The 53,717-nt window shown below is 42.7% G+C and carries 46 protein-coding genes and 1 pseudogene; 35 read left to right on the top strand and 12 right to left on the bottom strand.

The features are described 5' to 3' along the window. Nucleotides 1-200 precede the first annotated feature (200 nt). Genes wecB through CA600_RS21185 form a run of 8 tightly spaced genes read left to right on the top strand, consistent with a single transcriptional unit; the run spans nucleotide 201 to nucleotide 7,174 of the window. Nucleotides 201-1,295, top strand: coding sequence for a non-hydrolyzing UDP-N-acetylglucosamine 2-epimerase (gene wecB, locus CA600_RS21220; protein WP_094872670.1), 1,095 nt, complete (start codon nucleotides 201-203; stop codon nucleotides 1,293-1,295). Next, nucleotides 1,285-2,271: a polysaccharide biosynthesis protein gene (locus tag CA600_RS21215; RefSeq protein WP_042191479.1), complete on the top strand. Its 987-nt coding sequence runs from the start codon at nucleotides 1,285-1,287 to the stop codon at nucleotides 2,269-2,271. Before wecB ends, CA600_RS21215 begins: the two co-directional genes overlap by 11 nt. Next, nucleotides 2,268-3,107 (top strand): dTDP-4-dehydrorhamnose reductase family protein, encoded by an 840-nt coding sequence (locus CA600_RS21210; protein ID WP_094872669.1) that lies wholly within the window; start codon nucleotides 2,268-2,270, stop codon nucleotides 3,105-3,107. The genes CA600_RS21215 and CA600_RS21210 overlap by 4 nt, the downstream gene beginning before the upstream one ends. After that, a complete protein-coding gene (locus tag CA600_RS21205) occupies nucleotides 3,104-4,087 on the top strand; it encodes an NAD-dependent epimerase/dehydratase family protein (RefSeq protein ID WP_094872667.1) in 984 nt (327 codons plus the stop codon). Before CA600_RS21210 ends, CA600_RS21205 begins: the two co-directional genes overlap by 4 nt. Then, entirely contained in the window at nucleotides 4,084-4,800 is a 717-nt protein-coding gene (locus CA600_RS21200; RefSeq protein WP_094872666.1) for a glycosyltransferase, read from the top strand. Before CA600_RS21205 ends, CA600_RS21200 begins: the two co-directional genes overlap by 4 nt. 7 nt (nucleotides 4,801-4,807) lie before the next feature. Then, complete coding sequence (locus tag CA600_RS21195) at nucleotides 4,808-5,383, top strand: class I SAM-dependent methyltransferase (RefSeq protein ID WP_076285980.1); 576 nt, start codon at nucleotides 4,808-4,810, stop codon at nucleotides 5,381-5,383. A gap of 31 nt (nucleotides 5,384-5,414) precedes the next feature. Further along, entirely contained in the window at nucleotides 5,415-6,137 is a 723-nt protein-coding gene (locus tag CA600_RS21190) for a glycosyltransferase (protein WP_094872664.1), read from the top strand. Further along, complete coding sequence (locus tag CA600_RS21185; protein WP_094872662.1) at nucleotides 6,134-7,174, top strand: glycosyltransferase family 4 protein; 1,041 nt, start codon at nucleotides 6,134-6,136, stop codon at nucleotides 7,172-7,174. The genes CA600_RS21190 and CA600_RS21185 overlap by 4 nt, the downstream gene beginning before the upstream one ends. A 63-nt stretch (nucleotides 7,175-7,237) precedes the next feature. Here CA600_RS21185 and CA600_RS21180 read toward each other — a convergent pair whose 3' ends face one another. Then, nucleotides 7,238-8,308, bottom strand: a complete 1,071-nt coding sequence (locus CA600_RS21180) for a glycosyltransferase family 4 protein (RefSeq protein ID WP_094872661.1) — start codon at nucleotides 8,306-8,308, stop codon at nucleotides 7,238-7,240. A gap of 202 nt (nucleotides 8,309-8,510) precedes the next feature. Here CA600_RS21180 and CA600_RS21175 point away from each other — a divergent pair, with 202 nt between their 5' ends. Further along, entirely contained in the window at nucleotides 8,511-9,626 is a 1,116-nt protein-coding gene (locus tag CA600_RS21175; RefSeq protein ID WP_094872659.1) for a YhcN/YlaJ family sporulation lipoprotein, read from the top strand. An 87-nt stretch (nucleotides 9,627-9,713) separates the two neighbouring features. Here the strand turns inward: CA600_RS21175 and nagA are convergent, their stop codons facing one another. From nagA to CA600_RS31335, 8 genes are all read right to left on the bottom strand, one after another. Continuing rightward, nucleotides 9,714-10,901, bottom strand: coding sequence for an N-acetylglucosamine-6-phosphate deacetylase (gene nagA, locus CA600_RS21170; protein WP_094872657.1), 1,188 nt, complete (start codon nucleotides 10,899-10,901; stop codon nucleotides 9,714-9,716). Continuing rightward, nucleotides 10,889-11,617, bottom strand: coding sequence for a glucosamine-6-phosphate deaminase (nagB, locus tag CA600_RS21165; protein WP_094872656.1), 729 nt, complete (start codon nucleotides 11,615-11,617; stop codon nucleotides 10,889-10,891). The genes nagA and nagB overlap by 13 nt, the downstream gene beginning before the upstream one ends. Further along, nucleotides 11,617-12,495, bottom strand: a complete 879-nt coding sequence (locus CA600_RS21160; protein ID WP_094872654.1) for a MurR/RpiR family transcriptional regulator — start codon at nucleotides 12,493-12,495, stop codon at nucleotides 11,617-11,619. Before CA600_RS21160 ends, nagB begins: the two co-directional genes overlap by 1 nt. Before the next feature lie 236 nt (nucleotides 12,496-12,731). Next, the gene (locus tag CA600_RS21155; RefSeq protein WP_094872652.1) at nucleotides 12,732-13,709 is read right to left on the bottom strand and encodes a LacI family DNA-binding transcriptional regulator; all 978 of its coding nucleotides are present in this window, start codon (nucleotides 13,707-13,709) and stop codon (nucleotides 12,732-12,734) included. Between the two features lie 288 nt (nucleotides 13,710-13,997). Then, nucleotides 13,998-15,797 carry an FTR1 family iron permease gene (locus CA600_RS21150; RefSeq protein ID WP_094872651.1) on the bottom strand — a complete coding sequence of 600 codons (1,800 nt, stop codon included), beginning with the start codon at nucleotides 15,795-15,797 and terminating at the stop codon, nucleotides 13,998-14,000. A 56-nt stretch (nucleotides 15,798-15,853) separates the two neighbouring features. Next, the gene (gene efeB / locus CA600_RS21145) at nucleotides 15,854-17,185 is read right to left on the bottom strand and encodes an iron uptake transporter deferrochelatase/peroxidase subunit (RefSeq protein WP_094872649.1); all 1,332 of its coding nucleotides are present in this window, start codon (nucleotides 17,183-17,185) and stop codon (nucleotides 15,854-15,856) included. Between the two features lie 5 nt (nucleotides 17,186-17,190). Continuing rightward, a complete protein-coding gene (gene efeO / locus CA600_RS21140; RefSeq protein ID WP_094872648.1) occupies nucleotides 17,191-18,090 on the bottom strand; it encodes an iron uptake system protein EfeO in 900 nt (299 codons plus the stop codon). A 614-nt stretch (nucleotides 18,091-18,704) separates the two neighbouring features. Next, the gene (locus CA600_RS31335; protein ID WP_179281690.1) at nucleotides 18,705-18,872 is read right to left on the bottom strand and encodes a hypothetical protein; all 168 of its coding nucleotides are present in this window, start codon (nucleotides 18,870-18,872) and stop codon (nucleotides 18,705-18,707) included. 247 nt (nucleotides 18,873-19,119) lie between these two features. Between CA600_RS31335 and CA600_RS21135 the strand changes: the two genes are divergently transcribed. The 4 genes from CA600_RS21135 to CA600_RS21120 all read left to right on the top strand — a co-directional run bounded on the left by CA600_RS21135 (nucleotide 19,120) and on the right by CA600_RS21120 (nucleotide 21,546). Further along, nucleotides 19,120-19,299: a helix-turn-helix domain-containing protein gene (locus CA600_RS21135; RefSeq protein ID WP_094872646.1), complete on the top strand. Its 180-nt coding sequence runs from the start codon at nucleotides 19,120-19,122 to the stop codon at nucleotides 19,297-19,299. Between the two features lie 406 nt (nucleotides 19,300-19,705). Continuing rightward, on the top strand, nucleotides 19,706-20,239 hold the full coding sequence (locus tag CA600_RS31330) for a hypothetical protein (protein ID WP_094872644.1): 534 nt from the start codon (nucleotides 19,706-19,708) through the stop codon (nucleotides 20,237-20,239). Between the two features lie 79 nt (nucleotides 20,240-20,318). After that, nucleotides 20,319-20,807: a protein-export chaperone SecB gene (locus CA600_RS21125; protein ID WP_094872643.1), complete on the top strand. Its 489-nt coding sequence runs from the start codon at nucleotides 20,319-20,321 to the stop codon at nucleotides 20,805-20,807. Beyond that, on the top strand, nucleotides 20,797-21,546 hold the full coding sequence (locus CA600_RS21120; protein WP_094872641.1) for a hypothetical protein: 750 nt from the start codon (nucleotides 20,797-20,799) through the stop codon (nucleotides 21,544-21,546). The genes CA600_RS21125 and CA600_RS21120 overlap by 11 nt, the downstream gene beginning before the upstream one ends. 120 nt (nucleotides 21,547-21,666) lie before the next feature. Here CA600_RS21120 and CA600_RS21115 read toward each other — a convergent pair whose 3' ends face one another. Beyond that, nucleotides 21,667-22,002 (bottom strand): helix-turn-helix domain-containing protein, encoded by a 336-nt coding sequence (locus tag CA600_RS21115; protein ID WP_094872639.1) that lies wholly within the window; start codon nucleotides 22,000-22,002, stop codon nucleotides 21,667-21,669. A gap of 269 nt (nucleotides 22,003-22,271) precedes the next feature. On the opposite strand from CA600_RS21115, the gene CA600_RS21105 reads away from it, so the two are divergent. From CA600_RS21105 to CA600_RS21095, 3 genes are all read left to right on the top strand, one after another. After that, entirely contained in the window at nucleotides 22,272-23,753 is a 1,482-nt protein-coding gene (locus CA600_RS21105) for a recombinase family protein (RefSeq protein WP_094872635.1), read from the top strand. Next, a complete protein-coding gene (locus CA600_RS21100) occupies nucleotides 23,731-25,329 on the top strand; it encodes a recombinase family protein (RefSeq protein ID WP_179281689.1) in 1,599 nt (532 codons plus the stop codon). The genes CA600_RS21105 and CA600_RS21100 overlap by 23 nt, the downstream gene beginning before the upstream one ends. A gap of 366 nt (nucleotides 25,330-25,695) precedes the next feature. Further along, entirely contained in the window at nucleotides 25,696-31,473 is a 5,778-nt protein-coding gene (locus tag CA600_RS21095; RefSeq protein ID WP_094872631.1) for a DUF4011 domain-containing protein, read from the top strand. A gap of 62 nt (nucleotides 31,474-31,535) precedes the next feature. Here CA600_RS21095 and CA600_RS21090 read toward each other — a convergent pair whose 3' ends face one another. Both CA600_RS21090 and CA600_RS21085 read right to left on the bottom strand, forming a co-directional pair. Beyond that, nucleotides 31,536-31,895 carry a hypothetical protein gene (locus CA600_RS21090; protein WP_094872630.1) on the bottom strand — a complete coding sequence of 120 codons (360 nt, stop codon included), beginning with the start codon at nucleotides 31,893-31,895 and terminating at the stop codon, nucleotides 31,536-31,538. A 31-nt stretch (nucleotides 31,896-31,926) separates the two neighbouring features. Then, on the bottom strand, nucleotides 31,927-32,685 hold the full coding sequence (locus tag CA600_RS21085; RefSeq protein WP_094872628.1) for a hypothetical protein: 759 nt from the start codon (nucleotides 32,683-32,685) through the stop codon (nucleotides 31,927-31,929). 206 nt (nucleotides 32,686-32,891) lie between these two features. Between CA600_RS21085 and CA600_RS30970 the strand changes: the two genes are divergently transcribed. The 19 genes and pseudogenes from CA600_RS30970 (at nucleotide 32,892) to CA600_RS20995 (ending at nucleotide 53,488) form a co-directional block, all read left to right on the top strand. After that, the gene (locus CA600_RS30970) at nucleotides 32,892-33,044 is read left to right on the top strand and encodes a hypothetical protein (RefSeq protein ID WP_218832791.1); all 153 of its coding nucleotides are present in this window, start codon (nucleotides 32,892-32,894) and stop codon (nucleotides 33,042-33,044) included. A 19-nt stretch (nucleotides 33,045-33,063) separates the two neighbouring features. Next, nucleotides 33,064-34,641 carry a recombinase family protein gene (locus tag CA600_RS21080; protein ID WP_094872627.1) on the top strand — a complete coding sequence of 526 codons (1,578 nt, stop codon included), beginning with the start codon at nucleotides 33,064-33,066 and terminating at the stop codon, nucleotides 34,639-34,641. A 187-nt stretch (nucleotides 34,642-34,828) separates the two neighbouring features. Then, the gene (locus CA600_RS21075; RefSeq protein WP_094872625.1) at nucleotides 34,829-35,401 is read left to right on the top strand and encodes a hypothetical protein; all 573 of its coding nucleotides are present in this window, start codon (nucleotides 34,829-34,831) and stop codon (nucleotides 35,399-35,401) included. A gap of 215 nt (nucleotides 35,402-35,616) precedes the next feature. Further along, the gene (locus CA600_RS21070; RefSeq protein WP_094872624.1) at nucleotides 35,617-36,498 is read left to right on the top strand and encodes a PIN domain-containing protein; all 882 of its coding nucleotides are present in this window, start codon (nucleotides 35,617-35,619) and stop codon (nucleotides 36,496-36,498) included. A gap of 329 nt (nucleotides 36,499-36,827) precedes the next feature. Next, nucleotides 36,828-36,926: pseudogene (locus tag CA600_RS21065) on the top strand (LuxR C-terminal-related transcriptional regulator); the annotation flags it as partial. A 390-nt stretch (nucleotides 36,927-37,316) separates the two neighbouring features. Further along, nucleotides 37,317-38,306 (top strand): LacI family DNA-binding transcriptional regulator, encoded by a 990-nt coding sequence (locus CA600_RS21060; protein WP_094872622.1) that lies wholly within the window; start codon nucleotides 37,317-37,319, stop codon nucleotides 38,304-38,306. 21 nt (nucleotides 38,307-38,327) lie between these two features. Next, nucleotides 38,328-39,305, top strand: a complete 978-nt coding sequence (locus CA600_RS21055) for an N-acetylglucosamine kinase (RefSeq protein ID WP_094872621.1) — start codon at nucleotides 38,328-38,330, stop codon at nucleotides 39,303-39,305. Continuing rightward, nucleotides 39,302-40,600 carry a 6-phospho-beta-glucosidase gene (locus tag CA600_RS21050; protein ID WP_094872619.1) on the top strand — a complete coding sequence of 433 codons (1,299 nt, stop codon included), beginning with the start codon at nucleotides 39,302-39,304 and terminating at the stop codon, nucleotides 40,598-40,600. The genes CA600_RS21055 and CA600_RS21050 overlap by 4 nt, the downstream gene beginning before the upstream one ends. Nucleotides 40,601-40,624: 24 nt before the next feature. Further along, nucleotides 40,625-41,551 (top strand): ABC transporter permease, encoded by a 927-nt coding sequence (locus tag CA600_RS21045; RefSeq protein ID WP_042191444.1) that lies wholly within the window; start codon nucleotides 40,625-40,627, stop codon nucleotides 41,549-41,551. 95 nt (nucleotides 41,552-41,646) lie between these two features. Continuing rightward, entirely contained in the window at nucleotides 41,647-42,537 is an 891-nt protein-coding gene (locus tag CA600_RS21040; RefSeq protein WP_094872618.1) for a carbohydrate ABC transporter permease, read from the top strand. Between the two features lie 34 nt (nucleotides 42,538-42,571). After that, nucleotides 42,572-44,218, top strand: a complete 1,647-nt coding sequence (locus CA600_RS21035; protein ID WP_094872616.1) for an extracellular solute-binding protein — start codon at nucleotides 42,572-42,574, stop codon at nucleotides 44,216-44,218. A gap of 37 nt (nucleotides 44,219-44,255) precedes the next feature. Beyond that, nucleotides 44,256-45,989 carry a family 10 glycosylhydrolase gene (locus tag CA600_RS21030; RefSeq protein ID WP_179281688.1) on the top strand — a complete coding sequence of 578 codons (1,734 nt, stop codon included), beginning with the start codon at nucleotides 44,256-44,258 and terminating at the stop codon, nucleotides 45,987-45,989. Between the two features lie 186 nt (nucleotides 45,990-46,175). Continuing rightward, nucleotides 46,176-47,201, top strand: a complete 1,026-nt coding sequence (locus CA600_RS21025) for a helix-turn-helix transcriptional regulator (protein WP_094872613.1) — start codon at nucleotides 46,176-46,178, stop codon at nucleotides 47,199-47,201. Between the two features lie 170 nt (nucleotides 47,202-47,371). Continuing rightward, entirely contained in the window at nucleotides 47,372-49,153 is a 1,782-nt protein-coding gene (locus CA600_RS21020) for an ABC transporter ATP-binding protein (RefSeq protein ID WP_094872672.1), read from the top strand. After that, nucleotides 49,150-50,889: an ABC transporter ATP-binding protein gene (locus CA600_RS21015; RefSeq protein WP_094872611.1), complete on the top strand. Its 1,740-nt coding sequence runs from the start codon at nucleotides 49,150-49,152 to the stop codon at nucleotides 50,887-50,889. The genes CA600_RS21020 and CA600_RS21015 overlap by 4 nt, the downstream gene beginning before the upstream one ends. A 32-nt stretch (nucleotides 50,890-50,921) precedes the next feature. Next, nucleotides 50,922-51,311 (top strand): hypothetical protein, encoded by a 390-nt coding sequence (locus tag CA600_RS21010; RefSeq protein ID WP_094872609.1) that lies wholly within the window; start codon nucleotides 50,922-50,924, stop codon nucleotides 51,309-51,311. Nucleotides 51,312-51,595: 284 nt separating this feature from the next. Beyond that, complete coding sequence (locus CA600_RS21005) at nucleotides 51,596-51,886, top strand: hypothetical protein (protein ID WP_094872608.1); 291 nt, start codon at nucleotides 51,596-51,598, stop codon at nucleotides 51,884-51,886. Nucleotides 51,887-52,031: 145 nt separating this feature from the next. Further along, on the top strand, nucleotides 52,032-52,931 hold the full coding sequence (locus tag CA600_RS21000; RefSeq protein WP_094872606.1) for a hypothetical protein: 900 nt from the start codon (nucleotides 52,032-52,034) through the stop codon (nucleotides 52,929-52,931). Between the two features lie 92 nt (nucleotides 52,932-53,023). Further along, nucleotides 53,024-53,488: a phage tail protein gene (locus CA600_RS20995; RefSeq protein WP_094872605.1), complete on the top strand. Its 465-nt coding sequence runs from the start codon at nucleotides 53,024-53,026 to the stop codon at nucleotides 53,486-53,488. Nucleotides 53,489-53,717 lie beyond the last annotated feature (229 nt).

Genomic DNA, 53,717 nt, shown 5'->3' with positions numbered 1-53,717 from the left:
TGTGCAAAGAACGGTAAAAATCCCGTTCATCCAGCCAAATGAGTGAAAAGAGGGGCATAACTGCCCCAGAAAGTGTCTCATCCAGCCGGAAACGGGCAATTAACGGCATAATTGCCGTAGAATGCCCCATCCCTTTAACCGCTCAGTCCACCCGACTGAGTCAAGCCAGACCATCATCAAACAGGCAGGGGAGTGAACTCATGAAGATCATGACGATTTTAGGCACGAGGCCTGAAATCATCCGCCTCAGTGTTATCATTCCGCTTCTCGACGAACATGCTGAGCGGCACATCCTGGTGCATACCGGCCAGAACTTCACCGCCAGTCTCAGCGGCATTTTCTTTGCAGAGCTGGGACTGCGGGCACCGGATTATGTGCTGCAGGATAAGCAAGCAGGACTCGGCGGCCAGCTTGCCGCCATGTTCGGAGGGCTAGAGAGCATTTTACAGAAAGAACAGCCAGACCGTGTCTTGCTTCTGGGGGATACGAATAGCGCGTTATGCGCGATTTTGGCGGAACGAATGGGTATTCCGGTGGTGCATATGGAGGCAGGCAACCGCTGCTATGACCTAAAAGTGCCCGAAGAGAAAAACCGCCGTGTCATAGATGCCGTTTCGACCATTAATATGCCATATACACAGCAGAGCAAAAGACATCTAATCAGCGAAGGCTTCCCAAGCAGACGTATTGTGTTAACAGGAAATCCGATTCATGAGGTCATGACTCATTTTGGAGCAAAAATCCAGGCCAGCAGCATTCTGGAGCAGCTGAATCTTACCTCAGGGCAGTATTTCCTAGTCACAGCACATCGTGCAGAGAATGTAGATGATCCAGAGTCCCTTGTACAAATTATGTCAGGTCTTAACGCAGTGGCTGAGCATTTTGGAATTCGTTTAATATGCAGCATTCATCCTCGCACTCGCTCCAAACTAACCGAGCAATTTTCTCTTCCAATGAATCCTCTCGTTGAATTTCATGAGCCCTTCGGATTTTTTGATTTTGTTTATTTGGAACAGCATGCCTTATGTGCCATTACCGATAGTGGGACTGTTCAGGAGGAATGCTGCTTGATGAAAGTACCAACCGTTACGATTCGCAGAACAACGGAGCGTCCAGAAACGGTGGATTGCGGAAGTAATGTGGTATCAGGTGTAGACCAGAAAAGTATTCTACGTAGCGTCAAGCTGATGACGGCACTTCGTCGGGATTGGGAAGCTCCGGAAGGGTACTTGACTCCGGATGTTTCGGTAAAGGTAGTTAAATTTTTGCTTGGAGGGAACCTGCATGTTCAATAATAAACGGATTGTGGTCACAGGCGGCACCGGTTCCTGGGGGCATGAGCTGATTAGGCAACTTCTGCCGCAAAATCCTAAGGAAATCATCGTATTCTCCCGCAGTGAGTCCGCTCAGGTGGCGATGAGCCGGGAGTTCGAGGATCAACGTCTCAGCTTTATCATTGGCGATATCCGTGACAAGGATGCGCTGATCGCCGCCTGCCGCGGCGTTGATTATATCTTCCATTTGGCGGCGCTCAAACATGTTCCGGTCTGTGAAGATCAGCCCTATGAAGCGCTCAAAACCAATGTTGTAGGCACTCAGAATGTGATCGAAGCAGCCATTGTGAATGGCGTTGAGAAAGCCATCTACATTTCTACGGATAAGGCTGCAAACCCGTCGAACTTCTATGGAATGACCAAAGCGATTGGGGAAAAATTGTTCGTCTATGCCAATCTAATTGGCTCAAACACCCGCTTTGTAACCGTACGTGGAGGGAATGTGCTCGGAACGAACGGCAGCGTAGTACATTTGTTCATGAAGCAGATCAAGGACAAGGGACAGGTACGTATTACCGATATGAAAATGACCCGCTTCTTTTTTACCCTGCGCGATGCGATTACGTTGTTATTTAAAGCTTCTGAGGTTAGCTTAGGTGGAGAAATCTTTGTCATGACGATGCCTACCTGCCGGATTATCGACCTGGCTGAGGTATTAATCGAGGCCTCAGGAGAGCCGAATGTAAGTATTATTGAGACCGGAATTCGTCCGGGGGAGAAAATACACGAGATTCTAATGAGCGATTTCGAAAGCTTAACAACCGTTGTCTACGATGAACAGTATCTAGTGATCCTCCCTACACTGAACATGCCAGAGTTAAAGGCACATTATAGCGCTTATCCTCATGTCTCTTTTAATAGCTTCAGCTCCGAGACGAATCTAATGGATCAGGAAGAGATCAAAAGCATCTTGATTCGAGGAGGGTTCCTGCAATGAAGCTGCTTATCCTTGGTGGAAACGGTATGGCGGGGCATATGCTGGCGGATTATTTCCGCCGCCAGGGCAAGCATCACGTCTTCCATACAACCCGGGATAAGAGCGATCTTGGCGGGCTGTATGTAGATGCGAACGATATAGCCGGAGTAGAGAAGCTGGTCCATATCGTCTCCCCTCATTGCATCATTAATGCGATGGGGGTACTCAATCAATTCGCAGAACGTGACAAAATTGGCGCTTACCACGTGAATGGCTTTCTTCCTCATCACTTGTGGCGGATGGCGGAAGTTGTGCATGCAAGACTTATTCATATCAGTACCGACTGCGTGTTTGAAGGAACACGCGGGGGGTACACAGAAGAGGATGTTCCTGATGGAACTTCTGCTTATGCGATTTCGAAAAGTCTTGGTGAGGTGCGGCAACCTGGACATCTTACGATCCGCACTTCGATTATTGGTCCGGAAATCCGCCCGGACGGCATTGGTTTGATGGATTGGTTTCTGGCACAGCGTGGTCAAGTGTCAGGATACCGCAGGGTGATGTGGAACGGAGTCACTACACTCCAATTAGCTAAGACAATGGATAAGCTGCTGGACTCCACGGTATCGGGGCTGATCCATTTAGCGCATCCGAAGCCGGTGAGTAAGTATGAGCTGCTTCAGCATATTCAGGCTGCTTTTCATAAAGAGGATGTGGAAATCATCCCTGAGGATGAACATGTTCAAGATCGAACATTAGTGAATACAAGAACGGATGTTAATTTGCCGTTGCCTTCGTACCCATTGATGCTGCAAGAGCTGGCTGACTGGATGAAACAGTCAGAGATGTCCCCATGAAAGGTCAAAAACTACTGATTACGGGGGCTGCTGGATTCACCGGTCGACATGCCGTTCATTTGTTCTTGGCAGGAGGTGCTGAGGTTACCGCTGTGGTGCGTCCGCCATCGACAGCGGGTGCCCTGGCTTCCGCCTTGTTTCCAGAAGGAGTGAAGGTTTATTACTGTGATTTAAGCAATCGGAAGGCCGTAGCTGAGATGATCAAGGAAACTACGCCGGAGGCTGTTCTTCATTTGGCAGGAAACAACTCGGTGCCCGAGTCTTGGCGTAACCCTTTGCTCTTTATGGAGACGAATGTGATGGCTACGTTGTATTTGCTCGAAGCCATGCGAAGTCTACCTGCCAGTCGAATTCTTGTAGCAGGCTCACGGCTTAAATTCAAACCGGGTGTGGTGGCAGGACCCCCACACCCATATAGCCTTAGCAAAACAATAGAAGAGCTGGTGTCTCTGGCTTGGGGGACGCTGTTTAAACAGCCTGTTCTGCTGGCTGAGCCCTGTAACCTAATCGGTCCCGGTCCTTCTACTGGTTTCTGCTCTTTATTGGCACAGCATATTGTTCGTAGTGAAGTACATGCAGGCGAAGGAATACCTCCCTTTAAACTTTCATCTCGTTATGCATTACGTGATTTTTTGGATGTACGCGATGCTGTAAGAGCTTATGATTTTATATTGCGCGAAGGTACTAATGGAACCATATATCAAATTGACTCAGGGACACAGCGGCAACTTGGGGATATTGCGGAGCAGCTGATAAGCCGCTCCAGTGCTTCAATTCCGATGGACTGGGGACCAGCGCAAGCTGCGCTCTCTATTGCGGTTAACGGAGTGGCAGGGGATAAACTAATAACTTCAGATGCCTTTGCAACACCTGAAGAAAATGTATCTTCACTGGGCTGGAAGCCGGGAATTGAGTTTAGTCAGTCCTTAACAGATATTCTGGACTATTGCCGCGTGAACTGGGAAGGACGGATGTTATGAGGCCGAAAGTATCGGTAGTGATTCCTTTTTATAACTGCCCTTATATAGAACATGCCTTGCAAAGTGTGCTTTCACAGTCTTGGGAGCCTTACGAGATCATCGTCGTCGATGACGGCTCGACAGTTCATGCAGATCTGATTAGACCGTATTTTCCACGAATTCATTATTTGGGAAAAAGTAACGGAGGGACTGCCTCCGCACTGAATCACGGTATTTTGCATGCAACCGGAGACTATGTGGCCTGGCTCAGCTCAGATGACTTATTCTATCGAGATAAAATCAATAATCAGGTGCTGTTCATGGAGCAGAACAACCTGTTCATCTCCTATACCAACTTCAATTTTATTAATGCTCAATCTCAACTACTTCAGATGAACGCATCGCTATTGTTTCCTAGTCATCTCGATTATTTACGTTGTTTTTTACAGGGGAACCCTATTAATGGCTGCACGGTCATGTTCAAACGAGAGGTGTTTGGAGCAATTGGTTTTTTTAATGAATCACTTCCCTATACACATGACTATGATTTATGGTATCGCGCGATTCTGAACGGGTATGCACCTGTGATGCTGAATCAGTCACTCACCGCTTACCGTAATCATGAAGGGATGGGGACGCTTAAGTATTATGATGTCATTATGGCAGAAGCAGCTGCAACCAACGCTCGCTACAAGGATCCGCTCCAACACTTGATCTCTTCTATGGGGGGGTAAGAAGGTTATGTACCGGGAAATTGAAGTGAATGACTTTCTACCAATCTTATTGGAGCAGTTGAAATTCTGTGAGAGTATACTGGATATCGGCAGCGGCACCGGTACCCTGCTTGAACGGTATGAAGCCGCAGTTGTCCTGGGACTAGAAATTCACAGACCTTACCTGCTGCATCGTGAATATAAATCACCTCACATCATTCCAGTGCATGGGGATGCTAGTCATATGGATAAATTATTTCTTCCTAAGACGTTCTCGGCAGTCACTTTTATCGATTCCATAGAACACTTTGAAAGGAAGGAAGGACAGAGATTACTCGGGATGGCCGAGAGAATCGCCTATAATCGTGTAGTCGTGTTTACACCTCGGGGTTTTTTTCCGCAGGAGGGAACGGACCATTATCACTTGCAAGGAGAACATTATCAAAAGCATCGGAGCGGATGGGAGCCGGAGGACTTTATGGAGCTGGGGTATGCTGTAACTGTACTTAAAGGCTTTCATCATGCTCAAAATCCATCGTTTCGTGAGGCGTATGGTGAAGGCCATGCTCCGGTAGATGCCTTATTAGCTTGTAAAACAGTATAAAGAGCGAGCTTCAGGTGAAGGAGGTGAGCGCATGAGTGAAGAACCTAAAGTGTCGGTGATCATTCCTTTTTATAACTGTCCATATGTGGATCTCGCCATCCAAAGCGTCTTGGAACAAAGTTATTCGAACATAGAGATCATTGTAATCGATGATGGATCTACGCTTTGGATGGAGAAGCTTGAGCCCTTCAGAGATAAGATTAGTTATATACGAAAAAGCAATGGAGGAACCGCCTCCGCACTAAACAAAGGGATAGAAGTGGCTACTGGAACTTATTTTGCTTGGCTAAGTGCTGACGATCTATTTCATCCGAATAAAATCAAACACCAGATGCAAATGCTCAAGAGCACAGGGACTTTGTTTAATTATACTGCCTATTATTATATAAACGAGCAGGGTGAGCGGATTTCCGAGACGATAAGTATGATTTTTAACAGCAGGGCCCATTTTATTGAGACTATGATGTTGGGCTGCCCGGTAAATGGAAGTACTGTTCTTCTCCATATGGGGATCTTCTGTGCAGTTGGGAAATTTAATGAGAAATTGTTGTATACACAAGATTATGATCTATGGTTGCGTATTTTGCCGTATTATTCATGGTCTTATATAGAGGAACCGCTGCTTGATTACCGAGTTCATAATGAAATGGGCTCAGTGATTCACAAAGAGGAGCAGAAAAAGGAGATTGAGCAGGTACAAGCAAGACATCGCCGGGTTCTATCACGCTTGTTGCAAAAGGAGAGAGGGAAATGAAATTAATATTTCCTGTTCTAACTCTAACTAGAGGCGGGGCGCAGCGTATGCTCACGGAGCTGGCTAATCGTCTGACAGAAATGGGTCATGAAGTGACGATCCTCTTACCCAGCGATGGTGTCGTAGAATACGAGATGAAATGTAAACTGATCTATGCAAAAGAAGGAGAACTGGCAGCAAGCGATTTTCCTGCAGGAGATGTGATTATCTCCAACTTCTATACCACAGTCGAGGTATCACAGCAGGCAAGTGAAGAGGGGAAAGGTATTCATGTTCGATTGGCGCTTTGTTATGAGCCTACCTTTTTACCTGACAATAGCCGTTCTTTTTCATCGTATAATATTGCACCTAACCTACTCGTTCTATCACACTGGCAACAAGGAATTGTCCAGATGAACCATGGGATTAAAGGGAGAATCGTGCCGATCGGAGTAGGTCCTGTTTTTAAAAATACGAAAATCCGTGATCGTAATAAAAGGCTGGTAATTTCTGCGATTATGCGAAAACCAGAGGGTGGATTCTCAGCTCACCGTGAGCAGGATTATTTACTTCAGCAATTAAACAAGGTTAAAGCCTACCATCCTGAGGTCGAAATATATTTAATTTCTCCTCCCGGAGAACAAGCGGAATCTACAACACTACAAGCCCTAGTGAACGACGAACGTTACCAAATAAGAACTCCAGCGAATGATACAGAACTCTGTTTCCACTATAGTGAGAGCGATATTTTTGTAAGTTCGAGCACGTATGATACAGGTTCGTTACCAGGGATCGAGGCTATGCGTTGTGGTGCAGCGCTCGTTACGGTTTACGCCGGCGGGAATAAGGAATATTGTACACATGGTCATAACTGCTTAATGTCCTACCGATTTGAGAATCGGCTTGCAGATGACATTATAACCTTAATCAGAGATCCGTCTTTACGTCAACGATTGGCTCGTAAGGGGGAAGAGGTTTCACAGGAGTTCACTTGGGAAAAAAGTACACGAATATTTCAAAATATGTTATTTGAAATTGTATCAAGAAATCCATCTTAGTATGTCCCAAAATTATAAAGAACCTTCAAATCCACATAAAGTGGTTTGAAGGTTCTTTTGCAGTTAAAAGATGGCAAAGGAGTTCATCATTTCACGAAAAGACTGCGCATATTTTTCCGTACCGTAACGTGAAACCATATAATTTCTTCCTTGCTGACGGAGTGCATTTCGCAGTGATATATTGTTCATTAGCTCTAGTCCTTCATTGACGGCCGTTTGTATGTTGCCAAGAGGATAAAATTTACCTGAAATATTATGCACAATAAAAGATCTAACGCCGTCGGAATCCGTGCTAAGCACGGGACAAGTACAGCAAATGGCTTCCGCAACGGCATATCCAAATCCCTCTGTAACAGAAGTGGATAACAGGAACCCTCCAGAATTAGCTATGGAGGAATAATAAATGGGCATCACATGGTTAGGGATGTTGGTAAAGGTACTTAGACGGTCGTTCAGACCTAACCTATGCAATTCTTCTTGGAAGAGCTGCTTTTGATCCTCTGTGGCTAATTCAGGATCATGAAACATCCATAGATGAAGGTTTGGTTTGTGAAGGCGAATTTGATGGGCAATTTTCAAATACTCCCGCCAATTTTTGTTGCTTTCCAGACGCCCGACCCAAGCGATGACCGGATCAGCCGGAGGATCGGCAGGGATATGCTGAAAGGACTGAACATCAACAATATTGGGAATGACATACCGATGTAGCCATGGACAGATTTCAATAAACAGCTCCAGTAAATGATCCGTTGGTGGGATTAAGACTGCGTTACAGTAGGAGCGGAAATAAGGGATAGCGTCTTTGATTAGATCTTCCGCATGACTCCGTTTTCCAAGTCCTTGAGATTCGTATATCAAAATACCGCCATAACCGAGCTCGCGCAGACGCTTAAGCAATAAATAATCGGATGTAACAATAATGGCATCATAGTTATGTGTCTCAAGAACTTCTTTAATCTCCTCATCTAAAGAGGAAATGAAGACCGGAAAGTTAGCCTTATTCTGGCTTCCTGAACCAGGCATTAGATATAAAACATGACATTCGATCCCATTCCGCTGGAGACTCTCGCACCGCAGCTTATTTAAAGTTTCCACCCCGCCACTCGGTATATAAAACGTGAATAAAACTTTCATGCACGTGCCTCCTGACTTTTGCGGAGCAATACCGACTTCGTTGAAATACGGCTTACTGTTTATAAGATACGCCGATGTGCATTCGCAGGTGACGGTAAACAGACATAGTTCCAAATCCTTTCAGGATAGCTTGTTCTTCGGAAGGTCATGCTAACGACTGTTACGCTGCACACATACAACAATAGAGATGGAGGATGAATTCATGATGCGATCCAAGATCAGCATGTCAGTCTCAGCCGCATTACTTCTAGGCTTGGTGAGTATTACAGGGTGTGGGACGAACACGGCAGAAAAGACTAATGTGCAAACTAATAGTGTCCGTGGGGTAAATGACGGACGTATCGGTGTAAACTCCGTACGCGGAGGAACAATGGGTACGCATAATATTACTAAAATGGAGGTCAGTCAGGAGCTTGCTGATCGTATTGCTGCTATGCCTGAAGTTCGTACAGCGAACGTAATGCTTGCAGGTAAAAATGCGTATGTCGCCGTAACGTTACATGATACAACTACTGGTCTTCGGGCCAAAGGTACTACATCGTATCGAGCCAAATCATCTACAGTTCCACACAATTATGGACCGACTGGAGTAATGTCGGGTACAGGAAGAGTGAAAATAGGGCACGATGGAATGAATGATACAGGGGCCGTAACGAATGGAACGAACGGAGCTCTGAGAGGCACTGTGAATACAGTCCCTGGTACAACAAGCACTGGACCTGCAACACTTGGCATGGGTACTCACAGAAATGGAACAACCGGAATGGGAAGTCTGGGAACAGGTACAGGTACTGGGACAACGGGGACCAGAACCCATACTTATAATAATGGACCTCTGCTGAATAGCAACGGTTCGAAACGTGATGTCAATATGGGAATGGGCATTGGTAATGGAATGGGCATGGGAACTAGAAATTCTAGCGGAACCGGAACCGGATCAGGGATGACAGATGGTTTGGGGACTGGAATGGGTATTCGCAGTACCACTCCAAACTACACCAATAGTACTCATGGTACGAATTATAGAAGTAATTCAACTCACATGAACGGTACTCATTCGACTCACATGAACAATACAAATAACACGATGAATATGAAAGAAACAGATACGGTTACTAAAGAAATTAAAGCGAAAATCGCTGCTGAAGTTAAAAAACATGATGCAACAATTAAGGATGTATATGTATCAGCAAACCCAGACTTTGTAGAGCGTGTTAACGTTTATGCAGAAGAGGCCCGTGCGGGTCATCCGATCAAGGGCTTTGTGGATGAATTCCGAACGATGGTTGAGCGAATTTTCCCAACGCGTAATTATTAATCAATAGTTCGATTTTATAAACAAAAAAAGCAACAGTCCTCTCCTTTGTGGCGAGAATTGTTGCTTTTTTATTATATAGCCACCTTATTAAATGGTAATTGGGCGACCGCCAATCCATACGCCTCGCAAATTCAATTCAGCGTCAAGACGCAGGATATCACCGCGTTTTCCGGCTTCCAAGGTACCGATGGAACGCTCCATTCCAATGGATATCGCCGGAGTAAGGCTTGCAGCATGGGAGGCCTCTTCTAGGCTGAGCCCTACTTCCTGTATGAGATAACGGAAGCCACGAATCATGGTAAGTGTACTACCCGCCAAAGCGGCAGGGTTATCTTTAAGTGTTGCGATGCCATCTTGAACTAGCACAGGTAAATCACCGATTGTATATTCACCATCACTTAGACCTGTTGCAGACATGGCGTCTGTAATCAATAACAAATTGTTATCTTTTTTTAGATTAGCCACTAGAGAAATCGCTGCAGGATGAACATGTATGCCATCGGCGATGATCTCCGCACGTATGCGTTTATCGAATAGTACAGCACCAGCAGCTCCAGGCTTGCGGTGATGTAGTGGTGTCATTGCATTAAACATATGCACGGCTTGATTTAATCCGGCATCTGCCGCAGCTATAACCTCTTCAAAGGAAGCATCGGTGTGACCAAGAGCCGCGGTAATACCATGCTTACGTAGCCAGAGGATAGCTTCTAGTGCACCTTCACGTTCCGGAGCCAATGTGACTTGCCGGATCATGCCTGGATAATCATTCTCCCATTGTTCCAGCCACTCAATATTAGCCAGAACAATATGCTCAGGATTCTGAGCTCCAGACCATTTCGGGCTGATGAACGGTCCTTCCAAATGCATGCCCACGATTTGTGTGTATGGCATCTCAGTGGCGCGATATGCGTTTATTTCAGCAAAGACTTGGTCAATGGCTGGCTTAGAGGCAGTCATAGTTGTAGCCAGCATGGTAGTTGTTCCCTGGGAGCTGTGAAATTTAGTGATGGTATTTAAAGATTCAGCATCACTATACATAAAGTCGTGGCCAGCTCCACCATGTACATGCACATCCACAAATCCAGGGATAAGCAGGTCTTCCGAAGCTTGACCACTAGCAGGCCAGTGAGCGTAAATCTCTGGAAGCCATGCTGCCTCGCCGGCATAATGAATCTGCTCACCAGATACTGCAATTACGCCATGCTTAATTAATCCTTGGGGGGTTAGCACCTTACCAAACAGTAATTTTCCTAGCGCTTCGTTTATTTCAGCCATTTTCCTGCTCCTTCATCTACAAGGACAATTACATTCGGATGGCTTTGCAGTAAAGATGCAGGGCACTGGGTAGTAATCGGACCTTCAACGGCATTCCGGATGGCTTCAGCTTTGCCGGCACCACGTACTAACAATAGAATCTGGCGAGCTTTCAGAATGTCGCCGATGCCCATAGTGACTGCTTGCCGTGGTACATCGTCCAAAGAGTCGAAGAATCTGGCATTTGCTTCCAGTGTGTCTTCAAGCAAATCAACGACATGTGTTTTGCTGCTCAGATTAGCATCTGGTTCATTAAAACCTATATGCCCGTTGCTTCCAATCCCAAGGATCTGCAAGTCAACCGGTCCGTTCTCTTCCAGCATTTTGTCGTATGCGCGGCACTCCGCTTCCATATCTGCAGCATTGCCGTTAGGGATATGTGTCTGCCCTGGGTCAATATCAATATGATTGAATAATTGCTCGTTCATGAAACTGCGATAGCTTTGCGGATGATCAACAGGAAGTCCGACATACTCATCAAGATTGAAGGAAGAAGCTTTCGAGAAGCTTACAAGTCCTTTTTGGTGCATTTCAACCAGTTTGGCATAAACACCAACTGGGGAACTCCCGGTCGCTAGACCGAGCACCGCTTTTGGATTGCTTTGAAGCAGGCTGGCAATTAGATTCGCACCCGTTTGTACAAAATCTTCATCACTGTTGAACTTAAGAATATTCATTAAGATTGACCTCCTCGTTTGTTTCGGTAATGTTGGACATTCAAATAAGATTGCTCCAGTCTAGGAATAAAATCCCCAAAACGGGTGCTGACCATTCCAGTAAACAAAATATCAATGATGTGTAGCTGGGCAATTCGTGAGGCCATATCTCCTCGGCGCATTCCTTTTTCCAGAGAAGAGGAGAACAGTGGAATATCAGCCAGAGTTGCCAAGGGGCTGCTGCCGTAAGAGGTTAAAGCGATTGTGCTTGCTCCGCTGGCTTTGGCACAAGTTAAAGCATCAATGGTCTCTGGGGTTTCCCCGGAATACGATACTGCGAATACGACATCGCCTTCAGAGAGCGAAGAGGCAGATGTAATCTGCATATGGGAATCGGCGAAAGCGGTGCAATTTACGCCAATGCGGATCAGCTTCTGATAGAAATCCTGTGCAACAATGGAGGAAGTTGCCATGCCGTAAAGATCCACTCGCCTTGCTTGGCACAATAAATTAACGGCTGCTTGTAATCGTTCCAGATCTAGGAGTGAAGTCGTATCCCGAATGGAGGTCAGGTGGTTCGTTTGCATCGCTTCCACAATAACGGAAAGCGGATTACCTGCAACGATATCTTGATAAGAAGAACCGCCATCCTGAGGCGCTGCATCGCTATGAGCAATTTCAGCCGCCAACTTTACTTTGAAATCTGGGAAGCCTTTAAAATGCAGAACCTTACAAAAACGTGTGATAGTAGCAGGACTAATACCGCATTGCTCTGCGAGTTCTGTGATGCCCATATGAACGATTTCACCTGGCGATGACAGGATCCGTTCCGCCAGCTTGCGCTCCATTTGGGAGAGCTTGGACTTTTCATGCTCAAGTGCATATAAAATTGGGGACATCCATTCACCTCGACTTCTAATGTACCTTTTTAAAATTATTTTTAAAAATATTTATTGAAATAAGAAAATTATTTTCATATTCAGAATAAAACAAAATCTAACCGGATGCAAGGGGTAAAAATGAATACAATAAGGATAATATGCGAGAATTATTAGTCTCTCTTCTATTTAAATAAAAACGGCCCACTCACAGAAGACTGCGAGGTGGACCGTTTTTGAACAATAACTGAATCGAGCTATACCGTAGAACGTTCAATAATGCGATACTCAAGCTTACGGTGTACAGGATGACTATCATTATTTTGGATCTGATCATAGATGATCCGAAAAGCTGTAACACCCATTTCAGGTAACTGGTTATCTATGGTGGTGAGACCTAAAGTTCGTCCGATCGGCTGGTCGTCAAATCCGATGACCGCCAGATCCTCAGGAATACGGATTCCGTTCTTCCACGCTTCGATGATCAGACCGGCTGCCACATGATCGCCTGATATAATCAGGGCATTGGGTCGCTTCTTCATTTTTAGCAGTTGGTGCAATACACGACCGCCATCCTCTTCATTCATACAGTCATACATCATCCATTCTTCATGAAAAGGCTGTCCGGTAGCGGCTAGAAAGTCACTAAAGGCAATTTGCCGGATGGAACTACTGCTGCCGTGCTGCCTGCCTTCACAGTAACCGATCTGTTGGTACCCCTTGTCACTCAAGTACTGCAGGCCGGAACGAAAAGCAGAATAATGCTCAATATACACGGAAGAGAAGCGGCATTCGCCTCTATCTTGGCAGATGACTATCGGGCCATATGCTGTATATTCTTCAATGACTTCTGAGCTCATTCTCGTAGATACAATTACCACGCCGTCAATTTCTTTGTTGCGCAGCATCTCCAGTACCTTGAGCTCTTCTTCATGACGATAATTGGTCTGGCACAGAATGAGTCGGTAATGCGCTAGCAGCGCTTCTTGGGCTAAGCCTCCAATAATTACAGAGAAATAAAAAAGGTTGATGTTAGGGATAATAACCGCAATGGCTTGGGTACGGCCGGTAATTAGATGTACGGCGTTCATATTACGCGTGTAGTTTAATTTTTCAATGGTATTTAGGACAATGGTTCTTTTGGCTTCACTTACATAAGGATGATTATTGAGTACTCGCGAGACCGTTGTCACGGAAACACCAGCCATACGGGCGATTTCTTTTATATTAGCCATTCGAGAACAACAGCCTCCCTTTGATGCTTGTGTGTTGTATATAGTCTTTTTATTCTATTATATCGTCCGTAAATTACATCGCAAATAAAAAGCTTGCTATGGAATCCATTTCATAAATTAGACTGTAATTGCAAGAGATTACCGGACTAAACCGGCGTAACCTAACGGGCGTGACGGACCGGTATCATCTAGTTTCATTTCTAATATAAAGGCAATAGGATCGGCTTCATTTAAAATCTACAAAAAACGGTTATCATCGTTAAAGATGACAACCGTTTTTCTTTGTAGCTATACAGTTTGTGACGCTTTTGGTGCTCTATTGCGCAGTATCTCCCACACAATAAATGCAAGGACAAGCAGCTGAGGCACTAAAGTTTCCCAAGTTGGATACATCCCCAGCCAGCTAATAGAAGGTAACCCATCCTGTACATGTGCGGGTAGTTTCCCTGCGACTTGAAGGGAGTGAATGCTCTCTCCAAGAAAGCGGAATACTAAATAGTAAATAAGAAGTGTAGCTGTACGGAAGAAGGCGGCAATCGGCAATTTCGCACTTAAGGCAATAACTGCGTAACCTACAATTCCTAGAATCACTAGAGCACTACCGATCCCTAGCAGCAATTGAGACACTTTAATGGAAGGGGCCATCCCTACATAAAAAATGGTGGTTTCTGCTCCTTCACGTAAAATCGCAAGCGCTGCTACGGAGGACAAAGACCAAAGATTGCCCTTTGCTAATGCTCCATCCACTTGCCGTCCAACATAGTTATTCCAATTTGCGGTATTTGATTTACTATGCAGCCAGCGTCCAATGGTAAGCATCATAATGACGGCTACAAGACCTGTGATGCCTTCAATCATCTCGCGTGCTCCACCAGAAGCTGCGCGGGAAATGGTATAGGTGAGTATAACGGCTAATGCGATACTTGCTACAAGTCCTACAGCTGCGCCAGACCAAATCCATTTCTGTGCTTTTGTGTTGCCATCACGCTTCAGGTAGGCAAGAAGGGCAGACAATACGAGGATCGCTTCCAGTCCTTCACGCAGAAGAATTAGCGCAGCATCCCAAGCGTTATAGGTTGTCTCACCAGCCAAAGGAGTCAGCTCAGTGACCATATTATCCATGATCTTTAAGGCTTGATCTAGCTTAGGTGGATTAGAGAGCAGGTAGCCAGTGACTGCTGCACTTTCGTTCTCAATATTGGTATAGACCGCTGGAGATGCAATCTGTACTTGTCCTTCAGCAGAAGGCCAATCTACGATGAATTGCTCCATGATATTAGCTGCTTCTGCGCTGTTTCCAGCTTTGGCAGTGGAAGAAGCTTTGTTGAGATGGCTGATCAATCCTTCAATAGATGCTGGTTTACCGGAAGTATCTCCAGCATCTATTGCTTTGCCTTCACTGTAGTCGGCAAGCAGCTGATACAAGGCTTCGGCTTCTGATTTCGCCGACTCCTCGCGGAGCGGTTCTGCCTGCAGCGCGATGCGCAGCAGGCTAATCTTCGTCTCCAGCAAGCTGTAGACGGCGGAATTATCGGCCCGGATGTTGCGCTCTGCCGGCTTCCATCCGCTGACGATGTCGCGGTACGCTGCCGCTGCCGCGTTCCAGTCGGCGCTGCGCACCGCATCCCGCGTGCGCTCTGCCGCGGGCAACAGTTTCGCCGCCGTCTCTTGGCCGGCGGCTCCGGTGTCACCGCCGTCCGTGCCGGTGGCGGCGGTGACATACGCGTCCACGCTTCTTGCGAGCGTGGACAGTGCCGTTTTGGCGGGCGCACCATCGCCCGCCGCAAGGGCCGCCGCCGCGTCTGCAAGCGCGGCGTCAACGGCGGCAGCCGGACCGGCAAGTGCCGGGTCCGGCGTGTTCGCGTTCGCGGTGCGCCACAGCGCTGCGAACGCTTCTACATCGGCGGCGGCCGCGTCCCAGCGGCTCTGGCCGGCTTCGACGAGCGCGCTGCCGACAGGCGGCAGCAGCTCGTCGACCGGGCCATCACCCTCCGCCCCCGCCGGGTTAGATAGCATCAGTATACATATGATGCTAAACAGAATCAGTCCGGCTGCCTTCGATAGCAGCCGTTTATTAAGAGAGTACATCGGGATAATCCCCTTTCAATAATGGACAGGAAAATTTGATTGGAAAAAAGGCTGACTTAGCCTAAAAGTGCTTCCCCGATGTAGCCGCCTTTACGAATACCCGGGAAGCAGGCAAATACCGCACTGCCTGTATGAGTCATATATTCGTTTAGCCGATCACTCTTGGAGAGACGCTGCTGGATCGCAACAAATTGCTTCATTAAATCCCGTTGAAAACTAATGAATAATAATCCTGCATCGAGCTGACCCGTTGCGGCATCTAATCCGCTGGAAATGGAGTAGGAGCGGCGCAGCATTTTAACTGTGCCGTCACCATGTGCTAAGGCAGAGTGTGAATCCGGCGGGATAATAGGCTTCCCGGAAGCATCAGCGGCTTTAAGATTCAGATCATCGAATTCATCCTTTGCACCGATAGGCGCTCCGTTATGACGATAACGGCCGAAGGTGGCTTCTTGATCGCTTAGAGAGGAACGGTCCCAGACCTCAATTCGGAAACGTACACGGCGAACTGCCATATAAGTGCCGCCGCTCAACCATGAAGGACCGTCACTGCTATTGTTCCAGACCACTTCGTTCATTACTGCTTCATTCGTAGTATCAGGATTACCCGTACCATCTTTGAAACCCAGAAGATTACGAGGCGTCGTCCCTTTAGGATCAGCTGTACCTGTGCGCTGGAAGCCTTCCTGTGTCCAGCGGAGTACGGCTGTGCCACGGGCGATACGTGCCAGATTTCGGATGGCATGGAAGGCCACCTGCAGATCATCAGCACATGCTTGGACACAAATATCTCCACCACACCACTTAGGATCCAGGCTGTCTCCCGTAAATGCTGGAAGATCGGCTAATAGGGTTGGACGCTTGGAAGATAAACCAAATCTGTTGTCAAAAAAAGAAGGGCCGACACCAAAGGTAAGTGTACAGCGCGAAGGGTTTAAACCATCCACTTCACCTGTATCGGAGGGGGGGAGATTAGGGTTGTCATTGACGTCTCCAATGAGGCTGCCAGTAGTAAGAGAAGCTGCGGCAGTTGTCCATGCTTGCATTAGCTTTTTTACATCGGATAGCTTCGTTGTGGTCAGATCAAAGGCTGCGAAGTAAATAAAATTTTGCGCAGGGGTTAGAATGCCGGCCTGATGACTCCCGTAAAAAGGAATGGAATCAACATCGGAGGCTACTGTTGGCTCAGCTACGGCATTGCGTGCAGCCATAACTCCACCAACACCTCCACCACCTAATAATAGACCAAGGCTAGTGGCGCCAGTAAGCCGCAGCATATCGCGGCGGCTTAGTTTTTTATCTAATATAAGATTGCTCTTGGATTGTTCATTGAGAGGGGCACCTTCTGCATTCGCTGGTACACCGGTAGATCTATTTTGCTTATTCATGATGATCACACTCCTAGAATAGTTCCCATGTTGGACAATGGCTCAGCCAATGCATCCAAATTCTGACTCAACTTACGGACATCTTCTTCCTTTAGCTCTTCATAGGAAACATATCCATCTCCAGATTTGAAAGGAGCAAGCTCAGCTTGCAAAGCTGCAAACCGTTCACCAATCGTTTTTTCCAGCTCAGCATCTTTTTTCGCCAGTTCTGGCTTTAACAGCTCGTATATCTTTTGGGCACCTTCAACATTAGCGACGAAATCATACAGATCTGTGTGGGAGTAACGTTCTTCCTCACCTGTTACTTTAGAAGAAGAAACCTCATTAAGCAGTTCTACAGCACCAGTAACGAGCAGATTGGCGTCGATTTCTACGGTCTCTACTTTTGCACGTAGAAGCTGGGCATCTTTCAATAATTGGTCAGCAACTTCGGTCATATCTTTGGTTGTGTTATCCTGCCAGAGTGCCTTTTCAAGCTTATGGAAGCCGCGCCATTCAGCAGCATCTACGTCATTCTCGCGGGCATCAATATTCGGATCCAAATCACCAAGTGCTTCTGCAATCGGCTCAATTCGCTCATAATACATGCGGGCTGGCGCATATAGTGCCTTTGCATCCTCAATTTTTGCTTCTTTAACTGCGTTCGTGAAATTTTCTGTTTGCTTTACAAATTCATCACATTGCTCGATGACGTATGTACGATATTGTTCAACCGCTGATGTAAAGTCGGCAGTAGTTGCTGTAGTGGTATCAGATGTATTTGTTGCCTTGGTACTGTTAGCAGCAGCATTTGCAGAGTTATTATTGCTAGTGTTGCTATTACTGTTATTGTTGTTACTGGCACACCCGGTAAATAGTATGGAGGCTGCAAGTAGACCTGCAGGCACGGCATATGTGAATTTCATTGAATGAAGCACCCCTTTTTTATATGTGAATGATAATCGTTATCATTTATGCTGGACTTATCATAAGTCCGTATACATTTACTGTCAATATAAAAATGTGATGTATTTCATAGTTATATTTTGCAAGATAAAAAAACTCCCGGGACTGGGAGTTGAGTTTGTAGAAATATATCTAATAACATCCGGAAATTAGCAGGTTAACACTTCGTTTGATTTGATCATTTATTTGCGCGAACGCAGCAGCTATCGGACACAGCGGCCCTCAAACGCAGCCTTTTTCGAGATTTAGATCGCTATCGGACCTCATAGTCTCTATTGTCCTGAAAAATACCAAATATTGATCTCTTTCTGAGGAATAGCTGCACTGGAGTCCGAAACCTAGCTCAAAAGGCGAAAAATATACTAATAACGTCATCTGGTCCGTAACCCTCTGAAGGAAATGATGAATATACTGTTGAAGCGGGCAGTCAACGACCAACAACACAAAACAGCGATTCTCCAATAATGGATGAATCGCTGCTATGTGTTGCTTACAGTTTTTATAATTAACCGGACCGTCTCATTTATAGGAAAAAGCTACTTATTCGACAGCCCCATTCTGTGTCGTCTTTATTTTATTGTTCATTATGGGATTCATGTTCCGTAGAGGGTTGATTTTTGAATACTTCTGCGGCTTCCTCAGCAGAAAATTCTGGTTCGAATTTACCGACTAGTGGCAATTTGTTTAATTTCGTAGTTTGTACCTCTGCCTTAGTAGGTTGATTATTTTTCGAGTTGCTCATACTTACACCTCCTTTTAATAAGAAACAACAAGTTGTAGTTTGCCCTGTAAGGAGATGATTCTATCCAAGAGAATTTCAAGTTTTGCGGGTGAATGTCCTCACTAAAGCGGTGTAATAAGCTTCGGATGGTTAAGCCCATTTTGTAGTTATGACAGCACCATTAACTTCATCAATACATAATATGTTTTGACTGTATCCCTTTACCTTGTTATACCAAACAAACCCAGGGCAAGGAGGGGTGACACCATTGAAGGGGAACGAACACCACAGCAAATTTCTGTTGACTCATCGTGAGCGCGAAGTTTTTGAGCTTCTCGTGCAGGACAAAACGACTCGTGATATCGCTGGTTTATTATTTATCAGCGAAAAAACAGTTCGGAACCACATCTCCAAGGAGATGTGGTTTGAAATTACATCGCATGTATAGTATGAATTTAGGGAGATCCTTTATGATTAAGTTTTTGTGTTCTTCTTTTCACATCTGAGTTTTTAATAATTTCTTTACAAACAGGAAGCAAACTTCTCGTGAAGAAATAAGGGAAGTCATGATGAAAACTTAAGTGCACAATAAAATGGAAAAGATTGTTATGACACTAATTCTAAAGATTATAAATCGCGAATAATATTGATAAATAATAGTAAGGAAGGGGTTGTGAATTTTAAGTAAGTGCTCTAATGGATGCTGATAATTCTAATAATAAATACCAGTTTTGTGATGAGGAATTAATGACAAGATTAGGCACTGATAAATGTGGTTAAAATAATTATAGTTGTACCTATAATATTTCTTTGGTATATTTACTATTGTCAATAAAAATTAAGGAGGACCTACTATGAATAAAGATTTATGGGATTTTATTGGAGTCTCAAGATCTTCTAGTGGTGAGGCCAATCAAATTCTAGATATTATTATCTCTAAAATGTTTGGTGCATTGGGAAAATTTCTTAATATGCCCTATCAAAATTATCGTAATTTAGACGAGATGATTAATGACGGTATTTATAAAGATAATCAATATACCTACTTTTGGAAGTGGTTTAAGGATTATGGCCAGATGGCACTACATAAAATATCTTCAACGCATTTTATTAGTTCGGATGATACTTTAGATTGCCTTGAGGATCGATTATTTATTATCGAGTCAGATATTGATAACGGATTAATTTCAAGTGTGTTTGAGTCAATTGCGAGTACATTTACAGCAATTGAAAATTTAATTAGTACTAATGAGGAATTGGCTATCTCTACAGGGGACCATTATAAATCAATCTATACAAAAATTGTTGAACAGGTACCTAAATCAGAACCCTATAAAAATTTTGACTTTCAAAACTCTGTTGCTATCGAGCAACAGAGTTTTTTTTGATGTAATTGTAACATTTTGTAATTTCGTGTTATGTTATATTAATATATATTTACATATTTGTTATGAGGAGAGATATTATTTGGTTACTCATGATTCTGACTTTTATTTAAAAGCTTATAATTTTGCTAGAATTAAAGTTCAATTAGAAAAGGTCATTCTGGAAGAAATAACAACAAAAAAGAATTGCGATGAAGTTAACGCAAATTATGTTGTTAAAATGGAATTTGGCACAAAGACTACTGTTATTGATGAAGAGACTGTAGATGGCTATTTACGAACAGTTGTTAATCTTAAACAAGAAGAAAAAGATTCCAACGATTTAGAAATTGTTATTGTTTATCGCGGTAGTTTTGTTAGAAAACCTGAATCTACAATTACAAATCTAGAACAATGGGTTGATATGCAAGTTGTACCTTTGTTATTGTCCTATGTTCGTACAACAGTTTCAAATATATCTGTTCAAATGGGCTTTGATCCAATAGTAATTCCTACGATGGATGTTTTGGAGTCAGTAAAACTGAATACGGAAATTAACCAGGATCTTGAGGATGATCTTAATGTCAATTAACAGGATTAATTTCTTTTATTCGGATCGGCCTTATCCAACACTGGAACCCGTAGCAGGACAGATTGCTGACTTTCTATATCGATATCAAGGACAACTGCCTAATTTTATTGATTTTATGCGAATAAGTTCATCGTGGCGAAAAAATGACTATAAAAATAAACTACAAAGTTGGGCATCAAGGAAAAGGGGGCGGAAAAGAGTAGCTGCAACTGATATTGAAATGTTAATTAATTCTGCAGAGAATTTTTTTAATGTTTGTGAAACAGATGAGGAGATTAAAAAAATTAGGGGTCTTATTCCAGAAAAATTAGTGGAGAAAGTACTCAACAATAGGTATATGGGTAAAGCCTGTAAGATGGGTTTTGGAAAAGGTGTTGAAATTGATGGAGAAGAAATAAAATATATATGCCTTGCTGCTTATAGAGGAGAAGAAGATAGCGATGAAAATCGACAGAGTGTAGATGCTGGTGTATGGGATGGTAATCGAGGAGAATTTATTGAGGTAAAGTTTAGTCCTGGAGCTTTCCACAGCAAAGATATTAATTATCTTCGATTATTAAAAGAAAAATTGGATGATGCAGAATTATTGCATACTGTGTATTTGATTTCTCTAGGAGATAAGAATTTAACTCGAAAAAAATTAGAGTCTATAGATAAGTGGAATGATTCAGAATTTGTTATCATTGGTAGTGATGAGTTATTTCAATTAGAAGATGCAGAAACAAGACCAGCTTCTTGAGAAAGATAATTCATTTTAAAAAAAGAGCTTGGTTCGGAATTGAAACCGAATCAAGCTCTTTTTTTATTATTGTGAAATTAAATTTCATCTAGGTGAATAATATCTCCTTTTTTACCCATACTACTTATTATCAAACTTAGAAAACAACTTAACCCCATGCTCTAAGTTATTAGTAAAATACTGAAAAGCTTCAGGTGAATCGCTATGTAATTTTGCAAGCAAGGACTTAATTCGATTCAATTGCTGCTCAATTTCCGAATTTCCCTCTAAGCCAGAGAGAGTAATACCGAGGTCACTAAGTATTTTTTCAAGCATAGCCAGATGTATTGTTTCAGTTTTACCAGTCTCAAAATTACTAAGATAGCCCGTAGATACTCCGAGCTCCTGAGCGTAATCGCTTAAGCCAATGTTTCTCTGAAGCCTCATATTTCTGACCTGTTGCCCCAACGTTCTCATGGAACACCCCCTAATATTGATTATACGCCACAAAATTTGGATTTTGAAAGATGTAAATAACGAATATTAATGCGCAAAAGGAGGATTTGTATCAGACCATCTGATGTAACCAAAATAAAGATAACAAATATTACGTATGTCCATGATCCAGAAGCTATGCAAAAATGGCTAGCCTTGTATGTGGATTTGTTTAAAGAAGCTTTGAATTCAGAACTAGCAAATTTGAGCGAGGATGAGCATACCTTTTTAGAGAGGGAGGTGGAGGGGGTATGAGAACTGTTTTGTACTGCCGCTCATCAATAGATTCACAAGAAAACTCGATTTCCATGCAGAGAACCATCTCTGAAGCTGTTGCTGCTCAGCGCTCATTGTTAATCGATGAAGAATACATTGATACAGCAGTCTCAGCACGTATAAATGAGATTAGTGACAGACCCAATCTTGCACGATTGCTTACTGACATTAAACGAGGTAATGTAAAAACTTTGATTGCCTACAAACGCGACCGCTTAGCACGTAATGTTGGACAGCATTTAGAAATTTACGAGCTATTGAAAAAATATAACGTTCAGGTTATTTTTTCGGCTAGTAATGAACTCCCTCTGCAGTATTCACCAGCAGGGGAGTTTTTTGAATTGGTCATTGCTGGATTTAACGAGAGAGAGGTTAATCAAATCGCACTTCGGATCAGAGATACTAAACTTGCTCTATTTTCCGATGGGAAAAATCATGGAGGAAGATTGACTTTTGGCTACTTCCTTGATGCAGAAAAGAATATACAACCCGATCCAATAAAAGTTGAAAAAATCGTGAGTATTTTTAATGAACTATTAATCACTGAATGTCGTACATTCAGTGATTTTGTTAGGCATGTAGAGTCTAAGGGGATTATTGAAAAGAACAAAAACAATTACAACAAAATTAAAAAGTATATAACCACGCCTGAATATATGGGTTTTCGTAGAGCGAAATTCAATGATGATATTATCGAAATTGAACAAAAACGACTGAGAATTATTGACGAAGATAAATGGAATCAAGCCCAACTGGTACTTAAAACATTAATACAGACTAGAGGCAAGCGAAATTCCGAAATAGCGATGCTTGATGAACTTGTATTTTGTACGACATGTAATGAACCAGCAAAAAGAAAATTAATTTCAATGGCTGGAAAAGAAACTATTATGTATTACTGCACCGCCCATTATCGAAACAAGTTTCCTCAACAAGTATTAGAGAAGTACGTTTTAGAAGAAGCAACCAAATGGGTTAAAAAAATAACCAATCCTAAAAACAGCGATGAGCTTATGAATGTAATTAATCAAGTGAATGCAGAAAGTTCAGCCAAACTTATAGAAATAGAACAAAAAATGAGAATGTTAAACGATAGGATAATTGGATTTACTGAACAGTGGATTCTCAATAAAGATCCTAATACCCAAGAGAGAATGGTGACAGTATATTCAAAATTGGTTCATTTCGAGAACCAAAAGAAGTTACTTTTGAGAACTCAAAGTTATATAAAGGTATATCCAGCAAGAATTCAAGCTATATGGGCTCAGTTAAATATCCAAGATAAGCTCGCTAAGATGAATAGTGTGGAGATAGCTGAATTATTACATGATATTGTGCGAAAAATTGAAATTGGTCCTCCTGATTTCTTACCCCGAATTGAATTGAAACATCCATTTTTTGAATTAGTAAACTCTAAGGATGGTGAAATTACAATTGCATTTAAAAGCGTTGATTAGTCCTGGAATGAGGGGAGTATTTTACGGTAGGCATTCAACAGACAAGCAAACGATGGATGCTCAGAGAAGTATGGCTTTAGAGATTATTCGGAAATATGAATGTGAATTTGTTGGTGAGTACTTAGACACAGCAGTTTCAGCAAGAAAAAAGGATCTGAAGGGTCGCAATGGTATATCAATTTTACTCGCCCACGCTCATTTAAATAAATATGACTTTGTAGTTATTTCACAGCATGACCGACTAGCAAGAAAACCAAGCGAACATCAAGAGATACGCTCAACTTTAAAAAAGTATAAGATTCCCGTTATCATTGCGAGTACAGAAAGCCTTTATGATTCTGGGGATCTTTTAGTTGATCTAATCAAGGATGGCAACTCAAAATTCGAAGTAGATAACACCCGCGTTCGGACTAGGGATACTATGTATACTTTTTTTAAACAAGGGAAATGGCGTGGAGGAAAACCCCCTTTTGGATATCGTTATAATTCACAAACAAAACTCTTCGAAGCAGTTGAACACGAGCTCTTGATTGTTAAAAAAATTTTCAGTATGTATCTAGGTTACTTTGGCTTCGATAAGATAGCTCAAAAATTACCTTTCAACTCATATGATGGCTGCGAATGGACTGACCAGGCTGTTCGAGCTGTGATAACGAATCCCTTTTATGCAGGATATTTGACTCGCGGAAGAAAGAAAGAGCGAGCAAATAATTCATTTAATGACCGATCAAAATGGGAGATGCTACACAGCGATAGAATTCCAGCAGCTGTCACATTAGAAAAGTGGGAGAGATGCTGGGAGCTATATGATAAGAGGGTCAATGGTGAGCTTCCTCCACGGCGGTTTAAAACGAGCTTTTTACTAAAGGATCTTCTTAGATGTGAAACTTGTGGGTGTTATTTTATAGGTAAAGATAAAACTACCACAGGGAAATCAGGAGAAAAATATGGATCTAAATATTATTGGTGTTCCACTTGTGATTACAGAGTGGAATTGAACAAAGCACATGAAATAATTGATTTTTTAATGAAAAATTTGCGACAACAACATGCAAGTGTAATTATTCAGCAGGTTTTAATGAGCATAGAGGGTGACATTATGAAATTGGGCAGAGATTGTGATGTACTTAGCCAAACAATATTAAATTATAAGGATCAACTGAGTAAGGTTACGTTTGAAATAGATCAACAATTTATTCTTCTCCATAGTATGGATGTAGAAGAAGCAGAAATAATCAGGGACAATGTAAAGACACTCATTCGGATATTGACACTGTCTAAACAAAGTTACGAACAGAAGATTAGTGTAGTTGATAAACAATTGATACAGCAGCAAAATCAAATTAAACAACTCCAGAAATTACAGCTCAATCAAGAAAATGTTAAAAGCAAGCTAGAACAAATAAAGGTGGAACATTTAAAGCGGCAACAAAATACAAAAGATAAAAAAGATGAGTACGATTCGAGATTGTTTCGTGGTTTATTATTCGAGTTTGTACAAGAGATCAGCATTGATCGTGTAGGGAATGTTAGAATTAACGCTCGACATGACTTGCTATATACTGAAGTGAAGTGACTTGTTTCAACAATGAAGCAAGTCTTTTTTTATATCTCGGTTATTAGGTCAATAACTAGAATAATAGGAAAGATCTGAACTCGGTTCTTTCTTAGACATTCGATCCCGAGGCTTGTATAAAACCGAGTTTTAATAGGCTTGTACCCTCCTTAAACCTTGCGGTATATAAGGCTTCTTAGTTTCTACAATTATTAAGGTATGACTGTTCAAATAAGTAGCTCGGTTATTAGGTCATAATGAATTAGACGTTCCTAGTATTCTTTATTCTATTACTATGAGTTGCATGGTACAATTTACCTAGTTATTGCGTATGTTTATGAAATAATTGGTAACGGTTAGATATCAAATACCGAATAGGTGGATAAAATGGATAAACAAATCGAACAGCAGTTATCTAATAGAATAGCGAATTGGAAAAAGAACCTCATCGATATGAGCAAAAGGAACACCCTACTCAATTTCAAACCAAAGAAGACAAATAGCGTGAATTTTTTAGATGCCCCTTCATATTTATACGAATCGCTGGTGGGAGAAGAAAAGCAATTAGACTGTGATAAATTAGCTACTCAATTTTCTCAACAGATTGAAAAGATTAAATCAATGACAATTGAAGAACTGGAAAAGAAGAAGCGAATTGCAGAAGAAACTCAAAATTATAATAAGATCTTAAATAAACTTAGAACTGCAGCGAAAACACGGATGAATGAACAAGGAATAAATATTTCGTATCTATCATTTGGAGTTTTGAAATGGAAAGAAACACAACTTTCGACCTCATCAGATTTCCTTGCTCCGTTACTTTTAGTTCCTGCTACCTTAAAAAGAACTAGTGCGAATGCCCCATTTACTTTGAATCAGTTTGAAGATGAAATTGTGATTAATCCTTTTTTAGCGCATATGTTGCAGGAGCAGCATGGCATTACATTGCCTGAGCTCCCTGAAGATTCAGCAAGCATTAGCGTTAATGATTTATGGGCAGAAATAAGAGAATTAGTTATTAATCTTGAGGGCTGGAGCGTCGAAGAAGATGTTTATTTATCTTTATTCTCCTTTAATAAGCTGGTTATGTATAAGGACATGGAGACTTATAAAGATATAATTGAAAGTCATCCGCTAATCAGAGAGATTGCAGGTGTGTCAAACGAGGAGAGTAGAAAACAAACATTTGATCATACACGAGTTCCTGATGAGACTAGTATGGATCGGGATGTTCCTTCCCATGAAATATTCAATATACTCGATGCGGATTCAAGCCAGCAACAGGCAATATTGGCTGCTAAAAACGAAATGAGTTTTGTTCTTCAGGGTCCACCAGGCACAGGTAAGAGCCAAACCATCTCCAATATTATTGCAGAGAACTTGGCAAACAATAAAAAGGTTCTATTTGTAAGTGAAAAAATGGCGGCACTAAATGTAGTGAAAAGTCGCTTAGAGAGTGAAGGGTTGGGAGACTTTTGTATTGAAATGCATAGTCAAAAAGCCAATAAGAGACAGGTTCTAGATGAAATAAATCATGTATTAAATATACAAGAATCAAATAAGAAAATATCCAAGGAAGTATATAGCCAAATAAATGTCATAAGGGAGAAATTAAATACATACTCAGAAAAGGTTCATTTAGCCAGAGAACCGTATGATAAGTCAGTATACGAAGTACACGGGATACTCTCTAGGCTGCAAAATGTCCCAGAATTCACAGTGGATTTTAGCATTAGTCCAACAACTGAGCTCGAATCAATTTACAGATTATTATCTGATCTAGAACGTTATCGGGCCTCCGTTTATAAATCTAACTTTCATCCATGGGAAGGCTATAACGATGAGAGCTTCTCACTGGAAATAAAATCAAAAGTGAAAAAATTTCTTGAGAAGATGAGAGATCAAGTAGAAAATACGACAAAAGTTGCATCAGATATCGAATATTCTACGGGACTAAAGATCTCTACTCTTGATGAATTAAAGAAGGCAACTAACATATTGGATATGGCTAAGCATTCCCCTATGCCTCCAATGGGTTGGTTTAATAAAGGGGATATATCCCAAATCATTATTGATGCAAAAAATTATCAAGAGAGATTTTCATCATTTCTTGATGACAAAAAGAAGCTAACTACAAGGGTTAATGAAAATATATTGGAGGAGAGCAGCCTTCAAGATCTTTATAACGAGCTATATATTGAAAATGAACAGTTGATTTCGATGATTCCTGAAACAAAACTGAACGAACTTTTATTAACTAAAAGTGCATTAATAAATGGGATCGATGATATCTTACAATTTTTCTCCAACGCCTCTGATTATGCCGAAATAGCTTCTCGCCTTGGAATACAACAGCTGGAAAATGCTAAAGAACTAAGCCAGTTGTTAAGATACCTTACTTTGTTAAACCAAAGTGTAACTCCAACAGAGGACTGGTTTGATGAGAAGCGATTAGCAAATCTTTTGAATCAAGCTATGAATACAAAAGAAAAGTACCTAGAGAATACATCATTACGAAGTATTTTATTATCTAAATATAATCCATCCTTTTTAGAAATCAATGCTGAAAAAGCTTTAATTGATTTTGATGTCAGTGAGTCTCTAGTTGAATCATTTAGAAGTACTCAAAGATCAGGATTAGAGGATATTAATTTATATAATCAAAAATCAAAGGTGAAAAGTTTACTCGGTGATTTTTTCAGTATAACAAAACTATTAAACACATATAAAATGGAGTTCGAGTCATTATTCGGAGTAGAATTAACAAACCTTTCCTTGATTGATAATCTAGAAATTGTGATTAAATTTATCGAGAGATCTCCTAAACCACTCGAAAGTTGGTTTGACTTAAATAATTACCGTGATATACAAACGACTATTCGAGAGGGGAAGGAGTTATTTAGTAAATATCAAATAGAGTTCGATAAATTTACTAAGGTATTTGAAGAAGAAGCATATGACGAGCGCATTTACGATATTTTCGAACGGTGTGAGGGTCAGTACCAGTCATTTTTGAGGGTTTTTAATGGTTCCTATAAAAAGGATTTAAAATGGCTAAAGTGTAATCTGAAATCCAATGAAAAATTAGACTTTGATACGTTTCAGAAAAACGTTCGTAATATTAAACGAGTGATGGATTACAAAAACTCCATTAATAAAATGGAATCTGAGTTACAGACATCACTGGGCTGGCATTACCAAGCATCTGATACAAACTGGTATACCATCGAACAAGCACTATCGACTACAAGAGAGATCGTAGAATGGCATCAAGGACGAAGCATGACTGTATCATTAAGAGAACTTTTACTTAGACCTGCGGGTAAAATAGAGGAACTAAAGACTTCTTTTACCCAGATAAAACAATTAAGTAACGATTTGGAAAAAAATATCAATCTAATTCAAAATGAGTTTCCGAATTTAATGAATTTATCTGGTACAGATGCTTCTAAGGTCAATTTAGAACAATTATTTTCTAAGCTTCAGATTGGATCGGAGAATGTGAATTCGTATTTTATTTTTGTAGATGAATTTAGTAAGCACCTTCTGAATCCAATGAGTTTGAACGTGATCTCCTTAAAACAAGATTTGAAAAAAGTTATTATCCTTAAGCAGAAATCTACAGAGCTAGACGAAAGTTATGAAAGTAACATGAATATTCTGGGGAGTTCTTTTAAAGGTAATGATACGGAATGGGATATGCTCATTAGGTTTATCGGAGAATTTAATTTGTTATTTAAAAGTAATATTCAGATTACCCAAGAGTTTAAAAAAGCAATGCTCAGTGGAGAGGAATTTAGTGTTGATATAGCTCCCCTTGTACAATGTTTAAGTAGCATTGAAAAAGAAATTCCAAAGTATCGAGAGACACTACCAAAATTCTTTTCGGGTTACGAAGGTCCAGAATTGTATTGGCCATATAATGAATTTGGAAATACACTTACGTCAATAAAACGGCTAGTTGAAGAATGGCAGTATGGATTCTCTAAAATCGGCTCATATTTTATGAACAATGACTTAACATTTGATGAGATTAGAAATACTTTAGAGATGGCAGTCCGCGTCAAAATATATAAGCAGCTTATCGATAACGAGTTGGAAAATCTTAAAGTTGTATTCGGTGATCGATTTACTGGGTACAACACAAATTGGGAACAAATCTTTGATGCACTAGCATGGACGGATGAATGGCATGGTTTGTTTAATAATATAGAAATGCCGACTAAGTTGCTGGATTATGTTACTTCGGAAGGAAATGGAAACAAAAGCGACATCATGGAGTGGCTAGAGCAGGCGGAAAAAGAATTAGAAAAAAACATGGACCTTCAAAAAGATCTGCATTTGTATTTCACTGTATCAGTTATTTTCAAGGAATTAGATTTCTCTGAGCTCAAACTGGTGGAGCTTATTCATTTTTCAGAAGTTCGTATTGATTCAATTGATCTTTTGGAAGACTGGATCAGATATCGACGTCTTGAAGATCATGCATCCAATTTAGGGCTCGATAAATTTATGCTTGCAATAAAAAATGAAAGCATTGGCGATTTTACCTTTAAGGATCTATTCCAAAAGAGATTTTTTACTCTTTGGCTGGATCAAATTTATAAAAACGAACCTCTTTTATTTGATTTTGACGCAGAGGAAATGAATACTGATGTGACTACTTTTAGAAAACTGGATGTAAAGAGCAATCAGTTGAATGTCCATCGTATAAAAGAGAGATTAGAATCCAACCGAAACCATGCGGTTAATTCACTTGCATTTCGTCGAGAACTTCAAATTATACAAGCGGAAATAGGAAAGAAAAAAAGACACTACCCAATAAGAAAATTATTAAATCTGACAGCTTCTTTATTCATGGAAATAAAACCATGTTTACTTATGAGTCCGTTGTCTGTAAGTCAATTTTTGGATGCTTCTGTAATTCAGTTTGATTTGGTGATATTTGATGAAGCATCACAAATATTCTCTGAGGACGCGATCGGAGCTATTGTACGTGGAAAACAGTTGATTGTTGTAGGTGATACTAAACAATTGCCCCCAACGAATTTTTTCCATAGCAGTACGATTGAAGAAGATTTCGATGATGAACAAGAAGAGGATCAAGAAGTTTCATATGAGAGTATTCTGGATGAGTGCGCTCATGTTCTCCCTCCAATAAATTTGCGATGGCATTATCGTAGTAAACATGAGTCGTTAATCACTTTTTCGAATGAAGCATTTTATCACAATAATTTGATCACTTTCCCAAGTTCAGATAACGGCCCATATTTGGGAACAGAATTTGTTTATGTTGAAGATGGCGTATACGATCGAGGCGGAAATAAAACGAATAAAAAAGAAGCAGAACAGATTGCAAATTTAGTTTTTGAGCATTTTAAAGAACACCCTAATCAATCCTTAGGAGTAATTGCATTCAGTGAGGCTCAAGCTTCTGCTATAGAGAATGAACTGACCATATTAAGAAATGCAAATCCGTTATTTGAACGTTTCTTTCAAGAAGGGGCTCATGAAGAGTATTTCATCAAAAGTCTGGAGAATGTTCAAGGTGATGAACGCGACGTCATTTTCTTAAGCGTGGGCTATGCTAAGGCAGCTGATCAAACGTTGCATTACAATTTTGGACCATTAAGCAAAGCTCGTGGAGAAAGACGGTTAAATGTAGCTGTTACCCGAGCCAAATATCATATGAAACTAATTAGCTCCTTAAAGCCATCTGATTTATCCGACGTAAAAGTAAGCGGCAATACTGGTTTACGCTTACTAAAGGACTATATGCAAACCACTATGGATGGCAAGTTGCCGATCAGTATGACATCGCATAAAGAGATGGAGTTTGACTCACCATTTGAAGAGGATGTATTCAATGTTCTTACGGATATGGGATACAAAGTTAAAACTCAAGTTGGTTGCTCAGGCTATCGTATTGATTTAGCTATTGTTGATCCACTGAATGACAATAAGTTTTTGTTGGGTATTGAATGCGATGGAAAGGCTTATCATAGCTCAAAAGTCGCGCGGGATAGAGATCGGCTTCGTCAACAAGTTTTAGAGGGGTTAGGTTGGAAAATTTATCGAATTTGGTCACAAGAGTGGTTTAAAAAGCGGAGATTTGAAGTTAATCGGCTTGAAAATTATTTAGAAACAATAAGATACTTAGTTTAGATATTAGAAAAATGGCGTGCGAATTTATTATAATTTCGTACGCCATTTTTCTTTCCATATTCCTATGTCGTTCTTTTGGTTTGTTTTCGCAGATTTATATTTTCTTGTTCTAACTGTCGAACCAGATTTTGAAGGTAGGTGATTTGTTCATCTTTGTCTTTCTCCAGAAGAAATCCGTCGATATCTCCAGTATAAATATATTCAGTAGGAATACGTCTGGTCTCTTGGCGGATAATAGTTATCTTTTTTTCACTCTCAAGCAGTTTAATTACACGATGAGCAGTAGCTAAGGCAACGTCTGAACTTTTAGCAATAATTGAAAGTTTTTCACTAAATCGTCTTGACCCATCCGCCTTAACTCTAGACACAAAGTAGGTAGTTACTTTATCAACATTTTCTTGTGATGGCTGATTATAAGTCATAATGTACCTCCCTATAAATTGTAATGGGAACTCATTCTTCTTGTTCTTTGGTTAAATCGATACTATTTGAGCTACTCTGACTCGGCGACACATCAATAGATGAAGATTGCTCTTGGGTATCCTTTTTCGGGGGACGCCCCTTTTTCTTTTCACCTGATATTTTTGACTTGCTCATATATTTCTCAATGATTTCTTGTCTATGTTGTGCAATTAACTCTTGAACTTCTTTTTCATGTCGTAATGTCGTAAGTTCGAGCGTTTGTTTTACTCCTCTAAGCTCATTGGATAACTGTTCAAATTCCCCTTGGTTGAACTCGGAAATTAGAACATTTTGACGTTCAAGTTCAGACTGTAAGTGGGATATAGTTTCTTTCTGAGCATAATTTAATTCTTCCAGTTGCTTCCACGATTTTCGAATCTCCGATAAATCACGTGTAACCTCTATTAATTCCCTGCTTCGGGTTTGTACTTGTTGTTCTAAGTCCTCTATAAGCACTTGTTTTTCAAAAGCGATTTTCTCGATTTCTGCAGTGTTGTAGTTGTTATCATCGATAATTTTTTTAATCAGTGAGGAGAAAATTTCGTTGATCCGCGAGGTATGTTCTTGAAGAGCTTCTAAGTCGCTTAAATACTTCCTTGAACTATCATGATGCTTGTACATCTGAAGCTCGTATAAAGCGACGACACTTTCAAACCATTCTTTGTTATTTAATCCTGATGCGGAAATCATTGAGATAACTTTTTCTTTGATTTCTGGGTTCACTTTAACTCCAAATGTTTCCGACGCCATATTTAGTCCTCTCTCCTTGAGAATTAGCGCGGGTTAACCTTATTAGTTTGGTTAACCTGGTTAACTTCAAAAGTAACTGGAATTTATTCGTTATCAGATTATATGGAACAGAGGACGGCAATATCACCTAGAAGATTGAAGGAATAAATTCTATATGGAATAGGACAATCTTATTGAGTAATAGGCATTACCAAGAGGTGATGTCTGTGCAGCTCAAGATCGTGTTTAAGTCCAGTGAATCGGAAAAGTCACTTGAGAAAATCATTGAAGAATTGATTGATGAGACCATTCGGAAGGTGCTCATCAATCATCCAGGCATAAGTTATAACAGGGAGATATCGAAGGACAGACTACCATGATGAATCAGGTGATATTAATATGATAAATCCTAATGTAACAGCTATATATGTCCGTGTATCAACCACAAAGGAATCGCAAAAAGATAGCCCTGAACATCAAAGAGGGCTTTGTGAAGAGAAAGCTAGAATTCTTGATTTGGATGTACAGTATTCATACGAAGATCGTGATACAGGAACATCCATTGTCGCAAGGGAAGAAATCCAAAAATTGATACGAGATGCTAAAGCTAAGTATTTTAGGACGATAATATTCGCATCATTATCGCGGTTTTCACGGGATACGCTTGATTCGCTAAACCTAAAGCGGATCTTAGTCGATGCGTTGGGCATCCGACTAATTTCTATTGAAGAGGGCTTTGATTCGCTGAAGGATAATGATGAACTTAAGTTCCAGATTATTTCTGCTGTGAACCAGAAGCTTAGCGAACAGATTAGTCTTTCATCCAAACGCGGGATTAGGCAGTCTGCTCTAAAAGGAAACTTTACAGGCAGTGTTGCTCCATTTGGATATAGAAAAATAGTGAATGGTGATAGAAAGACACTTGTATCTGATGAAAATGATAGCTATATCGTCGAACTCATCTACCATTTATATGTATCCCGTAAGATGGGCGAAAAGGCAATCGTGAAATATCTCAACGAAGAGATGGAAATTCCCGCTCCAAAAGGAGGAGTCTGGGGAATTACAACCATACAGAGGATTCTCACTAATGAGGTATACACAGGACAGAATGTGTTTGGCAAATACGAAGTGAAAAAGGTTTACAACGACATTAACAATATGTCTGACCGAAGTAGAAAACAAGTGCAGCGTGACAAGACTAAGTGGGAAAGATCAACAGAACAAACACACGAAGCGATCATAGATAGAGAAACATTCGAACTTGCTCAGGAGATTCGTTTGAAACGTGGTGGTGGTAGGCGTGGAGGCGTTAGAAATCGAGTGAATGTATTTGCTGGCATGATCTTTTGTAAACATTGTGGAGCATCTCTGGTGAGTTGTAAGGGGAAGTCAAGAAAGGACGGCCCAGTATATCGATATTTAATTTGCTCAACCAGGAGACGGCAAGGGGAGATGGGTTGTGTCAACAACGTGTGGATACCGTATAACAATTTTAGAGATACCGTCATCCATGAAGTGAGCAAGAAGCTAAAGCAGGTTATCAACGTTGAGTCTACAACGAGTGAAACCAAAGATAGAATTCTGAAGAGAAAATCAACTAATGAAATGGACAAGGATTTAAAAAAGCTGGAGAAGGCAATTCAGGATAATCGTAAGATGCTATTTGAATTGAGAAAACTGAATATGCTCAGAGAAATTGATGAAGAGCAATATCATTTTGAAAAACAACAATACGAACAGGAAATTGCTTCACTACAATCAGAACTAGCAAAAGCATCTCAGAACAAGGAAGAGCAAATCAATTTGGAAAAAGTATACGACGAGATTAGAAAAGCATTGGAAAGCCTTGTTGAACTTGATTTTGATCGTTTGGACGAAATGAGACTTGTCTTATCTAAATTGATTGATAAATTGGTTGTGAGTGTTGATGGGGAAGTGGAGGTCTATACTCCTTTGGGGAAATTGGAATCGTAAGTCACAACATTCTATTCTTACTAATATTGTCTTGTTCAATACCAAATGTTTATTATGGTATTTAACGAACAGCAAGAAAATTCAATCAGAAAATCTGTATGCTCCAAGGTTAAACCTTGTCATAAAAGATTCATTTTATGTATAACCTTAATCAATGAAATAATGAAATCGTATGGGAGGTAGTTTTTTGAATAAAAGTATTGATGAACTGCTTGATATTAACAAATTAATTACTGAAATGGTGGAAATAATTAACAATCATAACCTAACTAGATACTCAAAAGCTTATTACTTAAAGAATGTGGCTATTCAAACATGGACTGAGCATTACCCTTTGAAGAATTCAAAACAAATTAAATGTAAGTTTTGGTCTGCTGATGCATTTAAGCAGAAATTTGATGTTAATTTCATTGGAGAAAAAGAACGACTATTTCATGAACATGTTATTCCAAAATCATATCTAATAGAAGAAATATTTCTAAATGAGGAGGGGCAACCTGTAACGTTTGATTATATACAACATTATCTTGATGAATTTGTTTTTGCTTGCGTTGTGACTAAATCGGAGCATGATGCATTAAATGAAATATCAAAATCATCTATGCCTGATGAATTCCGTATTGTAAAAGGCGGGAATTATTTAAACATGTGGCTTCGGTATAGTAAAGCGGATATTGAAGTATACGAAATCGAGTGGGTAAAAAGGCAACCGACAATTAAATGTGTCGTTGACTACACTTCTAGTTGGTCATCTTCTTGAAATATTAATATCACTACATGTCAATAAAGAAGGCTACTGACTGTTGGTAGTCTCTTTCTTGCGGTTAACACAATTTACTTTGTTCCTTTTTGTAGGGCTTGAAATAGTAGATATTCCGTATCTTTGTGTTATTGATAGTTGTTCAACGTATTATCGACAAAAAGAGCAAGAAAATATAAAATAGAAAAAAATGCCTATTGGGAAAGGAGAAACAAGTGAAAATAAAACATGTCTTTATTGATAACGATATTTTAATTTATCTAGCAAATGGTGATTACCGAGATGAGGATGAGATTTTAGGACATCTGGAACAACTAGTGAACAAAGGTGAAATTGAACTCTTGGTACCTGATAATTTAATGGACGAATGGGAAAGAAATAAACAATCTAAGATTAGGGATGCATTACTAAAGTCTCTCTCAGGACGAATTGGAACATTACGGGAGTTAAAGAACTATCTTGAAGACGAGCATTATGAGGTGTTAAACAATATAATCAACGAAATAAGAAGTCATGAAACCTATTTTAAAAATACTATTGAAAAACGTATTGAACGAATTGAATACTTGCTCAATCACAGCAATACAAAACGTTTGTCTTCATCAATAAATGTAAAAGCGAAAGCGGCTGAGATGTCATTACTTAACCAAATGCCTTTCAAGAACAAAAAAAATAGTATGGGTGATGCCTTCAACTTTTTAACATGTTTGGAGCATCAATCTAGAACTGAAGAACCTGAAGTTCACTTTATTACAAACAATAAAAACGATTTTGGAAAAAAAGATAATCAAGGTATTTTACATGAAGATTTTGAGACAGTGGCAAATGATATGGGAGTTACTATTCATTACAGTATAAATATTGGGGAAAAACTTCAAGAGTTTGGCGCATATATAAAACCAGAGACAAGGAAAACTATTCAGGATATACAGGATTCATTGGTGGAGTACGGCTCTAATCGTTATGGTTTTACTATAGTTACCACCTGTTGTGGAGAACCACTAAGTGAAGGAGCTGGAATATATATAGGTGGGAATTTACATTCCCGATGCAAAAAATGTGGAAAGTACTATGATTCAGGTATATCATTCGACTAATTTTTTAAAACTTGAATACATAAATGATATTGTATATTCGAGAACAAACTTGTACGCTGGGCTTAGATATATAACAGTGATACGTGTTGTAGATTAGGTGGTGATCATTACGCTAACGTGAAACGAGAGTATCACATGGTAATGGATCGAATAGTAATTTTTGAGCCTTATGCTAAGTTGTAACGGATGAGGATATCAGGAACGGGGAAGAATGGACAGAACTGAAAAATTAGTAAACAGTATGATTGATAGTTAAGTTTAAACTTCTTGCTTTAGGCGGTTTTCTTATGAATCAACAATCAGTTCACTAGTATATATGGTATTTATGTATTTCAAACCACATCTCCAATGTAATGCAAAAACTAAACGTTAAAGGCCGTTCACAAGCGGTTGTCGAGCTGATCAAGCTTGGGGAGCTGAAAATATAGCTGGCCATGTCTTCGGAAGTGACGCGTTTAAGCCTTCTCCACCTCTAGGGGTGAGGGAAGGTTTTTTGTTGTCGTTCTTGAATAATGATATTTCCTTAAGCCAATTATATCCTGCGGAAAGACTTTGCTATTTTGAAGATTTAGATTGCGGAATATTAAGTTTGACTGCAGTTTATGGATTGACGGATATTGGGAATGGTTGTAAAATCATCTTAAAGTTAAAACCTTTAAACTTTTGAAATCATTTTGATACTTTCGATAAAGGTGAAACTGACATTCAATGTTCGATTCTCAGTCAGGATGTAGTTTTGGCGAGAAGAGTTAGTCCTTTTTTATTTCCTTAAAAGTTATAACGTTTAAACTATTGAACTTGGAGGCATAGAAGCTTAGATGAACATTCATGATGTAGCCAAAAAGTCGGGGCTCTCTGTAGTGACCGTATCCAGAGTTCTTAACAATTCACCTTCTGTGCGTGAAGGCAATAGGCGGAAAGTGCTGAGTGCTATGGAGGAGTTAAATTATCAGCCCAATTCAGCGGCGCGGAGTCTCGTGCGTGGTAAGACGGGAGTCATCGGTATGTCGATTACCAACTTTAACGACTCCTTCTATGACCGCGTGATTCGCGTGGTGAACCGGAAGCTGGCAGAACAAGGTTACTTCTTGGCCCTGTCGATAGCCGAGAATGAGGATGAAGGCGTTAACTTCCTGTTTCAGAAGGACCGCGTTGACGGGATTATCCTGTTATCTCCGCTTGAGGAAAAAGAATATGTGGAGGAGCTGAAAAGAAAAAGTATTCCGTTTGTCTTGCTGGATAACCAGCTCCAGCATGAGGATGTTCCCAGTGTCGTCGTCGATAACTATCAAGGGGGGTATGAAGCTACCAAGCACTTGATTGGTCTTGGACACACGCAGATCGCCTATATCGGTGGCCCTTCGGTGTTCCTGAGTGTAGCGGAGCGCAAGCGGGGTTATGTACAGGCGCTGGATGAATCGGGGCTAACGCCCTTCGGCACGGAATATTGCGGATTTACAGTAAGTAGCGGTTATGAGGTGGCAAAGAGATGGATTCGTGAAGATAAGCTGCCGACAGCCATTTTTTCCGGAGACGATTTTATTGCTCTCGGTGTTGTTCAAGCCCTGCGTGAGGAAGGAATTCTGGTACCTCAGGATATCTCAGTGGTTGGCTTTGATGATCAGCAGTTCGTAGGTGAATTTTATCCCCGATTGACGACAGTCAGACAACCTGAGGCGCAAATGGGCAGCATTGGTGTTGATTTGCTGATGAAATTAATCAATGGGGAGGTGATGCCTGCTGGTGTAACGAAGCTCGCTCCTCAGCTTCTCGTGCGTGAATCCACCGCATCTGTAAGGTTAACCTAAATATTAGGAGTGAAACGAACTGTGAAGTACTTTTTGGGAGTCGATGCAGGGGGCAGCAAAACTTATGCAATGATTGCAAATGAACAGGGATCGGTCATTGGTGCAGGCAGGGGAGGGAACGGGAATCATCAAAATAATCGTGAGCAGGCGGAGAACAGTTTGCAACAGGCTGTATCGGAAGCGATTCTGGCGTCAGGACTGACAAAGGATCAGTTGGAGTATTCCTGGTTTGGCCTGGCTGGAGCGGATAGAGAATCCGATTTTCAAATTTTACGACCCATCATCAGCAGACTTGGCCTTCCCCGAACTGAGATTTCCTGCGATACCTGGATTGCCTTGCGATCAGGTACAGAGAGTAATTATGGGATCGTGCTGATCTGCGGCTCGGGAGTGAACTGCGCCGGTAAAAATCCGCGAGGCGTTACATATCAATGTGGTGGATTTGGCTATCGGTTCGGTGATTACGGCGGCGGCTATGATCTAAGTATTGAGGTATTCCGTAGCGTTCTTCGGGCAGATGATGGAAGAGAGAAAGAGACTGTCTTAAGCGAACGCTTAATTCATTTGCTGGGCTATTCCAGTGTTTCGGAGTTAAGGGAGGATTACCTGGATCATTCGAGAGACTTGCCTCCCCAGATTGCTGAGCTGCTGTTTCAAGCGGCAGATGAAGGAGACCAGGTTGCCACCCTACTGCTGACCAAGCAAGGGGATGAGCTCGGTTTGGCAGCGGTCTCGACAATCCGCCATTTGGCTATGGAGGAGGATTCCTTTGACATCGTACTTGCAGGCAGCTTATTAACCAAGGGGGATCGCTCAGGCATCATCCGGCGGGCCATTGAACAGAGTGTGAAGCATTCGGCTCCAAATGGCACTTTAAAGATTCTAACCCGGGAACCGGTTGTAGGCGCGGTCGTTCTGGCAATGGAAAGCAGCGGTATGCGTGTGAATCAGGAGGTTCTTGATCGTCTATCACTGGGTAAGGAGGGGCTATTATTATGAAGGAGAATTTGAAGCTCGTTGTCATCGGAGCGGGTTCATCATATACGCCTGAGCTTATTGAAGGCATCATCATGCATCATAAAGAGCTTCCCGTCCGCGAAGTATGGCTGGTGGATATTGAGGCGGGAAGGGAGAAGCTGCATACGATTGCGGAACTAAGCAAGCGTATGATTGCTGAGTCCGGACTGCCAATTACCGTGGACCAGACGCTTGAGCGGAGGGAGGCCATCGCCGGAGCAGACTTTATCTGCACTCAAATCCGGGTAGGTATGCTGGAAGCGCGAAAGTGGGATGAATTAATTCCGCTTCAATACGATGTCATCGGTCAGGAGACGACGGGTCCTGGAGGGATGATGAAAGGCCTACGGACCATTCCGGTCATTCTGGATATTTGCAAGGACATTGAGGAGCTAGCTCCGGATGCCTGGTTGCTGAATTTTACGAATCCGGCTGGTATGGTGACTGAAGCTGTTCACAAATATTCATCGGTAAAAAGCGTAGGCCTGTGCAACTCGCCGATCGGTTTTCAAAAGTGGCTCTCTGAGTTCTTCGGACTTCCTACGGAGAAGATCTACGCGGAGTTTGTCGGCATCAACCATCTGCACTGGGTATCCGATATCGTAATTGACGGTAAAAGCAAGCTACAGGAGCTCATTGATTACCCCCAGAACTACAAGGCGAGCAATGTGCCGTTTGATTCCTGGGACCACCGGTTTCTGAATGCTTTGAAAGCCATCCCTTCTTATTACCTTAGCTATTACTACATGACGGACGCGATGCTTGCGGAACAGAAGGAAGCAGCAGCAACGACCGGATCGCGCGCTGAGGTAGTGAAGAAGGTGGAGGAAGAGTTGTTTGAGCTGTACCGGAACGTAGAGCTTAAGGAGAAGCCAAAGCAACTGGAGCAGCGTGGTGGAGCCTATTACTCGGAGGCGGCAGTGCTGCTGATGCGCTCCATTTATAATGATTCCCGCGATATCCAGACGTTGAATGTAAGGAATAACGGAATGATTGACTTCTTGCCGGACGATGCCTCCATTGAGGTGAACTGTGTGGTAACCAAACAAGGTCCGCTGCCGATTCCGCTGCGCAAAATTCCGCAGCCCGTCAAAGGCCTGCTGGCCGCGGTCAAGCAATACGAGAGCCTCACCATCGAGGCGGCTGTGCACGGAGACCGGGATATGGCCCTGCAGGCTATGGTTCATCATCCGCTCGTGCCCTCGGTCACTGTAGCTGAACAGCTGCTGGATGAAATGCTGGAGAAGAACAAAGCGTTTTTGCCGTTGTTTCACTAGAATCGTCCAGAGGAGGAAAAGCGGATGAACACGGCCGAGAAACCAAGTAGATGGAAGAAATTCACCAGCCAATTGGATTTGCAGTCCATGGTTTGGCCGGGAATTATCTTTGTATTCATTTTTAGCTACATTCCGATGTATGGCGTGGTCATGGCGTTCCAGCAATACGATATTTTTGGCGGCATTATGAAGAGCCCCTGGGTTGGATTTATGCATTTCAGAATGTTCTTCGAGGCACCGGAGTTCTGGAATGTGATGCGAAATACCATTGTGATTAGCTTGCTTAAATTGATTATCTCTTTTCCGGCACCGATTCTTCTTGCACTGATGCTGAATGAGATCGGTAATATGGGCTTTAAACGCGTTATCCAGACCGTCAGCTATTTACCTTATTTCCTGTCTTGGGTTATTGTATCCGGTTTTGTATTTTCGCTATTATCTGTTGATAACGGAACGGTGAACTATGTGCTGGAGCGTTTCAATCTGGTAGGGGAGCCAGTTAACTTCCTGGCATTACCCAAATACTTCTGGTCTATTCTAGTAAGTGTAAATGTGTGGAAGGAGGTCGGATTTGGGAGCATTGTCTATCTGGCCGCGATTGCAGGCATTGATCCGACTTTATATGAAGCCGCTTCCATAGACGGAGCAAGCCGATTTAAGCAAATTCACTTGATTACACTCCCCAGCATTACCCCCATTATCATCATCTTTATGATTCTTGCGATCGGCAGTCTGCTTAGTGCGGGCTTCGAGGACATTTTGCTGCTGGCAACCAATCCAATCCTGCGACCCTACTCCGATGTTATCGACACCTATGTGTACCGTGTTGGGATATTAAATGCCAGATTCTCTTATGCGACAGCGGTAGGGCTTTTCAAAGCGGTAATCAGTGTCATTCTGCTGGTGATGGCCAACAAAATAGCCCGCCGGGCAGATGTTAGTCTCTGGTAGGTACTACTACTCATAGCGAATGCTTCCGATGCAAGTTTTATTGGAATGTATCGACTGTAAGTAATGCTCCATAAACCTTTTAGGAGAGGTGAACAATGAGACTAAGCCTAGGCGACAAAATCATGCAGCGGAGTATTTATATCCTTTTGACGCTGCTGGCGCTATTTATGCTGTACCCATTTTGGAACGCGCTGGTCATTTCCTTTAATCTAGGGAGCGATACGGCGCTCGGCGGTATAACCTTGTTGCCGAGAGCATTTACCCTGGAAAATTATTATATTGTGTTTCAGGATCATCGCCTGCTGAATTCTTTTCTGATCACCATTCTTAGAACGATGAGCGGCACGGCGTTGTCCGTCTTCTTCACGGCCCTGTTAGCTTACGGAATGTCCAAGAAAACATTGCTTTTTCGAAAACAATATATGGTGTTCTTCATGATTACGATGTTCTTCAGTGGAGGGCTCATCCCTAGTTATTTACTGGTTCGCTCTTTGGGTATGCTGGATACCTTTTGGGTTCTGATTATCCCCGGTATCATCAGCGTCTGGAACATGATTGTCATCCGCACCTTCTTCAACGCTTTGCCGGAGGGGCTTGAGGAATCGGCCAAAATCGACGGTTGCAGTAACTACGGCATTTTCTTCCGAATCGTTATTCCCGTCTCCGGTCCGGTGCTGGCCACGATTGCTTTATTTACTGCGGTCGGTTACTGGAACGACTGGTTTACGGGAGCGATCTATATTACGAAGGACGAACTGCTTCCTATACAGACCCTGCTGCGGCAGGTTATGAACTCCAACATTATGACCCAAATTGGCTCATCGAATGCCATCGCGCTGGATCATATGAACCGAAATCGGACGATTACTACGAAGTCACTGACCATGGCTACGATGATGATCGCTACTATTCCGATTATCCTGACGTACCCTTTTCTCCAAAAGTACTTTGTGAAGGGCGTAATGATCGGTTCATTGAAAGAATAGCAGTGTCCATATTATGTAGAAAGAAGGGAAAAGAATGGGCAATCGTATGAAATGGGTATCGCTTCTGCTGACTTCGCTGGTGCTTCTTCTCGCTGCCTGTAGCGGAGGGGGGAATTCTAACACTTCACCAAACACAAGCGAGAAAAATTTGAATACCGAGGTCGCCACTGATGACGGCAGCGGGATCAAGCCTGTCACCTTCAGCTTCTATGGAAACTATGACTGGCTTACGACATCACCATGGGGGGATAATGAGGCGACAAAATGGATTCAGGAGAACCGTAAGGTTACAGTTGAACCGATTCAATCGGGAGGTGCGGCCGGAGAAAAACTCAACACGATGATCGTCGGCGGAGATTTACCGGATGTCATTTTTACTGACCGGGGATCCTCAGTGGAACGGCTGGTGCAGGCAGGGCAACTTGTTGCGCTGGATGATTACTATGACAAGTATCCGAACTTCAAGAAATATGTGAAGGAATCCACCCTGAATTTGCTCCGTTCAGATGACGGGAAAATCTATCAAATCCCGAACTGGTATACCTCCGGGCAATTCGGCAACGGCGGATGGATGGTGAATAAAGATATTTATAATGAGCTCGGCAGACCGGTGCTGGAGACCTTTGATGATTTGTATCAATATTTACGCTTGGTGCAAGAGAAGTATCCCGATGTTGTACCTCTGGAGGTTGGCGAGAAGGGGGCAGGTCTGGAGATTATGTATGGCGGTTTTAAGAAGCATTCTACCAGTAAGTTCATTTCACTCATGGGATACCCGGAAGGCGACAAGCTGTCATCTATCTTGGATGATCCCGCTTACGAGGAGATGGTGCTGTATATCAATAAGCTGTATCGTGAACGGCTGATTACGCAGGATGCACTGCAGCAAACCCAGGATGCGGTCAAAGAAAAGGTCAATACCAGCCGGGTAGCGGTCATGGTCGAATCCAATATCACTACGTATGGAGCCGAGGGACACCGTGCACTGACTGCGAACAATCCGGACAGCGGTTATGAAATTATTTGGCCTATTCATAAAGCCGGACTAGACAAAATGCAAGTGTTTGTAAGCGGTTTCGAGACGCTGGGTTGGAACGTCAGTGTCATTACGAAAAAGGCCAAGGATCCGGAGGCCATCTTCGCTTATTTTGACTGGATTACGGGTCCGGAGGGACAGAAGGTGCTATTCTTCGGTCCTAAAGGCTTGTACTGGGATGAGGAGGATGCAGACGGAGCACCAATTCCGAACGAGAAATACAAGACGACTCCTGCTAACGAGCGTACCGAAACAATGAGAAAATTCGAGGACTTTAACTGGGCGGGAAATACGACCTTTATTGATACGGCGAAAATGAGCTTAGAGGCACTGCTTTCCGCGAACCAGAAATCATGGGAGACAGTGGCGCAGTCCACGGTGACCTGGAAAACCGCGCTGGACATTACGGAATTTGTGAATACCGATCCGCTTCCGGATACGGAGATTGGCATCATCGCACAGAATATCGGGGATATTTATACCCTTGCTTACGCACAAATGGTTCAGGCGAAGTCGGATGAAGAGGTATTGTCGGCACTGGAGACAGCCAAAAAGAACACCCAAAAAGCGGGGCTGGATAAGCTGCTTGAGTTCAGAACCGAAAAATGGCAGGAGAATGTCAAGAAAATCAACGCGACGAAATAAGACTTTTATGAAATCTTATACTTGTGGAGGCGATATTATGGCATTTGCGCTGAGATCGAGATGCATAGCAATGTTAAGCTTCGTATTGGTTTCTTCGATAGCAGGTGGTTCCGTGCCGGCTAAGGCCGATGAGGAGAGTAATCCCCCTTTTGAAACGGAAGTTATTGTACGGACCGTAAACCAGTTTAAGAACACGGCGGATGTCCATAATTTCATCCAGCTGTCCACAAGCTACGGTGTCGATGTCATCAGCATGAACGTGAAGCAGGATGAAGATGATGAGGTTCCGTCTGGAAGTGTATTTTATCAGAGTGATATCGCTCCGATCGCGCAAGGCTACGAGAATTTCGATGCTCTGCAGGCTGTTATTACAGCAGCCCATGCTGCAGGAATCAAGGTTCATGCCTGGATTCCCCAGTTCCATGATCAGCAAGCCTTCCTTGCTCATGATGAATGGCAGATGCAAGCGCTGGTTAACGGGGTTCAGATTCCATTCACAGGTTCTAACGGCAACGAATACTTCGTCAATCCGATTCACCACGAAGTGCAGCTGTATGAGCGTTCCATCATTCAGGAAGTGATCGAGAATTATGCTGTTGACGGTGTTGTGCTAGACTGGATCCGCTTCGACAATTACAACATGGACGTCAGTGATTACACGGTTGCGAAGTATCAGGCACAGTTCGGGTATTCCCCGCTCAGCATTGACTTCGATACGGATTCGCCTCAGCGGGAGCAGTGGAATGAATGGAGAACAGAACAAATTGGACAGTATGTAGGCGATATCCGTGAGGATATTTCTGAATCCACAAATCCGGATGTGCAGCTCGGTGTGTATATTTTGCCGCCGGAATTTACAGAGGTTGGACAGAATGTAGCCAAATTCAAGGATGATATCGACTTTGTCGCACCGATGGCGTACTTTGATGACTGGGAGTTCAATAGTGACTGGGTATACAGCACTTCCTACGGCATCCTGAAGGATACGAGCGACCGGATCAGTGGCAGTGATGTGGAGATTGTAGCCACACTGGATAATGACTGGACTGATGATCAATATCAGGAGATTTACAAGGGAATCCGCGAGAATTATCCGGACGTGAAGCGCCTGTCGTTCTTTGCCTACGGGGCCTGGCCAGAAGATGAATTGGCCAATATCAAGGAACGTGAAACCTGGCCGACGCCAGGCTGGACGCCTCCGGTAGAACAAGACTATCCGGCTCAATTACCAGCTGGATGGAAGGCTCGAAATATCGGTTCCATGCCGGGGAACGTTACCTACAATTCATCCAATAAGCAATTTACACTCAATAGCAGCTCTACGGATATTTGGGGAAATGGAGATCAACTGAATTATATATACCAATCCGCGAGCGGCAATGCGGAGATTATTGTTAAAGTGCAGTCCACTAGCCGATTGGACGGCTGGGCCAAGGCCGGCATTATGATTCGGGAGTCGTTGGGTCATAATTCGAAGCACGCAGATATGATGCTTACCCCCGAGAATGGGGCAACCTTCCAGTATCGTGCAGAGACCGCGGGCAATATGGTCGACCATACTGCGGCTGCCTCGGCTCCAAGATGGCTAAAGCTGACCAGAAGCGGAAATACCTTCAAAGGGGCTATTTCGGCGAACGGGAATAACTGGCAAACAGTTGGAACTGTTCAAATCCCGATGAATCGCAAGGTGTATATTGGCATAGCGCTCAGCAATCCGGGGGATGATTCGAGGAATAAGGCCGTATTTGGAAATGTGAAAATTACGGATTAAGTCTAATGCAATAGCTTGGGGAGCTGAAAATATAGCTGGCCACGTCTTCAGAAGTGACGCGTTTAGGCCTTCTTCACCTTTAGGGGGGAAGGTTTTTTGTTGTATATGCATGTTTGCTAAAAGAACATTCAATTGATAATCATTCTCAATACATATATAATTAATCCAAAGTAAGGGGAAGTAGGGATGAGCATGAAGCGTAACGATGGTCTGATTGAAGCAGAAACGATTGATGCCCATAAGACGCTTAGATGCGAAGGGTTTAATATTACTTACCAGTTGGACGGAAGCCACTTTGAGATAAAACCACCGGTCGAGCTAGGGGAGGGCAGCTGCCGGAGCCTGCTTACTCAGCGTTATCTTCAGATGACGGATTTTGATCTCCAATTTAATCGGGATATCGAAGCGAAGGGCGAGTTTAGAACACCTCGTACGGAGCTGATATTCTGTATGGGACATGGAATTGAATGGGGGACCTCGCTGAAGCAGGACTACTTTGCCATAGATACAGGAGAAAGTGTGCTGCTTCACGGCGGAGTAAGAAGTGAAAATTGTATATACCTTAGCGGAGCGGGCTACAGATTCCTCAGCATAGATATGAGTCCGGCACAATTTGAGCGGATGACCAGCGGACTGACCGAGGATACACGGCTCCAAGCCGGAGGAGGAGCTGGGTTGTTTTTTGGCAAAAACGCTATCACACCATCTATCCGACTTATTCTGTCTCAAATTGCGGACTGTTCCTATAGTCAGGGTATGCGGGAACTCTATCTGGAGGGGAAAATGCTGGAGCTAATGGCTGTCTATCTCAATGAATCTTTATTTGAAGCTGATCGGATTTCCCACACAGTCAAGCTATCTAGAGATGATATGGAGAGCCTGCGGCTAGCCAAGGAAATTCTGCAGCGTGATTATTTACATCCACCGACACTAGCAGGGCTCTCTCGCATTATTTGCCTCAATGAGTTCAAATTGAAGAAGGGCTTTAAGGAAATGTTCGGTTATACTGTCCATGCCTATGTGATCGAACAACGGATGCAAAGGGCACAGCAGCTGCTAGAACATGGAAATATGACGGTAAGTGAAGCAGCATCCAGAGTCGGATACGTGAATGTCAGCCATTTCTCAGCAGCCTTTCGTAAAAAATTCGGTGTGCGTCCTGGAGCATATCTGATCAGTGGTAGACAGCGTTCTTTAGGAACAAGGATGTAAGCTCACATCGAAAACAGATGCTCCTGATTTGGTTGATTATAATCCCGGAAACGGTAGCAACCATGAAGAGCGTTCCTTTACACTAGTGCACAGAGAATCATTCTCAGTGCACTTTTTTGTGCGTAATTATAAAGAGTGGGGGAACAACTGTGAGTAAAACCAAAACTGGCATGTCGAGACTGCTAGAGATTGCCGGAGAGAAGCGGGGCTTGCTGATCCTATCTGGCATATTGTCATCTGTCAGCGCCGTGTTAATGCTGGTACCATTTTTGTCTGTTTATTTCATCTTGGCTGAGCTACTGCGGCATGCCGCGTCTCCTGGACAGGTTGACGGTGATGCAATGATCCGCTGGGGATGGATTGCACTTGGCGGATTGATCGGAGGGTTGGTGACCTCATATTGCGGTATTATGTGTTCGCATATTGCGGCTTTTCGTATTCAGTATAATCTGCGTGTGCGAATGACTGAACATCTAGGCAGACTGCCGCTCGGCTTCCTGAATGGAACTTCGACCGGCGCAGTGAAGAAGACGCTGGAACAGAATGTCGACAAGGTGGAAAATTTCGTAGCGCATCAGCTCCCTGATCTGGTCAGCGCGCTGGCGTCCACGGTGCTTATGATTGTGGCGATGTTCTGGCTGAGTCCGCCGTTAGCTGTTGCCTGTCTTCTACCGATCCTAATAGGAATGGTTGTGCAGTCAGCACTTATGATGAGTAGTAAGGGGAAAACTAGTGTGAAGCAGTATCATGATTCTTTGGAGCAGATCAATGCTTCAGCAGTGCAGTATGTGCGGGGGATGCCAGCGGTGAAGGTGTTCGGGCAGACGGTGCATTCCTTCCGAAGGTTCTACAGTGATATGACCAGATACCGTGATTATTGTCTGGAGTTTACGGACCGTTATCAGTCAGGCTATATTCTGTTCAAAACATTGCTGGCCTCCTCATTTACCTTTATTTTACCGGTGGGTGTCTTTATGCTAAGCGGCCAGCCGAATTCCATGTCCTTTGCGCTTGTGTTGCTGTTCTTTCTAATTATGGCACCAGGCGTATCTTCTCCGCTCTATAAGCTACTTATGCTGGCTTCGAGCACTCGGGATATCGGCGAAGGTGTAGAGCGGATGGATCGTCTTTTGGCACAGCAGCCTGTACCAGAAATAGCAAAGCCGTTGTCACCGCAAGCTTTCGACGTTGAATTTATGGATGTAACCTTCTCCTACAGTGAAGAAGAGGGGGCTGCGGCTGCGCTCAGCGAGGTCTCCTTCCGGGCAGAACAAGGGAAGGTTACAGCGCTGGTTGGACCGTCAGGTTCAGGTAAATCGACGGTGGCCAGCTTGGTGCCGCGGTTCTGGGACCCGCAAGAGGGTGCGATCCGTATCGGTGGAGTGGATATCCGCCATATGGCGATTCATGAACTGATGAATACAGTTGCCTTTGTATTTCAGGAGACCTTCCTGTTCTATGACACTTTGTATGAGAATATTGCCGTCGGTAAACCGGGAGCAACGCTGGAGGAAGTTCAGGCTGCAGCCAGAGCGGCACAATGCGACGAGTTCATCTCTCGGCTTCCGCAGGGGTACGATACGTTAATCGGTGAAGGTGGTGTCTATCTCTCCGGCGGTGAAGAGCAGCGTATTGCGGTAGCCCGGGCTATCCTTAAAAATGCTCCGGTACTTGTGCTCGATGAAGCAACTGCTTTTGCCGACCCGGAAAATGAGCATCACATGCAGCTGGCACTAACGGAGCTTATGCGCGGGAAGACGGTTATTGTCATTGCTCACAGACTCTCCTCTATTCGTGAAGCCGCACAAATTCTGGTACTGCGAGATGGGCAAATCGTGGAGCGTGGAGATCACGATAGTTTGATTGATCGCGATGGACTTTACACTCAAATGTGGCATGTCTACAGTGACGCCGGAGATTGGCATTTGGAAAAAAGGGGGGAACAGCTATGAAGGTATTGCACAATATTACTGCTGGCAAACCACAGCAGCTGCTGAAGCCTGTATTTTTTTCCTTACTGGCTAACTTAGTCAGTGTGCTTCCGTATGCGCTAGTGATTGAGGCGGTGCGGTTGATTTTTGCTCCTTATATTACGGTGGGTGCAGAGCTTCAGATAGAACGGCTTTGGTGGATTTGCGCGGGACTAGCTGCTGTCATGGTACTGATGTTCCTGAGCGAGATTCCCGCTTACCGCACTGCATACCGCGGGGCTTACAATGTTGCGGCACAGGGACGGGCGGAATTAGCAGAACATCTGCGTAAGCTTCCGCTAGGCTACCTGACTCGCCGGGATCCCGGTGATTTGGCGAATATGATGATGGGCGATTTCACGCTGGTTGAGACAGGCATTTCACATCTGCTGCCACAGCTTGCAGGGGCTTTTGTACTGCCGATATTTGCACTTGCAGGTTTACTATTCCTCGACTGGCGGATGGCGCTTTCCATGTTCGTGGCGCTGCCGGTTGCCCTTCTGATCATGTATCTATCGGGCAAGCTGCGGCGGAGACTCGGAGCGGATCATATGAAGGCCAAGCTGAACGCTGCGAACCGATTGCAAGAATACTTGAACGGCATACGGGTGATGAAAGCCTATAACCTGACGGGAGAACGATTTGTCCGTCTGGATAGCTCTTTTAGAACTTTGATGAAGGAAAGTGTGAAGCTTGAAGGGATATTCGGACCGGTCATTCTAACGGCTATGGCTCTTCTTCGTGCGGGTCTGACCTTAATGGTATACGTTGGTGTTCATCTATTGTTAGGCGGGGAGCTCGGTATTCTGCAACTGGCGGTATTTCTTATTGTCGGCACACGCATCTATGATCCACTGACGACGGCGCTCGCCAACTATGCCGAATTCCGGTACAACGAACAAGCGGGTGAACGTATCGTAGACCTGCTTCGCCAGCCGGTCATGACGGGGACTACAGCTCCGCTTTCCGAGAGCAGTACTATTCGCTTTGACAATGTTACCTTCGGTTATGGAGGTGAGCCTGTTCTCAAACAATTAAGCATAGAGATGCCGCAAGGCTCATTAACTGCAATTGTGGGTCCCTCCGGCAGCGGAAAGAGTACAGTGCTGCGCCTGATCTCGCGTTTCTATGATCCTGACGAAGGAAGTGTTCTGCTAGGCGGACGCAATATTAAAGATATTGATCCAGAACATTTGCTAGGGTCTGTGTCGGTTGTGTTTCAGGATGTGTACCTGTTCCAAGACACCATTGGAAACAACATTGCTTTTGGGCGGCCGGGCGCGTCGCAGCAGGATATTCAACAAGCAGCAGAAATGGCCCATTGCCATCATTTCATCATGAAATTACCGCTTGGTTATGACACGCCGGTAGGCGAGGGTGGCAGTACGCTTTCCGGAGGGGAGAAGCAGCGGATCTCCATTGCTCGCGCGATTCTTAAGAATGCTCCAATTGTATTACTAGATGAAGCTACTGCATCGCTTGACCCGCAGAATGAAGCCGAGATACAGAAGGGAATTGATACGCTGATTACGGGCAGAACTGTTATTGTTATCGCGCATCGGCTGAAAACTATACGAGGTGCAGACAACATTATTGTGCTGGAAGATGGCCGGCTGGTCGAGCAGGGACGACATGAAGCCCTACTGTTGCGCGGCGGACTGTACGACCGGCTTTGGAAGCTACAACAGCAATCCGTCGGATTCCGCATCACATCTTAGGCAATACTCGGCACATTTTAGGAGGAAAACGTATGGCTATAACAAAGGATGAATCCGCTTGGCCGATTATAAGCCTTAGTTTGGGGGAGGCGTTTGATCAGGTGACCGTAGAAGAATATATCGCTTATTGGGAAGAGCTGCTCGCGCGCCGATCTGCCTTCGGTCTGCTGATGGTGCATTCTGCTGAGAAAAACACACGTCCAGAGCGTGCGGTCACACAGCTGTATATGAACTGGTGCAACATGAACAAGCGGGAAATCGCCCAATATTGTTCAGGCATCGCGGTCGTAATGCAGAATGCTAAGTTGCTTGCTGTCTACAAGCCAGTTACAGCGTTGTCCACTAAAAGAACCTACGGCTGCTCCGGAGGCGCTTTCTCCGGAGAGGCTGAGCATAAGGTGGCTGGAGGAGCAATTGGCTAAGGCACCTTCGGGTACGAAAAGCTAATATAGCTGCCCATAATTTTGGGGTACACATTTAAGCTTTCTTCACCCTTTTGGGTGGGGAAGGCTTTTTTTATCTAGAAAGATAAGAATCCGCCAACCCCTCACAACCAACGTGTCAGAGTAAGCTTTTATATAGACCATTCTCTAGTCCTATGGAATATCCTACCCTTCAATTCCCTAATCCTAGTTTAGATTGGAATAAGTGGTTTAATAAACCTGTAGATGAACACTGCCAATGGTTATTTCAAGTGGTCGAAGAGATGATGGAATTCTTTATTATTGACTTGCTGAAGTTACCTGATGTCAAACCAATCCTAATAGATTTAGGAATAATGCCTGAATTTATATTACCGTTTATCCCGGAAGAGAGAATGATATGTTTTTATACATCCGATGCGGAGATTGAGAAACACAGTAATAAATCTATGATTAAGTTCTCCAATGAAATAAAGAACGCTTGCACTAAGCTGGGCATCAAAACCATAGAAAGAACACCAAACATGAGCGTAGAAGAACAATTTAGGTTAGTTTGTGAACATTTTAAAATGTAAGGATGACCGAAAGGTATACCTACTCAAAGAAACCATTCCTTTGTCAGGGATGGTTTCTTCATAACTAGAAAAGTACACAGGTGTGCCCGTATAATAAATAGGAGCAAGTAATTGGCAGTAGACTGATGATGAGGGGAGAGAAGACATGTTTTTCTTTAAGAAAAATAAAGGCATCACAAAAGAGGAGCTGCATGCCCTGGTTGAAGGCTTGGAGCAGGCTTATATGGATAAGGATGAAGAAGGTTTGAGCAAAAGATTTCATCCAGATAAGAGGGGAATGTCCTTTTTAAATCACTTTCAATTAATGATGACATTTCAAATCTATAATATAAAATCTGAAATTCTTGAATTTGAATTGCTGTCAATGGATGCCACTAAAGCAGTCTTTACATACACTCGGAAGCACATTCATACCTGTATCAACCCCGCCGATGAACGTGAGGAAAAAAGAAATCAAATTATCAGTTATTTCGTTGAGGCTGTGAAGGAGAATGGTTCAATTTGGATTACGAGGTACAGCCCTTATAGCACGATTTTTGTAGATAAGAAGGGTGATTTCCTTAGTGGTGTGGATGCTGTCATTCCTCCTGGAGAAGAGATCAATTCAGGCATTGCGCGATTCATCCCTTATTTTCAGCTTGACAGCTATGTACCTGCAACATTCCATGTCTACAGTAACAGTCAATTTATCGGATATTATCCGCTAGGAGAATACCATCGGTACGAACCTTCGCATACGTTCACGATTAATTATTTTGATGAAATAGCAGCGTCTTCTGTAGAGAAGCATACAGCGGACTATATCTCCCAAGAAACCTTGTTGACTGCTCAAGTACTGCATCAGACTGTTAATAGCTCTATAGTGGAGACGCAGTTGATGAACAATAATGTATTAGAGCATGAACTTGTTACCAGCCTGCTTACGAAGGATGGGTTCTATATGATTAGATTTCTGTATGACAAAGGGAAGCCGATCCCGCCAGAGGAGCGAGAAAAGTGGAAGCGCGAGATGGTCACTTTAATAGAAAAAGAGCACAGCAGTTAACACAGAAACTTGCCGTTACAGACAGCACGCGAACCGTATCCTAAGTAACGATAAGTTTTTTTGGTAATAATGAGAGAAAAGGAGAGATGAAAATGTCCTATATCGTTGAATTCAAAAATGTGTCTACGGTTGGGTTAGAATCTTCACCTGTAGTAGATGCACTTGCTGGTCTGCGTGCTAATGAGGCCCGTTACTTTATGAACAAATACAAACATGAGTTTACGGTTGTACAAGCCAGTGAAAGTCAGGAGACCCTTGATTATGTGAACCGAATTTTAAAAGAAGAACGTGATATTGAGTTTGCGGCCAAACCTTTAGAAACGTCGCGTTTTCAAGTGGGAAATATTAAATTTGCTTATGTCTTTTATGAGGATGGTCTTGCAGTCAACGTTATGTATACGGTGGATGACCCTAAGAAGCGGGCTGTTGGTTTTAAGCTTTCTGAGGGGATGGAGATCCCAAAGGAGCTAGAAGAGAAGTTTAAGTTTGCTAGGCAGAAGTCCAAGCTAGCCGGAACAATTCGGGGTTCGTTTTTTGTAATTAAAGGAGAGTATTAAGGTTAGCAAAATTGCAGCTTAATCAATGAGAGGGCCATCCTGTAAAAGGATGGCCCTAAATCTTGCCGGTATAAATAATTTGCTTAGGTTATCTATGGGATTGGACTCTCATTTAAGAGGCCGAATTTATTATATAGAGCAACGAAAACTGGAGTAGCGTGCCTACTTAACAATTATTTTGCATGAGTGGCTGAGATGCTGGAATGTACGGTATAAATCCCGTAGAAAA

Source organism: Paenibacillus sp. VTT E-133280 (genome assembly GCF_002264385.1).
Taxonomy (GTDB): domain Bacteria; phylum Bacillota; class Bacilli; order Paenibacillales; family Paenibacillaceae; genus Paenibacillus_AQ; species Paenibacillus_AQ nitricinens.
This window is presented reverse-complemented; position numbering and strand designations above follow the sequence as displayed.

Coding starts and splice junctions, on each gene's coding strand:
- CA600_RS21180 (WP_094872661.1), bottom strand. CDS start 8,308: ATGAAAGTTTTATTCACGTTTTATATACCGAGTGGCGGGGTGGAAACT.
- CA600_RS21015 (WP_094872611.1), top strand. CDS start 49,150: ATGAAGGTATTGCACAATATTACTGCTGGCAAACCACAGCAGCTGCTG.
- nagA (WP_094872657.1), bottom strand. CDS start 10,901: ATGGCTGAAATAAACGAAGCGCTAGGAAAATTACTGTTTGGTAAGGTG.
- CA600_RS21210 (WP_094872669.1), top strand. CDS start 2,268: ATGAAGCTGCTTATCCTTGGTGGAAACGGTATGGCGGGGCATATGCTG.
- CA600_RS21215 (WP_042191479.1), top strand. CDS start 1,285: ATGTTCAATAATAAACGGATTGTGGTCACAGGCGGCACCGGTTCCTGG.
- efeB (WP_094872649.1), bottom strand. CDS start 17,185: ATGAATAAGCAAAATAGATCTACCGGTGTACCAGCGAATGCAGAAGGT.
- CA600_RS21080 (WP_094872627.1), top strand. CDS start 33,064: ATGATAAATCCTAATGTAACAGCTATATATGTCCGTGTATCAACCACA.
- CA600_RS21115 (WP_094872639.1), bottom strand. CDS start 22,002: ATGAGAACGTTGGGGCAACAGGTCAGAAATATGAGGCTTCAGAGAAAC.
- CA600_RS21160 (WP_094872654.1), bottom strand. CDS start 12,495: ATGTCCCCAATTTTATATGCACTTGAGCATGAAAAGTCCAAGCTCTCC.
- CA600_RS21040 (WP_094872618.1), top strand. CDS start 41,647: ATGAGACTAAGCCTAGGCGACAAAATCATGCAGCGGAGTATTTATATC.
- CA600_RS21095 (WP_094872631.1), top strand. CDS start 25,696: ATGGATAAACAAATCGAACAGCAGTTATCTAATAGAATAGCGAATTGG.
- CA600_RS21185 (WP_094872662.1), top strand. CDS start 6,134: ATGAAATTAATATTTCCTGTTCTAACTCTAACTAGAGGCGGGGCGCAG.
- wecB (WP_094872670.1), top strand. CDS start 201: ATGAAGATCATGACGATTTTAGGCACGAGGCCTGAAATCATCCGCCTC.
- CA600_RS21150 (WP_094872651.1), bottom strand. CDS start 15,797: ATGTACTCTCTTAATAAACGGCTGCTATCGAAGGCAGCCGGACTGATT.
- CA600_RS21030 (WP_179281688.1), top strand. CDS start 44,256: ATGGCATTTGCGCTGAGATCGAGATGCATAGCAATGTTAAGCTTCGTA.
- CA600_RS21045 (WP_042191444.1), top strand. CDS start 40,625: ATGAACACGGCCGAGAAACCAAGTAGATGGAAGAAATTCACCAGCCAA.
- CA600_RS21175 (WP_094872659.1), top strand. CDS start 8,511: ATGATGCGATCCAAGATCAGCATGTCAGTCTCAGCCGCATTACTTCTA.
- CA600_RS21020 (WP_094872672.1), top strand. CDS start 47,372: ATGTCGAGACTGCTAGAGATTGCCGGAGAGAAGCGGGGCTTGCTGATC.
- nagB (WP_094872656.1), bottom strand. CDS start 11,617: ATGAATATTCTTAAGTTCAACAGTGATGAAGATTTTGTACAAACGGGT.
- CA600_RS21025 (WP_094872613.1), top strand. CDS start 46,176: ATGAGCATGAAGCGTAACGATGGTCTGATTGAAGCAGAAACGATTGAT.
- CA600_RS21050 (WP_094872619.1), top strand. CDS start 39,302: ATGAAGGAGAATTTGAAGCTCGTTGTCATCGGAGCGGGTTCATCATAT.
- CA600_RS21105 (WP_094872635.1), top strand. CDS start 22,272: ATGAGAACTGTTTTGTACTGCCGCTCATCAATAGATTCACAAGAAAAC.
- CA600_RS21195 (WP_076285980.1), top strand. CDS start 4,808: ATGTACCGGGAAATTGAAGTGAATGACTTTCTACCAATCTTATTGGAG.
- efeO (WP_094872648.1), bottom strand. CDS start 18,090: ATGAAATTCACATATGCCGTGCCTGCAGGTCTACTTGCAGCCTCCATA.
- CA600_RS21155 (WP_094872652.1), bottom strand. CDS start 13,709: ATGGCTAATATAAAAGAAATCGCCCGTATGGCTGGTGTTTCCGTGACA.
- CA600_RS20995 (WP_094872605.1), top strand. CDS start 53,024: ATGTCCTATATCGTTGAATTCAAAAATGTGTCTACGGTTGGGTTAGAA.
- CA600_RS21120 (WP_094872641.1), top strand. CDS start 20,797: ATGTCAATTAACAGGATTAATTTCTTTTATTCGGATCGGCCTTATCCA.
- CA600_RS21000 (WP_094872606.1), top strand. CDS start 52,032: ATGTTTTTCTTTAAGAAAAATAAAGGCATCACAAAAGAGGAGCTGCAT.
- CA600_RS31330 (WP_094872644.1), top strand. CDS start 19,706: ATGAATAAAGATTTATGGGATTTTATTGGAGTCTCAAGATCTTCTAGT.
- CA600_RS21200 (WP_094872666.1), top strand. CDS start 4,084: ATGAGGCCGAAAGTATCGGTAGTGATTCCTTTTTATAACTGCCCTTAT.
- CA600_RS21005 (WP_094872608.1), top strand. CDS start 51,596: ATGATGGAATTCTTTATTATTGACTTGCTGAAGTTACCTGATGTCAAA.
- CA600_RS21060 (WP_094872622.1), top strand. CDS start 37,317: ATGAACATTCATGATGTAGCCAAAAAGTCGGGGCTCTCTGTAGTGACC.
- CA600_RS21035 (WP_094872616.1), top strand. CDS start 42,572: ATGGGCAATCGTATGAAATGGGTATCGCTTCTGCTGACTTCGCTGGTG.
- CA600_RS21190 (WP_094872664.1), top strand. CDS start 5,415: ATGAGTGAAGAACCTAAAGTGTCGGTGATCATTCCTTTTTATAACTGT.
- CA600_RS31335 (WP_179281690.1), bottom strand. CDS start 18,872: ATGAGCAACTCGAAAAATAATCAACCTACTAAGGCAGAGGTACAAACT.
- CA600_RS21010 (WP_094872609.1), top strand. CDS start 50,922: ATGGCTATAACAAAGGATGAATCCGCTTGGCCGATTATAAGCCTTAGT.
- CA600_RS21205 (WP_094872667.1), top strand. CDS start 3,104: ATGAAAGGTCAAAAACTACTGATTACGGGGGCTGCTGGATTCACCGGT.
- CA600_RS21085 (WP_094872628.1), bottom strand. CDS start 32,685: ATGGCGTCGGAAACATTTGGAGTTAAAGTGAACCCAGAAATCAAAGAA.
- CA600_RS21090 (WP_094872630.1), bottom strand. CDS start 31,895: ATGACTTATAATCAGCCATCACAAGAAAATGTTGATAAAGTAACTACC.